The following is a 57,671-nucleotide window of genomic DNA, read 5'->3' on the forward strand; positions in this document are numbered from 1 at the left end:
TAAACATTATTTTAAAGATTTTATTTATATTGTAACCTAATTTAATTATAGATATTAAATTATTAATGTATATATTTATTTATATGTTATTTTATACTATTTAATTTTCAAAATTTATGGTCATTCATTAATTTTTTATTGACATTTTTTACACTTTAATGCATTGTTACAAAAATATTGAAAATAAATTTTATGGAGGTTTTTTATGGCTAAGTTAGACAAAAACAGACTTATCTTTGGGTTACTACTTATTATTCTTATAGCTATTGGTGAAATAATTTTCCATGTTCTTCATGTCCCTGCCTGGCCTGCATTTTTGATTATGATCTTTTTCTTCATGGCACATATGGATAAAAAGCAGGCTCCTAATATGTTAGTTGGCGGTGCATTTGGTATATTGATGATAATTGCAGCAAAAATAATTGTTACAACACTTGTTGGCGCCGGATTAGATCAATTTGTAGCATTTCTGATATTCGTCCTTGTATTTGTATATTGTATAGTTGCTTTAGGGGAAATATTGCCAATATTATTCAATAATTATGCTTTCATGGCTTTGCTTTTTACAGCAACGTACATGCAAACGCCTAATCCTCAAAACCCATTTATCTTAACTGCAATATTATTAATTGGAGGAGGAATTTTCATCATAGGTATACTTGGAATAGTAAAATTATTGATGAAATTAGCTTCCCCTAAATGAACACGATTAATTAATATCTTTTTTATTTAAGGAGGGATTTGTATTTAATTGAACGCCCTCCTTAAAACTTCAAAACTTACATCTTATTCCCGTGGAAATAGTTATTAAAATAAATTTTAATTTTACAGGAGGAAAGTATATGAGCAAAAAAACTATCTCATATAAAGACAAACCATGGTTAAAATTTTATGATAAAGGAGTACCTGCCACTATTGATTTTGTGGACTGTACTTTAAATGATTATTTTAATGAAGCTATAAATAAATATTCTGAAAGAGTAGCGTTTGTATCGCAGGGATATGAAATGACATATAAAGAACTTGGAGAAGTTGTCAATAGATTTGCTACCTGCCTTGCTGATTTTGGTATACAAAAAGGCGACCGTGTTGCTATTCATTTGCCAAATATTCTTCATTGTGTAGCTGCCTACTATGCTGTCATTAAGATTGGCGGCATAGTAGTCATGCATAATCCGTTATACTCCCCTGCTGAGCTTGAATATCAATTTAACGATTCAGGGACAAAAGTTGTAGTTACTCTAGACCTTTTTGGGAATACAATTATTGATTTAAGGCCAAAAACACAGGTTAAGCAGATCGTTTGTGTCTCTTTACGGGATTACCTCCCTTCAAATGTTGACCCTAATACCATACTATCTGTAGAACCAAAACAAGCAGAAGATGTTTATAAGTGGAAAGATATTATGGATAAATATCCGGCACAACCCCCAAAAGTAACTGTAACAACTGAGGATATTGCTCAATTACAATATACAGGGGGAACAACAGGAGTTTCAAAAGGTGCGATGCTAACTCATAGCAACCTGACAAAACAGTTACAACAAATTGACGCCTGGGACACAACCATTCACAGAGGTGATGAAATGACCATGGTAGGCGCATTACCATTTTTTCACGTTTATGGATTATCAACTGTTATGAATTTAAATATTTATGATGGATTTAAAACAATTCTTACTGGTAGACCGACACCTGAAGCACTTATGGAAATTATTCAAAAATATCGACCACAAATTGCATGCCTTGTCCCCACAATGTATATTGGAATGCTCAATCACCCAGATTTTGAAAAATTAGATCTTACATGTGTTAAGCGATTGATGTGCGGAAGCGCACCACTACCATTAGAAGTAATAAAAGCATATGAAGAAAAAGCTGGTGTGCATATTAATGAGGGATATGGATTAACCGAAGCATCACCAGTTACACACTCAAATCCTTATGGAACTGTACAAAAATCCGGTAGCATAGGTGTTCCTTATCCCAGTACAGAAGTTAGAATTGTTGACCTTGAAACAGGAGAAAATGATGTACCCGTTGGTCAGCCAGGTGAAATGATTATTAAAGGCCCTCAAATAATGAAAGGATACTGGAATAGGCCGGATGAAACATCCAAAACCATACGGAATGGATGGCTATACACCGGTGATATCGCAATTATGGATGAGGATGGATATTTCTTTATTGTTGATAGGAAAAAAGATATGGTAATATCAGGTGGCTATAATGTTTATCCGCGTGAGATTGATGAAGTTTTATATACTCATCCCAAGGTTCTGGAAGCTTGCTGTATAGGGATACCACATCCTACAAGAGGTGAGCAAATAAAAGCATTTGTAGTTCTTAAAGAAGGCGAAACAGCTACTGAAAAAGAAATAATTGATTACTGTGCAACAAAATTAGCCAAATATAAATTACCAACAATAGTTGAATTTAGAACAGAATTACCCAAAAGTAATGTTGGAAAAATATTACGTAAAGTTCTTAGAGAGGAGGAAATGCAGAAGATTAAATGATAAAGAAGTACTAAAACCAAATAATCGAATAATTCAGGCCACCAATTCTGTATAATGAGTGCTGGCATTACAGTGTTGTTTAAACCAGCACTCATTAATATACCTTTATTTGCCACTTTTATTCTCTACAATTTATACTTATCTTAACCTATTATTTTTGTAAAATATATTACATTGCCAATCATTTAATCATTTATAGCAAGGAGGAAAGATTATGTTAGAAAGAACCAAAATTCCAAGAAATGACAATAATGACTATACTATAGAAATGGCAAAACTACGTCAAAATTTCATCACAACAATGACAGGAACAGAATTACATCATGTTAGTTCATTTTCCTTTGATCCAAAAGTTCTTCCGGGAAACATTGAACATTTTACTGGTGTAGCCCAGGTCCCTATTGGAATAGCAGGACCACTCTTAATACATGGTGAACATGCCAATGGCGAATTTTATGTTCCGTTAGCAACTACCGAAGGCACATTAGTTGCCAGTTATAACCGAGGCATGAAATTATTTTATGAAGCCGGTGGAATTATTACAACAGTAAGTGATGATTCTATGCAAAGAGCCCCTGTCTTTGTTTTTGAAAATGCTATCTTAGCTCGAAATTTTGGAGAATGGATTGATGAACATTTTTATGATATTAAAGAACAGGCAGAAAGTACTACTAAAACAGGTAAATTAAAGAAAATTGAAAAATTCCATGTTGGTAATATGATGTTTTTACGCTTCAATTTTTCAACCGGTGATGCAGCTGGTCAAAATATGGTGGGGAAAGCAACATGGGTAGCCTGTAATTGGATAATGAAAAACAACTCTACGATTAAACGATATACTCTCTCTGGTAATATTGATACCGATAAAAAATATTCTCACCTTAATACTTTAAGTACGCGAGGCAAAAGAGTTACAGCAGAAATAACAATTCCCAGAAAATTATTTATCGATTTTATGAAACTCCCACCGGAAGCTGTAGTAAAAATGAGATATACAACTACACTGGGAGCATTTATTTCTGGGGCCAATAACAACGGCCTTCATTCTGCCAATGCTATTACAGCTATTTTTATTGCCACTGGTCAGGATGTTGCAAATATTGCAGAATCATCATCTGCTATAGCCTATGCAGAAGTAACTGAAAATGGGGATTATTATTATTTTATAACATTACCTTCGCTTATAATTGCAACGTACGGTGGCGGAACAGGGTTGCCAACTCAAAAAGAATGCCTTGAAATCTTGGGTTGTTATGGTGCTGGTAAAGTATATAAATTTGCAGAAATTATTGCGGCAACAGTTTTATGTGGCGAATTTTCACTGGCAACAGCAGTGATTTCAGGAGGAGAATGGGTTTCCAGTCATGAAAAATTAGGAAGGAATAGATAAGTTTTATAATTCATCCGTTTTATTTTCATTCAACATCTTCTCCCGTAATTGGCACATCTTTTCATAATCAAAATAATATTTTTTTGATTCATAAATTTTTCTAAATTTAGTTTTGTATTTTTTTGAATCGAAATATTCCTTCATACGTTTTGATACAGGAAATATTTGTTCAGAAGGATCATAAACCTGGGGGGTATTGGTGTTTTTATCAATGATAGTCCCAGTAATCATACCCCAAGACATATCTGAAAGCGAATAACCTTTAATATCTCGCAGGATAGCTCTTAATATTGCTTCATGACTGGGATTAAAAAACTTGAATTTTCGTGAATACATTACTGCACCATGAAAATGATCAGGAACATCCATGAAACCATCTTTCACTACCTGTTCACCAACAATGTACATTAACTCCATCATATAATTTAAGCTTCCCAGTCCAGGCTTTGATTGACCAGGCAGTTGTGGTTTATCAGGGTCAAAAGTTGCTTTAGGATTTTGAGCAGAAAGCCATTCGATTACAACCATATCCAATGACGTTGGAGCATCATATTCCTCACAAAACCTCTTTTGTGGCATAAAACGAGATTCAGAAACTCTTAAATCTATTAATAGATGTTCAGGATCCATCTTTTCATAATATATTTTTAAATAATGTATTTGAGCATCGTCTTTATCTATATCAATTTCAATATTATCAAATCCTAATCTCAGTAGATGGTCGACCAAACCAACTGTTTTAATCATTCCATAAAGAGTATCTGCATCCAACCTGTTTAAAAATAAATTCTTATTTTGACTGCTTAAAGCAAAATATCCAAAACTCCCTTCAAGATCTAGTGTTCCAAAATTTTTTGAAAGTGTTTTCCCAGAATCGATTGGTTCAAAATATTTTAATATAGATTTTTTTTTAGGTTTTCTCACTCAAATTTTCTCCTTTCTTTTATTCTGACCACCGATCTGAATTGTACACCATTTTCACCTGTAATAAAAAATGATCTATATTTCTCAAATCAATTATAGGCACAACCATCATTCGTGCAAATTTATCATATTCGCGAACCTGTAATAATGCTTTTCTGTAATCATCATTTAATGTTTCACCAATAATTATAAGTCGTGCATTGGATTGTTGATAAAACTTTAAAAGTTCCTTTGGATCATTTACCGTAAAAACATCTTCAGTGGGAAGAAAGTCAGGTGAAATTTCTATTTTGCAATCTTTTTTTCGTGAAACTATCGCACTTACCAGGTCAGTATTTTTTTTAAATCTCTCAATATAGCTGGTTTCAGCATGCGGTTGCAGATTTACAAATATAATTATTCCATTTTCTGAGTTACGATAATATATTCGTTTATTCCTATCTAAAAGGCGTTTTACTTGATTCCACTGTTTATAATCGATTGCATCATTATGCTTGAAAACTGTAATTCTTTTCCCTGTATGCTGGTCATACGAATAAATATCTCCAATACAAATTAAATAACGTTTTCGTTTTGTTAATGTACTTACTCTATCGAGTGTCTCCAGCTTACGGTCAATAGTAATAAAATCAGCTGAAGCATAGGGTACACGATACTCAGCAGGAAATAGTGTGGATAATAAACTATAAACTATTTCATCATATTTTATTTCAATTGCTTCAACACCAGCCTGTTCAAATCTGTAAATATCATCAATAAATATTTGATCTGATTCATTATAGGTTTTTCCCTTTATTGTATAACTTTGTAAATATTTACAAATACAAGCGGGATTATTTTCTAAAATTTTTTTTATTTGTTCAATTTTTACTAGCATCTTCTTAATTTAACATAATTGCATTTTAAATACAATGAATACAATATTTTAACATTGAGTTAAATATTCTATTAAAATAAGTATAATAACTAAATATTCTTTTATTCAAGTATATTTTATGGGCACCTCTAAAAAACTGCTTTCTACCGAAATTATTCATATAATAAAAAGCAGTTTTACCTTATTATATTGTGCCCATAAGGGTACAACCAAAATAATAGTTTTTAGAAGTTCCTTTATTTATTCAATAAAAATTTAATTGAAATTATTGTACAAATTTATTATAATCGTATAGCTACTTAATTAATGACAATTTTAACATAATGTATACAATTACCCATTAAAATAGCGGGATTGGAGTCTTTAATTTCCTAATGTTTTATGAATAAATTCAGTTATAAATCAATAATATATTTATATAAACTCACTGCATTTTTAATTTTTGAGCTATCTATCTGCCCAATTTTTATTGAATCACGAAAAAGGGTTGAAATAGCTTCAATTTCCTTTTCTATAAATTTATTTTCCTCATACAAAAATAATACAATTAACCCTATCATTGGCCGGTAGTTTATACATGAATAAGATTTTAACTTATTTAATTTATTTGACAGGTACCTGAAAATACAATAAATGTATTGATCCTCATACTGTGATTTAATAATCACATATTTTACATAACAATTTGATCTGGCAATATAATAATAGTTTTCAAACACTTTAAAAACTTCATGAAAATAATTTGAGCCCAAAAAAAGCGAACCCTTATTTATGGCTAATGATAATTCAATCAAAGAAAATATTGTGGGGATACAATTACTATATAATTCATTAATAATTTTTTGATGAATTATAAATTTTTCATGCACCCTAATGAATATAACCGGGCAGAATATTTCTATAGCTGTTGGACATGGGATATTTAAATACGATATAACATTTTTAACCATGGGATATGTTGAAAATGCCCAGATTAAAGAACTCTGCTCTTCAAACAACTTTAACCGTTTTTCATATAATTTATCATTTTTTAAAGTTGTGATATCAATTATTACACCATCTGGTTGGCTGATAATTTTTTTATACAGATCATCTGATAAGGTTATAAAAAAATCTTTGAAAATGTTATCATTAAAGGAGTTGATCAAAATACCAAAGTAATTTTGCTTAAAATCATATTGAAATAATAAAGCCTCAACAAACCCTAAAGATTTAAGTTTTTTATTTAATTCTTCTCCTATAAATTGCAATGTATTTTCATACATTATTTCAGGACTAACAAATGTTATTGAATCATTAAATGACCTACTTAAAACAGTATAATATAACTTATGAAGGGAATAAAGCAAGCTATCAGGATTATCTATAGAATCCTGGGGTTTATGAATTACTTTAGCAACCAGTTCTTGAAATTCTGTGTTAAATGTTTTTTCTCGTATTTTTTGAATTTCATCATTGAATTCAATATTTTCCAAAGTACGCCTCACCACAAATCAGGATAAATCCAGCATTTTCTGCAGCGCTGTAAATGCTTTAATCCTGGTGTCCTCTTTTACAGTTACTATCGGTTGTTCATCTTGTAATGCTATTAAAATTTTTTCAAGGGTAATCTTCTTCATATTTGGGCATATAAAACCTTTTGAAGCAAGTATAAATTCTTTTTCTGGTGCAATTTTTTTCAATTTATGCAACATTCCTTCTTCTGTCCCAACAATAATTTGCTTATGAGGAATTGTATTAATATTTTTTACCATCTGTCCTGTTGACAAAACTTTATCGGCCATGTCAATGATTTCTGGCCTGCATTCAGGATGAACTATCACACAAGCTTGTGGATATTTTTGTTTTATAGCAATCAACTCTTCCTTTGTAAAACGATCGTGTGTTGGACAAAATCCTTTCCAGGGAATGATTTTTTTAGATGTAAATCGTTGAACATAATGAGCCAAATTTTTATCTGGAATAAATAAAATTGTATCATTATGTATCTTATTAATAATATTAACAGCATTTGCTGATGTTACACAAATGTCAGAAACAGCTTTAACTTCAGCAGAAGAATTAATATATGTTACAACCGCAGCATCAGGATTTTCTTCTTTCAACTTTAAAACATCTTCTGCTTCAGCCATATCCGCCATGGGACAACCTGCTGACAAATCAGGCAAAATTACTTTTTTTTGTGGCGATAGTATATATGCTGATTCTGCCATAAAATGAACACCACAGAATACTATAACATCAGCATCGTTATCAGCAGCAATGCGCGATAGTTCTAAGGAATCGCCTGTAAAATCTGCAATATCCTGAACCTCTGGATTTTGATAATTATGTGCAAGTATTAACGCTTTTTTTTGTCTTTTCAATTTCTCAATTTCTTTTATCAATACTACTCCCCTAAAAAAAATAGAATGTGTAATCAATACAATAACAAAGTGTGATATATAAAACTTCAAGGAAATTTTTTTAAAATGAATATGAAAGTGAAACACTCAGCAAGTGAGCAAAAAATGACTTTCCTGCCAGATCAGATCGTATATAGGGATTCATACCCTTATAGCCACTACCGTTGCTCCCACCATGTCCCCCACCTGTTGTTGATGTTAGAGAAGGAGGATTGTAATAATTTACATTATAGGCTATCATTATTTTTATAGTGTTATAGACTTTTTTACTCAAACCAAAATCAGCTCCATAGATTGTATAATCACCTGAATCAGTTCCAGCATTAATTCCAACCATATATACAGTTTGATCATCATACAAGGACATCCCTATTCTTACGACTTTTTTGTCATAGGTATAGTCCAGATTTGAAAAATTATTAGATAGATAATGATATTCCAATTCATAACCAATTATATCATTTAAATCATAACTTAATGAACCAATAAACGTATGATTAATTATATCAATATTAAAATTATAATCGTATTGTTTATCTTCTCTAGTATAATCTAAATCAATGGTTGCATTTCCAATATAAATGCTACCGTTTATTATATACATTTTGCTGTTAAATGAATTTTCACCTTTTGCTATTGAATACCCTCCGCCCAACTCCATAAATTCACCAATCGATAGTAAAGTTTTAATTTGTCCCAACCCTGTATTAATTTCAGCAAAGTTACCTGCACCATCGGTTATTTGTTGATGTATAGTATACATACCTGTTGCTTCAATTTCTAAAAAGCTCACTGCATACCCAATCCTGCCAAAAGGTTTATACGCAATGTTTGTATCAGAAATACCAGAAGAGTAAGTACTTTTAAATCCTATTGTTGTTTTAATTTTTTCAGCAAATACTGTAATAGGACAACATGTTATTATCAAAGAAGTTATAAAGATAATGATAAAATATTGCTTTTTATAACAATTCATACAATTCCCTCTTTAAAAAAATGTGATTATTTTTTTAATTATCTAAATTAACATTACCACTTGTTGGATAAATTTGTGAAAAATATTTTATTACCTATTGAGTGTTCCTCCAGCCCTGGGTACTATAGTATATATTTTTTCCATATTGTCACTTTTAAAATTCACAGCCCACTATCCTTTTACAAACAAAATAAGCCATGTCATCACGGCATGGCTTATTCAAATTATTGTACCAGATTAAATTCTTACTTAGTAGCACCTTTCTGTTCTTGTTTTGCTTCTTTTTTCTGTTCTTTTGCTTCTTTCTTTTCCTGTTTAGCTTCTTTCTTAGCTTCTTTCTTTTGTTCTTTTTCCTGTTTCTTTTCTTCTTTAGCCTGTGCTTTTTCTTCCTTCTTAGCTTCTTTCTTCTGTGTTTGTTCCTGCTTCTTTACTTCAGCTTTCTGCTGCACTTCGATTTTCTTTTCCTGACCAACATTCTTGGTTGCTTCTTTTGTCTGGACCTGTGTTTGTGCAAATACAGATGCTGCAAAAAGCAGTGATACTACTGTAGCCAACAACTTTTTCATATAACCCTCCTAGTAGAGTTTATTTAAAAATTTTGTTGATAAAAATTATTGTTTATCAACTCTTTGCAGTATAATACAATCTAACATATAAAAAACGGACAATATTTTTTAAAAAATTATGATTTCCCGTGAACAACTAATATCACTATATTCAACACATTATAAAGAAATTTTCAACTATATTTACCATCTTACTGGTTCTTTTGAAACTGCAGAGGACATCTTGCAGGAAACATTTATCAACATTATTGAATACTCTAAAAAAACAACAATACATCTTGATACCGCAAAATCCCTTTTATACAGAACTGCACATAATCTATCTATTAACTATCTCAAAAAAAATGAAAAAATCGATAGTTTAGATGATGATAATAACTACTTGCCAGTAAGAAATACTTTTGATGATGATGTAATTGCTGAAGAAATTCAAGAAGAAATTTTAAAGGCACTACACCAATTGGATGCTGTAAGCAGATCAATCTTTATCCTAAAAAGAGATAATAATTACACAAATGAAGAAATAGCAAAGCTTTTACATATATCTGAAAAAACAGTGAGACGAAAGTTGCAATCCACTTTATCGCAATTACTATTGCATTTAAAAAGTAAAGGGTTTTATGAAGAATGAGTATACTACTCAATGACCATCTAAAAAAGGTTAATATTTTTTCAAAGATTATGAAAAATTTACACTATCGTGTGTCCAAATTTTGTGATACAATTGTATTATAAATAAGGGTAAAATATATGTTATGAAGCATGTAGATGAACTAACATTACTTGCCATTGCAAAAAATAGTTTACGTGAAGATGATGCAAAAAATGCACTACTTCATGTTAAACAGTGTGGTCTATGCTCTAAAAAGTTACAGATGATCCAGGCTACTATCGCCCCACAAAAATTAATTGAACCTTCACGCGATATTTTATCTTCTATACTGGAATATCATTCTAAATCAGAATCAAAAAAAGAATCATTCTTTGATGGTCTTTTCAATTTTATACAAACATATAAACGGTCTCTGGCTTTCACTACTGGTATTGTAATTCTAAGTATTGCAGTTGTATTATTTAGCATTAAACCCAATTACAAATCCATTCCACATATATTGTATATTGCTGGTAAAACCAATAACATTGTCACCACCCAAACAATCAAAGAAGGCCACAGGATTTTATTAAACGAAAGCGATTCAGCTGTTCTGATTGCTAACAACGATATTAGGTTCATGTTGGCTGGTGCTGCTGATTTAACAGTTTCCAAGTCCCGATATAATACCACAGTAGAAAAAAAGAAATTCCAGTATATCTTAAGTAAAGGTATAGCAAACATAAAATCATATAGTCCGCATGACACCATGCAGTATGAAATAAAAACACCGGATGCCATTGTGCAGCCATTGGGAACAGAATTTTATATTAATGTATCACCAGAAGGTTCACACATTTACATTGTTGAAGGAGCTGTAAAGATACTTAATACCGTAACTAATGAAACAGTAGAAGCTGAAACAGGAAAATTATATACAATAAGTAAAAATGAAATTACCTCTTTTGATATTGAAAAATATGAACTCCAGTGGGTTAACGACATTGACGGATCATTTATGAATTTTTCGGATAATTTAGATTATGGTGAATATTCTGCAATCAATTCTAATATCAATGATAATACTGGCAAAGGAAGTTCTACTGAAAACAGGCCAAAAGATGTTACTTCACCTGACATGAATAAAGAAACCGAATCATTGAAAAATAAAAATGAAATTCTTGAAATGAAAGAATTACAGAACGAAATGCGACAATTGAAAAAAGAATCAAAGCATAAACAAGGGAAATGATAATGATGAGTATAATTCCGCCACCGAATGCAGCAGAATTATACTCAATGGTATATATAGCGTGGTATTAGTTAATTATTATTGCTTCATCTTCTGCATACGATTTTACTGATAGTGGAAGTGATTTTCCTTTCATCATATTAATCCTGATATCTTTTTCATACCACAAATCATTGAGCCATTGTTGAAATTTATTTTTGAATACAGGATCATCAACATAATCACCAACAAAATCATCAGTAACCGGTATTTCTTCAACGTGCACCTTTATTATATTAACCCTGCCACACAAAAAATCCCAGAATGACATTCTTCCCTGTGGATATACAATTGTAACATCCAGAATTGATGTAATCATATTCCCCATAGTTGAAAATACAAAGCCAATACCACCTGATTTTGGTTTTAAGAGATTTTTATATGGTGACTCCTGGTTTGCATGTTTTTCTGGTGTAAAGCGTGTTCCTTCTACAAAATTCATAATTGATACAGGAATATATTTAAATTTCTGGCATGCTTTTTTGGTAACCTCGATATCTTTTCCTTTGAGATGTGGATGCTTCAACAGGAATGATTGTGAATAGCGTCGCATAAATGGGAAATCAAGTGCCCACCAGGCAAGACCCAGTACAGGTACCCAGATTAATTCTTTCTTTAAAAAGAATTTTAAAAATGGTATTTTGCCAGTCAAAATTTTTTGCAATACAACAATGTCTGTCCATGATTGATGATTGGCAATAACTATATACCAGCTTTTCTTACTGAGATTTTCAATACCAGAAACATCCCAGGTAATGGATCGTGTTATTTTCAAACCAGCATTGTTGCAGTAAATCCAGCAACATGCAATAGTATCCAGTGATTTATTTATTAACGTACGCCATATTCTTATAGGTATAATTTTTAAAACTGCAATTGGAAATAAAAATGAAGCCCAGAAAAGTGTATTGAGTGCCAGTAAAAGTACAGTAGCAACTCCGGTGATGTTTTCCTTAAATTTTTTCATTAATCTTCTCCTGAAAAATTGAATTTTTTGATTATTATTTTTAACTAAACCTGGAAACTATTATCGTCTTCCGATTCCTATCAATCCTGTTCCAATACAATAGTGGATTAATATGATTGTTTATCTACTGACTTATAAATACAAGCCAACAACCCATTATAAAGACAACTGGAATCAGGAAATGGTTGCAAAATTATTTTTTAAAAAGAAATAATTTTGAACTGTGGGGTGGTAATTCAAAAGTCTTTGATTGGGACGGTGTTTGTATATTGTTTTCAATCACAAATATTTTAGAATAATTTTTTATTATTTCCTGTTCAAGTGTTGCTTCACAGGTAGTATCATCTACATTCAATACTACACCCAATCCTTTTGAATTATAGAATGAACGTATTGACCTCAATACATCATTACAATAAATATCTCCATCCTTTGCTATATCAAATAATGCAATTGCCTGTAATAGCATTTCACGTTCAGTTGCAGAATAATCAGGCAACCTATCGGATATTACAAGCATAGCACCAAGTGCTGCTATTACATTATACAACGTTTGTCGTTCTTCAGGTTTAAGTTTAGTTTTATGCTGGCGTATCATAAGGCAATCAGGATCGTTAACCCAAAAACGGTTATGCATAAATGAACGGTACACACTGCTACAAATAGCTGAACGTGTTGAAATCCCTGAATCACTGTTAAATAGCTTATCAAAAAATGTCCGACCCCACTGAGGTGCTACATCAGGACCAATACGCATTGCATCAACATACCCAATGCCTGCCTGTAATGGCATTCCACATCCCAGAACAAATGCATTACCACTTGCCTTCCGAATACGGGCAACCGCCTGTGCAAGCGCTTCATACCTTGAAATTGTCATATTGTGCCGCACCCCTGGTAGCGCTGCAGCATATATAAAATCTAACTTGAGGTACTCATACCCCCATTCATACAATAACGTATTAATAGTATCCTCAATCCAGCTTAATACCGCAGGCTGGGTCACATCAACAGTATAATAATAGCCACCCCATACAGGATTAAAACCAGCAATAACAGGTTTCCCGTTGCTATCTTTAAGAATCCAGGATTTATTCTCTTTAAAAATCCTTGAATCTTTTGAAACAATAAATGGCGAATACCATATCCCGGGTGTAAATCCATATCCTTTGATAGTATCAGCAATATACCGCATGGCAGCCGTAAATGATCCTTTAACAGTAGTCCATTCACCTATTGTAGTCTGATACCCATCATCTACCTGGATAAAATCAAATGGTATGGATTGTTCTTTAGCATATTTAGCATTAAGAAGTATTTCATCTTTGGTAATGGTACTATAGTAATAATACCAGGAACACCAGCCCTTGCGTATTTTTTTATTAAATTTTGGCGATAGTTCCTGTGCAATAATCTCTGCATAATATTGTAAAATCCGCCATGCATTTCCCTGTATAATACAAATCGCATCAAGTATGTAGTCTTCCTCAGCATCACAGAATCTATCAATATCCCATATAATGGACAACAATTTTGTGCGATAGTTATATTCAAAGGAAACAAACTGATGGAAATGCTTGTGTACGGGAAGCTGTCCAAAAACATAAGCTTCTTGCAGGTTACTATCGCCCATCACAAACAACATATCAGACTGAACTATTCCGCGGATACCTTTTGGCGGATTAGCTGCATTTTCTTGATTTGCGATGACAAATTGTGGCCAGGGTTTTCGTTTTTTTGATTCTTTAAAAAAAGGTCCTGTATATGTCCATGACTGATAACCGTTAGCAAAACACGCTATATCATCCGAAGATAAAACCTTAAACGTCAGAATTACTTTTTGTATATACAGTCGCGTTACAGGTTTTACCACACACTGTATTGAATCTTTATTCCGTTTATACTGTAAGTGTAAATTATCGTTTAAATAATTATTATGCTGTACAGTATGGCTTGATGCTACTTTAGATGTATCCTGTGTTTTATATAGTATTTCTATGCTATGGTCATCAATCGTTAGCTGCATTATGTACCTTTTTATTTACAATCACTTTCTTTTACTATTTCACATTTATTTATAAATAGTTTTTTATCCCCTGCTGTGTAATTAATTTTTACAACCTGACACGGTTCAAGATCTGCATAAGAAGCATTGGAATTATTTTTCATTATTACTGATTTTTCCTGTATATAAAATACTTTCTCTGTTTTTCCATATTTCACTTCTATGTAATCTTTACCAACAAATATCAAACGGCCTGTAAAGCTTTGTTCTTTTGCAAAAACAACAACTGACAGAAAAAGAATAATTAATACAATAATGGTTGTCTTTTTCATACTGCAACCTCCTGTTGTAAACAACATTATGTGTCATTTATAAAAATATATTCATTATATAGAATAAAAAGAATTGAATTTTCTGCAACTATATTTTGTGATTTAAACTCTAAAATGTTGAATTTTAATCATTATACTATCGTCATTGCGAGGCACGCAGTGCTATGACAATCTCATCACCCTTCACCTATCACTCATCACCCATCACATATCACCCATCACGCTTCCACTCAAACCCAACCAAATCCTTCTGTTCCTTACTAAACTCTATCCCAATAAGATATATCTCCTGAAATTTCCCCCTGTATTTCTCCGCATACCTCTTTGCCTCTAACTGTGCCAATGCCTTACCCTCCAGCTCTATCTCCACTACCTTAAATTCCATAATATAACATCTTCCCCCATACAGTATCGTTAAATCTATCCTCCCCCTGCTGGTATAATCCTCGGCTACCATATCAAATCCTGCACCCGCCAAAAAGCTATACACCACACTTGCATAATACCCTTCATATCCTGCTATCTCATTGCTCCTGTACCACTCGTACGGTATGCTCGCAAAAAGCGACTTCAATACTACTTTAAAACCTTCTAAATCTCCTTTTTCCAAATATATATCAAGCTTATCCTTTAATCTTTCATTCTCTGCCCCTGCTTGCGTTAAATATGCTGCTACATAATCATTTAGCGATATCTGCACTTCTTTGTTGGGATATCCCAAATAATATTTTAACCCCCTCTGTGATTGTTTATAGCTTTTTATAGTAAGATATCCCGTCTGAAATAACAAATTCTCTGGCTCTATGACATCAACATCAAAGCTCCCTATTAAATTTTCTGATGCCACCAACTCCGCTAAATTTGGCATATAAAATCTTTTCTGTACCAAAAGCTTTATCAAAAAATTTGGTGTACCTGTCTCAAACCAATAGGGATGAAATTTCCTCTCCTGTAAATACAATAGGATGTCAAAAGGATTGTAAACGCTTTCACCAAGCCAGGAGTATCCATTATACCAGCATCTAATTGCTTCCAAATCTTCCCCTTTTAACTCACCGGCAAAAACATCCTCTAGCTCTGATTGAGTATAGCCACATATGGTTGCATACTCTCCGCTTAATGTAATATCCCTCAACTGGTTTAACCCCGAAAACAAAGAAACCTTGGAAAACTTTGATACCCCCGTTAATAATACAAATTTCAAATACACATCTAGCGGTTTTAGCACGCTGTAAAAATTCTTTAAAACTTCCCGTATACTTGTAGCTTCTTCTTTGTCTTCTATCCTATCTAATATTGGTTTATCATACTCGTCTATAAGAACTACTACTTTTTCTTTGTATTTCTCATAGCTTTTTCTTATCAGCTCTTCAAAACAAAAATCATATTGGGTCTTTTTGCTACACACAACATCAAGTTTAGATTGAGCTTGTTCAAGCTTTTCTATTATGTGCTTCTTTAAATGATCTGCGTTCTCAATTACCCTTCCACCAAAATCTAGATATATAACTGGATACTTACTATCCCAGTCCCAGTTATTCTCTAAGTATAGCCCCTTAAATAACTCCCTTTTCCCTAAAAAAGCCTGCCGTAATGTATCCAAAAACAAGGACTTCCCAAAACGCCTCGGACGGGATAAAAAATAATATTTACCTTCACCTACAAGTTTTGCAACAAAGGGAGTTTTATCTACATAGTAATATTCACCAGTCCTTATTTCTTCAAAACTTTGTATCCCTATAGGTAGTTTTCTCACTGGCTCTCCTCTTATTTATTATGTCTTCAATCGATAATGTTTATTATAATCTTTTGGCATACATTTTACAACCAATTTTTCTCCCCGTAATTGCGAGGCACGCAGTGCCGCGGCAATCTATTTCCTGTCATTGCGAGGAGCCCCCAGGGCGACGAAGCAATCTCGCCTTTCGTAGCATTGAAAATGCTTCCCTCCGACAAGTGGTTGCTGAGCTCGTCGAAGCACTAAGTGCAAGCACTTCGTTCGCAATGACACAAGGCTACAATGATATTGCGTCAATACGCTCGCAATGTTATTATGTCATTCAAAAAATTACTTTGTATCACTCAATTATCCCTCCACCCGTTAAAAAAAATGTCAACGAAATAAATGTGATAAAAGTTGAGTATCGTTGTTTTCAGGGAGAACTTTACACGTAATCCGCTTCTTTTCTGCTGTGTGATTCTTTCTTTCCAGCACTCTTTTTTACGTCTATAGAAGCTTAATGCATCATATTTCCCTCCAAATTATAAATTTCAGATGAATATTATACTATGGGCATGGTGTTTTTAAAGTGGGATGATTGGAGGGATACAAAATAATGTTATGGTAAATTCACCATATAAGGGCACTAAATTTTATATAAAAACAATATTCAGTTAGCCAAGCAAGCTTTTATTAATATTTTTTCAAATTGATATGTTTTAATCTTGACAAAAATTATCAATCATTTTGCTTTACATTGGTATATATCTGTTCTTCCACAAGCATTTTATTATATGCTCTCCACATTTTTAACGGACTTGCCATTACATAATATTCATGATTGATATGAAAGGAGTAGTTATGGAGTTAGCAAAAAGATTATCTAAAATCAAGCCATCCCCTACCCTGGCGGTTACAGCACTGGCAAATTCACTCAAAGCACAGGGAATTGACGTCATTGGCTTTGGTTCTGGTGAACCGGATTTTGATACACCACAATCCATTAAAAATGCTGCAATTATAGCCCTTGAACAGGGTAAAACAAAATATACCCCATCAGGCGGTATTCCTGAACTAAAAAAAGCAATTGTTGAAAAATTTAAAAGAGACAATAATCTGGAATATAAAATTTCTGAAGTTACTGTAAATTGTGGAGGCAAACACTCATTCTATAATCTTATGCAGGTACTACTCAACAGTGGCGATGAAGTGATTATTCCGGCACCTTACTGGGTATCATACCCTGATATTGTCCTTCTTGCCGATGGCGTTCCTGTAATTATCCATACTGATGAATCAACAGATTTTAAAATAAACCCTGAAATGCTTGAAAAACATATAACTAAAAAAACCAAAGCCATAGTTATAAATTCACCTTCCAATCCTACAGGTGCAATGTACACAATGGATGAACTGAAAGCAATTGGCGAAGTTTTAAAAAAATATGATATATGCATTGTAACAGATGACATTTATGAAGTTATAATTTATGATAATAAAAAGTTCTGCAATATTGTAAATGCTGTCCCTGAACTCAAACCAAAAACTATGGTCTTGAATGGTGTTTCTAAAACGTATTCAATGACTGGCTGGCGTATTGGATATATGGCAGGTGATGAAACAATAATCAAACAGGTGGAAATGATTCAAAGCCAGTCGGTATCCAATCCAACATCAATTGCACAGTGGGCAGCAGTTGAAGCATTAACTGGAGATCAGAGCGTTTTGAATCCAATGATTGAAGCTTTTGCCCGACGACGTGAAATAATTGTAAAAGGCCTCAATGAAATAAAGGGAATTGAATGCCATAACCCTGATGGCGCTTTTTATGTCTTCCCAAATGTCAGGGGTGTTTATTCTCTTCCTGGTTTTTCAGCAATAAAGGATAAATATAAAGATGAAGCGCTTTCTTCAAAGTTGTCATCATATCTTCTTGAGGAAGCACGAGTTGCAGTTGTGCCCGGCATTGCATTTGGTTCAGATGATAATATACGGCTTTCATTTGCAACATCTGATAAGAATATAGTTGAAGGATTAAACCGTATAAAAGAAGCAATTGAAAAGCTTGCATAAGCCATTACCAAAAAATATCCCACTCAAACGGTGGGATATTTTTTATCATCTATCTAATAAAAATTTTATCAAAAATTTCCTGTAATGATTTTACCGCTCTGGCCTGGTTTTATTATCTTTGATGGTCCAATGGGATCGCCTTTGGGGTTGCTGATTGCATTTTGAATCTGCATCATCATATTCACATAATATGTTTGTGTGGCAATGAATTCTTTTATAAGCTGACTTTCCGAAACCTTCTGACTTATATCCTGTAATTTTTTCTTTTCCTCAACTTCAATTACACCACCATTAGCTTCTTTCTGATATAGTTCTTCGCTCAACTTTATATATTCTTCAAGCAACTTGCGTGCATTTTCATCGGCTTCAATCTTTTTTACCAGTTCTTCATAGCGCTTGTAAATATCTGACCCTTTGATCATTAGTCCCAATTCATTTGCTTTTTGTAATATCTCTTCCATAGTAACTATCTCCTTTATAAAATCATACGCAAATGGTAACAAATATTGACGTGATATTCCATATTTTCAGAAGAAATCTGAATACAATGTCACAATATATGCGATAATTATTGTTAAGTATAGCTTCATGTGCAATATTTGCAATAAATTTGCTTGATAAAATTATGCAAGGATTTTTTGAAAAATTTCATTAATTATTTCTAAAATGTGGAATTTTTAACAAAATACGAAATAGTGTATCCCCCGCCGCCGAAGGCGGGGGGGTACACTACATTCATTATGAAATTTTTTAAAGAATTATTACTGGAAAAATTTTATATTTAGAGTAATTTGGATTGACAAAGTTTACAAAATATCATCAAATTAAAACCAACTTTTTAAGAACTCGAATATACCAATTTAACATATAGTGATAAATTTTTTTTAAGGAGAGTCAATAATTATGGTTGAGCAAAGAGAAATTATTGAGGATGAAAATAAGATTGGCACGGTGATAGCAGAAGATATAAAATTTAGGGGTACATTAAAATTCAAATCTTCATTAAAAATAAAAGGATTTTTCCAGGGCAAAGTTGAAACAGATGGTACTCTAATCATTGGTGATGAAGCCAATGTAAGCGCAGAGGTAACTGCTGCAGTTGTTTCAATCAGCGGGAAATGCCAGGGTAAGATTAAGGCCAGTAAGTTAATTGAAATATTTGAACATAGCAATATGTCAGGAGATATTATAACACCGGACCTGTATATAGAAAATGGCGCTAAATTTAACGGAACATGTATAATGCCAAAATAATGGTAAAAAAATGACATTAGTTACTTATAGAAAGCTCTCTATACATAAAATTTTGTTTTTAATTTTACTTTTAATTTTGTTTTTTTCTTTTTATACTTCCATTCATGCACAATCCCGTAATGAAAATTTTATTTTAGGTTTCAATGTTACTGGCGGAATGAATGATGTATTGCATAGAAGTGGTAGTGAAGAGGGAAAAACTGTAAATTGGAAACCCGGCATAATGGCAGGAGGAGGTATTTTTTTAGAGAACATGTTAACCTCGCATTTTGGAATACATTCAGGTCTATATTATGCTTATCATGAAACTGAATTAGAATTTGGAGATACACCTGATGCTCAATTAACTTCCCGTAATCATTCGATTATTATACCTTTATATCTGGTATCCTCATTTGGTAACAATGTTCGTTTTGATATATTATATGGCCTTACTTACATGCATATATTTTACAATACAATGTCAAATGACAATGACAGTACCAACGGAATACAATTTATAAATTACAACCAGTTTGGATTTGGATTGCAACTTAGATTGTCTTTTGCTCTCAACAGATTTACTTATATCTATGCAGGTCCCCATGGTCAGTTTTACTTTTCAAATGTAATAGATTCTACAGACTGGTGTGATTATATGTATAACATCCAGCTTGAAATTGGCATGCTATTTAAAACTTTTTAATAGGCTATTCTATTTTTTCAGAACTTCAGGCAATATTGTTTTCCTCAATTCCTTTTTATTGAATTTCCCTACACTTGTTTTAGGTATTTCTTTTAAAAATACTACTTCATCTGGAAGCCACCACTTAGCAACCCTTGCTTGCAAAAATTCAATAATATCTTCTTTTGTTATTGAATCAGCAAATTCAGGTTTTGGCACTATGCATGCCAGTGGTCTTTCTTGCCATTTTTCATGAGGCATTGCAATGACTGCTGCTTCAAGAACTTTAGGATGAGCCATAATCTGATTTTCAAGATCAACAGATGAAATCCACTCCCCACCACTTTTTATTAAATCCTTGGTACGATCAACAAGCGAAATATAACCCTCTTCATTAATTGTGGCGATATCACCGGTATGCAACCACCCATCTTTGAATGTTTGTTTACTCCTTTCAGGGTCTTTATAATATTCATTGGCTATCCATGGACCACGTAAACAAACTTCCCCCATTTCTTTACCGTTCCACTGCACTTCTTTTCCAGTTTCTAAATTTACAACCTTCATTTCCAAACCCAATGCTAAAAGCCCTGCAGTGGTTTTAACATCAAATAATTCTTTTTCGGGTAAATTATGCATATAACTTTTAGGTATAGCAGCAGTTGCAAGAGGTGATGTTTCGGTCATTCCATAGGCCTGAACAATATTAAAATTATATTTCTTTGCAAATGATTCCATAAGATAGCGAGGCATTGCTGCACCACCAGAATAAACCGCACGTATTGATGAGAAATCGTGTTCCCCACCATTTTCTAAATACTGATGCAGCATCATCCATATTGTTGGCACTCCACAAGTAAAAGTAACTTTTTCTTCTGAAATGATTTTGCATAATGCTTTCATATCAAGAATTTGTCTTCCAGGTAATACTTGTTTGCACCCCAAACCTGTAGCACCAAAAGGTCCACCCCATGCATTAGCATGAAACATGGGAACTACATGCATAGCACAATCACTTTCGTTCAATCCCAGTGTGACACCAGCAGCATATGCATGAAGAACAAGTCCACGATGTGAATAAACAACACCTTTAGGGTCACCAGTTGTTGCTGATGTATAACATATTAATGCAGGATCATATTCATCTCTGTCTTTGGGGAAATCATATTCTTCAGGAAAATCCCTAATCAGGTCATCGTATAATAGTGCTGGTGATAACTTTGTTTCAGGCATTTTGCCTGTTTGCGATAAAATCACATAATGCTTTACTGTTTTCAACTTATCCTTAACAGGCTCAAGTAGAAAATACAGATCTTCATCAACAAATATTACTTTATCTTCAGCATGATTTATAATATAAATAAGATGTTCATGGGATAAACGAACGTTGAGAGTATGGAGTACTGCTCCCATACATGGCACACCAAAATATAATTCTAAATGACGATGATTATTCAATGCAAATGAGGCAACACGATCACCTTTTTTAATTTTAAGTGATTGTAATGCATGCGCTAACTGACAGCAGCGTTTATACCAATGCCCATAATTATACACAAACTTTTCGTTGGGATATACTGATACTATTTCTTTTTTGGGGAAATATTTGGCTGCTCTTTCCATAAAATTAGTGAGCAGTAATGGATACTTCATCATGGCCAACCTCCAGATACTATAAAATTACTTTATACAGCATTTTTTTTGTTAAAATAAACTAGAGCACCTTCCTTATAATACTTTGTATTATTGTGATAAGCAATTAATCAGATTGGCATATAAAGTATATAATAATAATTATGTTAACATATAATATAATAGTATTAATATACAGGCAAGTCAATCAATTTTTTTAAAGTATATCCTATTAAAATAATGCACATTAGATTATTGCCCTATTTATATGTGTATATGCTTTATAAAGTCAGTTTAAATATGTTTTGACATACGGTTTAACGTTCCTGTATATTTCAAGTAATCTATTTAAAATTATGGATTTTATAACCAGTATACATTGAGGTTGTTATCATGAAAAATTTCAACATTATGTTACTTATTACTTTACTATTTACCACTGGTTGTTTTGATTTTGACATTGTTCATTATATTGAACCAAAAAAAGATAAGTCATTATTTATAAAGTTCAGAGTAACATCAATGTATTTTAAAGATCAAAATAATAAGAATGCATTTGGAAATGATGTCATAAAAGGCAATCTTCCTGATGATAAAAACACAAAGGTAACCTATCAATTAATACAAGATGATATTACTGCAGGTATAGAAGCCACTATCACAACTAAACCATATTCAACTATGTCTGAACTTGATAAACTACCCCTTATTCCGTATCAGGATAAATTTGGCCAATATATTCTTCTTTTCCATAACTATCAGAAAATTAGCTCTTCATCTGATTTTTTCGATTCACAAAAAATTGCCGAAGGATTAATTGCTGCATCAAAATACAGGTTAGCATTTGGCAATTGTATACCCAAAAAAATAGTAATTATCGTTAATAAAGAGAATCAGGAGAAATTCTATCCAAACATCTATCAGTTAGGAAATATATACCATATTGATATACCAATGAATCTTGTGCTTATGAATGAATCTGCTGTGATTGTTAGCTTCACAAATACTATCAATGACTCTGAAATCAGTAACTATCTTGCAAAATTAATGGAAAAGCGAAAAGAAGAAGAAAAAAAATATCAGGAAGAATTAAATAAAAATGGAAATGTTGATGATGATGGTGATGAAAATATATATAATGAAGATAATGACACTAATAAGAACCAATATGATGATAACGATGAAAACACTGACACAAACTCTAACTCCAGATGATATACTACAATGATGAACTCTGATTGTGTTGCAAACATTATTTTAGACAGTATTGTTGATGGGGTATTTACCATTGACTTGGATTTCAGAATCACGTCACTCAACAATGCTGCTTGTAAAATTTTAGGCCTCCAAAGTAAAGATGAGGCGTTAGGTAAACTTTGCTTTGAAATATTTCATGCAAATATTTGCGAGCATTCCTGTGCGTTACGTGAAACTATGCTGACTGGGAAAAATATTATTAATAAAACAGTATATATAGTTAACAAATCAGGAGAAAAAGTAACTATAAGCATAAGCACCGCATTGCTTAAAGATGATCAGGGAAATATCATTGATGGTGTTGAAACCTTTCGTGATATCAGCGATATTGAAACTTTGAGGAAAAAAATTGAATCAACCTACTCTTTTGAAGATATTGTAAGTAAAAACAACACGATGCAGCAAATTTTTTCCATACTGCCTGATGTAGCATTAAGTGACAGCTCTGTGTTAATTGAAGGACCAAGCGGGAGTGGTAAAGAACTCATTGCACGTGCCATTCATTCATTAAGCAGGCGAAATGAAAAGCCATTTATTTTGGTAAACTGCGGAGCTTTGCCTGAAAACCTGCTTGAATCGGATTCGTGAGATAGAAAATATCATCGAGCATGCTTTTGTGCTGTGTCATGAAGCATATATCAAAGCTGAGCACCTGCCAGCATATATATACGGTATAACGCCCGTTTCAACACTTTCGCTAGAAGAAATGGAGAAAAACATGATAAAGCAGGCTTTAGCCCGATATCCCAACAAGAAAGATGCTGCAGCAGCACTGGGCATTGATACTTCTACATTATGGCGAAAATTAAAAAAATATAATATTGAATAAAATATATTTTAAAAGAATCTTCTTTTCTCCTTTGTTTTACCTCTTGAAAATCGCCAAAATTATCAGAGCCTCAAGGTGTGTTGCATTTTGCAATATTTCAATATGATACAGTATCGCATTTTGCAATGTTAAATGTAATCGAGGCGTGGCAATGTCTTTATTGGTATTATCAGTACACGCGAGCGACCAAAGAATCTCGTCGTTTCTTACACAAAATCATTGCTGTTTATGTGGGTCTGTTTCGCTTCGCTCGCAGTGACATAAGTTTCGTCATTGCAAGAAATGAAGGTGTCCCAAAACAAACAGATGGCTCTCAATGTTGCGGGTGCAATGTCATTGCGAGCGTAGCGCTTGCACTGAGCCTGTCGAAGTGCTTGCACTGAGCTTGTCGAAGTGCTTGCACTGATTATGTCGAAGTGAAGCAATCTCATTTTTTTACTTACGACTGCCCAACATCAAAAGCTTTTTAACAGCAACTATCGCCCATAAAAAATATAAAACTTCTTTAATCAGAGATTTTTTAAAAATTTATTGCAAACTCCAAAATCATATAATTTTGGCACAATTTATGCTTCTTCATTTAGTATGAAGAACGTAATTGTTGCATTACCAGTGTTTCAGGACCGACTATCGCCACTTTTGGATGAGGCACGCAGGTTTGTCGTTTTAACATTGAATGAAAATGCTATTTCAGAACGCACAGTGATTGATATTGATGAACAAAGTCCGTTTATAAGGATTGAGCGACTTAAAGAAATGGGAGTAACCGTGTTATTATGCGGAGCTTTAAGCGATGTGCTGGCCAGGTTTATTCTTGATAGGGAAATTAAGCTATATTCGTGGCTCAATGGCAGCGTTGAGGAAGTGGTAGCACAGTACATCAATGGAACATTAGCTTACAAATGCATGCACTATGTAACAAAAGGACAAACTTGCAGGCGCCACAGGCGTGGATGGAAATTACATCAAAGGAGTAATCATTATGAAGATAGCAATACCGGCACAACAGAATAGTTTAGACAGCCAAGTGGATGAACATTTTGGAAGAGCAAAAGGATTCATTGTGTATGATTCTGATACAGGAAGCTATACATGGATAGAGAATAAGCAGAGTGTTCAATCAACGCAGGGTGCTGGAATACAATCTGCAAAGAATGTGATAGATAATGGTGCAGAAGTTCTTATTGCTACAAACGTAGGACCAAAAGCATATTCAATTTTACGTTCGTCAGGAGTGGAAGTGTATGTATGCGATAGTATGCTGGTATCACAGGCAATTGCTGAGTACAAAGCTGGAAAATTGGTAAAAGCAACTGAAGCTATTGTTGAGAGTCACTGGTAATAATTTTTTATATTTATTGTAAAGGAGGTGAGCCTATGAATCAATCAACATTACATAATGGTTTTACAGGATATACACAAAATGTACAGGAAGCAGACAAAACAATGCGCCAACGGATGCTTCAGTGCATAAAAAAACTTCATGAGAAAAATTTACATTGTCTTCAAGAAGCACAAACTCATGGAAAAGAAAAATTGTTCTCTGAAATTGAAACAATTCATAAGCGACTGGAAAAGTTTGAACAGGAAATTAATAAACAACCTGTTGCACATTTTAAATTTGAAGGACTGGATCAGTCCGATGAAGATAGGCTGAAAATGATTGAAGAAAAAATTGAACGACTGGCACAGGAATGCGGTGATATAATCGATAACCTTTCCTGTTCTCAGGTTGATACGCATATTATTGAACAGTATACACGTATTGCATCGCATTTGCGATTGGCTGAACGTTTGTACCAAGAACGAATGTTGATTTTAAAAAAGGCAATGGTATTTGGTTAACACCAAAAGTAATTATGTGCGATAGTTATTAGTTAAAAGCTTTATTGCATTACATTACTATTTCTAAAAGGAGGTAACACTATACCCTGTGGAGATAGAACAGGTCCTTATGGTGCCGGCCCTATGACAGGACGTGGTGCAGGGTTTTGCGCTGGATACGGTATGCCAGGATATGCCAATCCAACTGGTAGATCTGGTGCATTTTGTTTTAACAGAGGTTTTGGTGGCAGAGGACGGGGTTTCCGTCACTGGTTCTATGCAACGGGTTTACCGGGCTGGATGCGTTTTGGCAACAATGCACCATACTATCAGTATTCTAAAGATGATGAAAAATCATTTTTAAAAAAGCAGGTTGAATTTTTAAGTAAAACCATTGAGGATTTGAACAAACGCTTAGCAGAACTGGAAAAAGAAGGTGAATAAAATTTATTTATTACATGGGGCATTGCTTCCTGATGCCCTTATAATGTTATTTTGACAAACGAAGTGCAATCTTATTTTGAAGGAGTGAAGCAATTTGTCATTTCGACGAACCAAGTGAGGAGAAATCTTAAAATGATAAGCAAAGATTTCTCGCTACGCTCGAAATGACTGTGTTATTAGTCATTTAGTAAGTGTGAAGCGATTTGTCATTTCGACGAACGGAGTGAAGAGAAATCTTAAAATGATAAGCAAAGATTTCTCGCTACGCTCGAAATGACAGTGTAATATAGAGGTTCCAGGTCAGGCCTGGAATGACTGTGTTATTAGTCATTAGTAAGTGTGGAGCGAATCAGAAATCTTATTGATAATTTGATCATTAAATAATCATTAAACATTAAAAAAAGGAAAAAACAATGAAAACAAAAATTACAATACTTTGTGAAAATAGCATTGCAACTCCGTTCCCTTTAATTGGAGAACATGGGCTTTCTATTCTCATTGAATCAGATGATACCACACTATTTGATACCGGTCAGGGACTTGGTATTTTGCAAAACCTAAAAACATTGGGAAAAGATATTACAGCCATTCAAAGAATTATATTAAGTCACGGACATTACGACCACACTGGTGGACTTTTACAGGTATTGCAATCCATAAACAGAAAAATCAATGTGTATGCCCATCCAGATGTATTTACCAACAAAGTTGCTGTTATTCCCTTGGGCAATCAAACACTGGAAGCACCTATAGGGGTCAGAGCATCAAAAGAAGAATATGAAAAGGCAGGAGCAGTTTTTCAACCAATATCGGGATTAACAGCAATAACCAACTCTTTCAGAGCTATCGCCGAAATTAATCGTCCGCAAAGCTGGCAAGGTTTTGATGAACGCTTAAAAGTCAAACTTCCTGATGGTACAATAAAAGATGATATCTTCAATGATGATTGTTCGCTTGTCATTGACACAGAATCAGGTCCTGTTGTGCTCCTGGGATGTGCACACGCGGGTATTGTAGATATACTTCATGACATAGCCAAACAAACCGGGTATAAAGAATTTCATGCTGTGATTGGTGGCACTCATTTAGAAAGCGCACCGGATGATTATATCAAAAAAGCAATTCATACGTTAAAAGAATTTAAAGTTAAAAAGATTGGCACATCACACTGTACTGGATTTAAGGTTGCTTGCATTATGCAACAGGAGTTTGGGGATTCATTAATTAACGCAACGTGTGGCGTTTCATTTGAATTTTAGTTTTGGAGATAGTTACATGAAAATTGCTATTGCCAGCGGTAAAGGTGGTACCGGTAAAACTACAATATCTACAACTCTGGCATATTATTTCGCACAACAATTTCCTACTGCATTGTTAGATTGTGATGTGGAAGAACCTGACGCAAACATATTTTTAAATATTCCAGTTAGCAGAACGTTTGATGTTGATGTTTTAATTCCCCAAGTTGATATGGACTTGTGTACAGGTTGTGGTAGATGTGAAAAGATGTGCCAATACAATGCAATAGTACTCATTAAAGGAAAACCATTAGTGCTTCCTGAGTTATGCCATTCGTGTGGTGGATGTTATCTGGTATGTCCTGAAAAGGCAATAAAAGAAGTAAAACGTTCTGTTGGAACGGTTGAAGTTGGTGTTAATGGTAACCTGCATTATGCTGGTGGTATTTTAAACATTGGAGAGCACATGGCAATTCCGTTAATAGATGAAGTAAAAAAAGAACATTATAACGCAACATTTCGTATTGTTGATGCCCCGCCGGGTTCATCCTGTCCGGTTGTTCATTCTATGCAAGGAAACGACCTTATTATTATTGTAGTAGAACCAACACCCTTTGGTTTTCATGATGCTGTTCTGGCATATGACGTGGCAAAAACTTTAAATATTCCCTGTGCAGTGGTTATAAACAATTTGGTTGAAGAATATAAACCGTTATTTAGTTTTTTAGAAAAAGAAAATATACCAGTTTTAGCGGTTATCCCTCACGATGTTGATGTTGCACGCTCATGTGCACAGGGCAATTGCATTGAGTATATGCTTACAAAATATCAGGATAAATTTGAAGCAATAATGCGTTATATTAAGGAAAAAGTACAATAATGACTAACACTATTAAACAGTTGGCGATAGTAAGCGGTAAAGGTGGTACCGGTAAAACAAGCATTGCTGCATCATTTGCTAAACTGGCAAAACAGCGCATTGTGGTTGATTGTGATGTTGATGCTTCAAATATGCCTCTTGTGCTTCCTCACACTATTATAGAGGAGATCCCTTTTTTGGGGGAAAAAAAAGCTGTCATATCTCAGGACCGATGCAGAGGGTGTGGCGATTGCGTCATTTATTGCAGATTCAATGCAATCAAAGATTTTTATGTCGTTGAGCCCGTGCTTTGTGAGGGGTGTGCAGTGTGCACAATGATGTGCCCTTATGAAGCAATTGATATGGTAGACAATCAATCAGGCACTGTAGTGATTTCACAATCTGACGATCAGCCATTTCTTTTTGCAAAGATGGGTGTTGGCCAAGGCAACTCCGGTAAATTAGTTTCCGAATTGCGTGAAAAGGCAAAATCAATTGCAGAAGAAGATAATTACAATCTTATTATCATTGATGGTCCACCGGGCATTGGTTGCCCTGTCATTTCATCTATTACAGGAGTATCCCATGTTCTTATTGTTACCGAACCTACATTAAGTGGCATGCATGATTTGGAAAGAATAATACAGTTAACCAAACATTTTAGAATTAATGCTTCAGTGTGTATTAATAAATCTACTATATCATCAGACAATATAGAAAAAATTAAGGAAATTTGCTCAAAGTTTGATATTGCAGTAATTGGTACAATACCATTGGATATGGATTTTGTAAAAGCGCAGATAGCAGGGAAAACGATTGTTGAATATCCCAATTCTGTTGCATCACAGGCTATAAAAAGTTTATGGGAAAGAATTTCACAATTACTGAATTTATAGGAGGGCATTTAATGTTTTCTAAAGAATCAAAATCTCATGCTGTAAAACCAGGAATGGATAATAAAACCGCTGCGGAAATTAATGAAGAATTGCGGTTGCAGGAAAATCTGAATAAAATAAAACATACGATACTGGTTTTATCAGGTAAAGGTGGTGTTGGTAAAAGCACTGTTGCCACAAATTTAGCTGTAGCACTTGCATCCAGAAAATTTAAAACCGGTCTTTTAGATATTGATATTCATGGACCAAGCGTGCCAACACTTCTGGGTATAGAAAAAGCAGCATTACAGGCAACTGAGCATAATACAATAGTACCTGTTGCATACAATGACTTTCTAAAAGTTATATCGGTTGGGTTTATGCTGCCGGATACAAAAGAAGCTATAATTTGGCGTGGTCCATTAAAATATAATCTTATCAAACAGTTTTTATCTGATGTACAATGGGGAGAGCTTGATTATCTTATCATTGATTCCCCACCCGGAACCGGCGATGAGCCTCTTTCAGTTGCACAGTTAGTAAAAAATCCAACTGGTGCAGTTATTGTGACAACACCACAGAATGTTTCAACTATCGATGTAAAAAAATCCATAACTTTTTGCCATAAACTCAACATACCGGTTTTAGGTGTCGTGGAAAACATGAGTGGATTTGTATGTCCTCACTGCGGAAAAGAAACATATATATTCAGAAAAGGTGGCGGTAGTGAGATAGCTACTGAGATGAATGTACCATTTTTAGGAACTATACCATTAGACCCTTTCATTGTGGAAAACAGTGATGCAGGAAGACCATTTGCCCAGTCAGCTACGGTCAACGCAACTGCTTCACAAAAGCATTTTGAAGAAATAATAACAGCATTATTAAAAATAATCAATCAAAAGGAGAAATAACATGAAGATTGCAGTTCCATTAACCCAGGACAATATCTTTTCGCTACATTTTGGCCACTGTGATAAGTTTGCTTTATATGATATCGATGAAACAAATAAAAACATCATAAAAAAAGAAGAGATACCTGCACCACCTCATCAGCCAGGACTATTACCGCGCTTTTTAGCAGACAAAGGTGCAACATGTATTCTTGCAGGTGGCATGGGAACACGTGCACGCCAGCTTTTTGAAGAGCAAAAGGTTATTGCCATAACAGGAGTGGAAGGCACTGATCCAGATATGTTAGTCAATGATTATTTACAGGGAAAACTTAAAACAGGCGCCAATGTGTGTGACCATTAAACTTATACTCAATGAACATTGTATTGAGACTGCTGCAAAGGAAGCATTGCAAAAGCTTCTTGATGCAATGTTACAATCTGAAACTGAAGACAAAAATCTTCAGGAGCAGTATCAGCTTTTATACGATTTTATACAAACCACTGATTTTAAAAAGTTAAGAGCTTCTGATGAAAGGCTAACTGGTATAGTCCCTGCAGTATGCGAAGTGTATGTTGATGATGCCGGGAAACCTGCTCTTAGAATTATATAATATGATAAATAGAGCTGTATACGATTATTGTTGATAATACTCTCTGTACCGGTTGCAAACAGTGTGAACGCATATGTCCTAACTTTTTCCTGCATCTTATTATCTCATCTGTATTGTTATGCTACCGTATTAATACTTTTAGAGTTATTAAAAAATTAATTTGACGAACATAACGGTGTTATTTGAATGTTGTCCTATACTTTATTTTTTCAAGGAGGACTAAAATGGAAGATATATACACCGCATTGCAAAAACGCCTTGATATGTACTCATTGGGTTTTCCTGAAACACAGTCAAAGATAGAAATAACGATATTAAAAAAGCTATTTTCAGAGGAGGATGCAAAGCTTTTCTTAGAACTATCGCCCATGCTTGAAACTACAGAAAGCATTGCTACCCGCACCGGGCGCAAGCTACAAGAACTGTCATCACATCTTGAAGATATGGTAAAACGCGGGCTTTTATTTAAAAAAACAAAAGATGGTGTATCTAAGTATGGGGCCATACCATTTATTCATGGCTTATTTGAATTTCAGGTTAAGAGGTTAAGCAAAGACCTGGCCCTATTATTGGAGCAATATTATGAAGAAGGATTATCAAAAGCAGTAGCAAAAAGTACCAATATGTTTTTGCGCCCCATTCCAGTAAATGAATCAATTGAAACAAAAAGCACTGTTGCGCCCTTTGAAGATGCTGTTTCAATAATTAAGCAGGCCCCTGTGATAGCCGTTGCAGATTGTATATGTCGTAAGGAAAAAAAGATTATTGGCAAAGGTTGCGATAAACCAATGGAAACCTGTCTTATGTTTGGTTCAATGGCCGAATATTATATAGACAATAATTTAGGAAGAAAGATAAGTGCAGATGAAGCGATAGCAATTGTGAAAAATGCGCAAAAGCATGGAATGGTAACACAGCCAGGAACCGCACAAAACCCTGCTGGTATGTGCAGTTGCTGTGGCGACTGTTGCGCCGTATTGCTATCAATTAAGCGATTTCCAAAGCCTGCTGAGATGGTTTTTTCAAACTATTTTGCACAAACAAACGATAACTGCACATCTTGTGGTAGTTGTGTTGATATGTGCCAGATGGATGCAATAGAAATTACTGATACTGCCCATGTAAATTTAGATCGTTGTATAGGATGTGGACTGTGTGTCTTAGCGTGCCCTAATGAAGCCATAAAACTTGTACAAAAATCAGAAGATAAAAAAATACCACCAAAAACCAGCGGCGAACAGATGATGGAAATGGCAAAACAGCGTGGAATTTTACCAAAATGATGCATATGTGCGTATTAATATATTGACAATAGTAACACATTATTGTTTATTATTTTCTAATATGAAATAAAAATTTATTAAATAACGGTTAAATTGGCTGGTGTACTTATTGTGTTTGCTCTATTGCTTTCACCAGCAATGATCGCGCTATCATTACCTATAAAGTATCCACTTATAGTTGCCTGGATTGCAGGCACAATTATTAACATTATTGCTATATGTTTATCCTATACATTTGATTTACCTACTGGATACACACTTGTTACAGTACATACCATTGCTGCAATGGGTGTTAATATATTTGGATTGAAGATATAATTTTATATTTGACTATTTTGATAATGGGGTGTCCCTAAACAATCCGTGGAGTTCTCAATGACGCGGGTGCAAAGTCATTGCGAGCGTAGTGAAGCAATCTAAATACCACAGGAGACAAGATTGCTTCGTCACTTCGTTCCTCGCAATGACAGTATGGCAAAAGTCATTGCAGAAGATGTCTTTTAAGACAGCCCCAAATTGTAAAATATTGTGGAATTATTATGCAATATATAAAAAATATATAAAATATACTGATTTTAGATACAAATCTAAAGAATACATTGATAAAGTTGAAGAAGGGAATGATTTCATTATCGTTCGTAAAAGAAAACCTACACAATGTGATATATCTATATTTCAATTATAACTGAAATTGAAGCTTTTTCAACATTACATAGACTGCTTCACGATAAACAGATTGATAAACAAGATTTTTTTTACTTTTACATAAGAAAATTGAAACATATTTACAGTATTTTACAATTATTGACATCAATGAATCTGTTATTAAACTTTCAAAATATCTAATTATGCATCACAGTTTGAAAACTCTTGAATCAATACAATTATCTTCAGCACTTGTAATTAAAGACACTATTGATTATTTTGTGTGCAGCGATAACAGGCTTGTTACCGCTGCCAAAAAGGAAAAATTACACATACTAAATCCAGGATAAATCAATACTACACGTGTAACTATGACAACTTCCTTTCTTGTTTTTGTTGTGCGGTATCTTTGATGAGTGTTAAATACGGCACAACAGCATCATTTTTAAAGCTACCAGTACCATCATACGTTAAGCTTACCACCGGCACACCAGTCACCTCATAAATCTTATGCGCCATTGCTTCAGTTATAAGGGATGGGCAACAAAATGCAGGGCTTGTTTGTACAAACAGCTTAATATCAGGATAATGCTGCAAAAGCGAAAATATCTTGATAAGATTATCAAACGATTCGCCGGTATGATACATGGTTACGCCAAACTGTGATAATACTTTTTCAAAGTCTACAGTATATACTGGATTTGGCTCATTCAGCAGAGTTTCAAAATAACTGTAGTATTTCTTTTCCATACGTTCAACTGCTGTCAGCAATGTTTTACCGGTAACTATCGCCCCATATTTTCCTTCCCTGAACCATTTTTTAAAATACGGATTGGCTATCATCTTGGCATAGTAATTATACGGTGTTGTGATAACCTCACCGCCATGTTTTTCAATAAAAGCTATAAGGTTTTGATTCATAACATCGTTGTCACGAACATACAGGTCGCCAAATATTGCCACTTTGGGACGATTAGTGCGTTTAACCTTTATTGCATTGAATCGTTTAACCATAGTACCCAGTGCATCTGACCATTCCATTTCATCCCTGAAAGCTTGCTCAAACTCGTTCATGGTTTGCTCAATAGCTTTATCAGTGGAACCATGAATGCATTCATATGGTCTGAAATGGCACCCTACTCTTCGCAGCAATCCGCTAAACATAAAAGCAAAATAACTGTAAATAGCTGCTTTAATTGAAACTTCCTTAAATGAGATATCGCCCACAAACACTCGTGTATGTTCAAATCCTTTGCCATAACTATCAAAAATACTTTTTATAAAATACGGATACATACGAATATTACACGCAATTTCAGAATCAGCCATCCACAATATTGTTTTAGCAGGATCTAAATTATGCTTTTCTACATAATCAATGTATTCATACGCAATGATGTTTAAAGGAATACATTGCCCAGTATTGGTTCGTGTGCCTTTTGCAATAAGCGCATCATCTTCATAAAGTATATGCGCATCAATGCCTTCACGCTGCAAATTTGCCCTTAAAAGACGTGCTGCCATCATATCCCAGTTTGGCAGCAACACTGTTTTACCGTGTAATGATTCCCGTGTAATTGAAGGAACAACATGGAGATGTGTCACTGGTGAAGTTTTTGATGTGTAATGATTTTTAAACGAACGGATTGCCGCTTCAATGCGCGTTTCATACCCAACGGTTGAATCATGCTCATCAAGCTGCAAAATTAAATACGGTTTGCCTGCTTTATCCATGATACGTTTAAAGTATTCCATCACAAACGAATCAGGTGCACATTTAAACGATGTAACCAGCACAGGATATAACCCATCCTTTTTGGCAATGACATGTGCTGTTTCAATTACTTTTGAAGCATAATACCAGTGAAATGCTTTAAGCAAATCGTCAATTTCTTCAACATCCTTCCTGGAATACTCAATCATATCCTGATATAACACTGGCATCCCTAAATTCACAAACATTGAAGGTATGGATTTATTCATTGACTCAGGTAATACATTATACGGCCTGCCAAGCAAAACCACAGCCATGCCCTTGTGTGACTTCAAAAATTGAGTACCCACTTTCAGTAGTTTTTTGCTTTTTTCCTTATACGCTGTCAGTGCCTGCTCAAAAGCCATCATGATTTCAAGGTAATTAGCATCAATGTTCATCTTTTTACATGAATTAAATAATGCCATTCTACTTTGCAGTGGCTGTATTTCATAATTAAGTACAGGCGATAGTACCTTTGAAGAAGCTTCAGGCACAAGATGACCCAATGCAGGCGCAAATTGTGTATAATAACAATACTGCCTGCGCGCCTCTTGTGGTGCATCCTTTTCTATATAAAATGGGGTAAAGATGTAATCACATTTATCAGCAAGATATGCAATATGACCATGAAAAGCTGCCATAGGTGCACAGAATTCCGCCTGTGCTAAACGCTTGCCGGTAGCTACCGGATCGGGGCAATCCATGCTGGTGGTAACACTAACACCCAAACGGGTAAAGAAATCAATCCACAGGTCAATCTCATCTACTAAGTGAAGTGCTGCTGGTATTCCTACTGTTGCTGTTGTATGTTTGGTTGACGTAAATACAATCTTTTTTCGTTCTTTTACAAAATCAAATATGCCTTTTGTTTTGCTGACAAACTTTTTATAATGATAATCCCTGCCACATAAAAATCCAAATGCAACAACCTCATTATCAATAGTAGCTACTTTAAGTTTGCAGTGATTGGTGCATAGATTGCATACTTCATTTTTAATAGGTATGTCTTTTTTATATAAGTCTATGCCACGAAATTTTGTCTTTCCGGTATATGTTTCCATCACTTCAAGTGCGCAACCCAGTGCACCGGTTAAATGGCAATACTTTGAAACAAATATTGGCTTTTGCAATCGCTGTTCAAACGCTGCTACCAGTGCCTTGTTTTTTGCTGTGGCACCTTGAAAGCACACTAACTTACCAATCTTTGCCTCGCCCGAAACCTTTGATAAATAATTTTCCACTACCGAATGCAGCACTGTTGCAAGCAATTCATCAGTTGAATAGCCTTTACTCATAAGGTAGTTGATATCGCGCTCCATAAATACAGTGCAACGATCACTTGCAACTGGCGACTGTTTACCCAACGCCCTGTGAGCATATTCAGAAAGGGGACAACCTAATTTATATGCCTGCTCTTCAATAAAGCTTCCGGTTCCGGCGGCGCACACATTGTTCATCTGCGAAAATACCACATTACCATTTTTCAGCATGGTAAACTTTGAATCCTGTCCACCAATTTCAATAATTGTATCAACATCAGGATGTAGCGCAACTGCTGCTTTTGCATGCGCAGAAATTTCATCAAGGATTACATCGGCACCAATGAGCGTTCCTATAAACTTTCGCCCTGAACCGGTAGTGGCTGCTCCTTTAATGGTTAACGTAACACTATTACGCTGTACATAGCTATCAAGCGCTTCAAACAATGATTGCACTGCTTCAAGTGGTTTTCCGGCAGTACGGGTATAGAAACCAGCCAGCATAGTACCGGAACTATCGATCACTGCCATTTTGGTGCTTGTAGAACCAATATCAATGCCAATAAAAGCCTCAGTGTGGGGCATAAATGTTGTATAGATATCAACTTCAACTTCGTGCCTTGATTTAAAAATATATGATTCCTTGCCAGCAAAATCAGGATACTGGCTCAAAATTATATCTAATGTATCATAGTGGTATTCTTTGTGCTCATTTGTATGCGCAAATTCAATTGCTACCTCTTCATCTTGCGCATTGGAAACAGCCCACAGTGCAGCACCTAAACTACCATACAGGTGCGATAACTCCGGCACTAAAACGTTTGTATTAAGAATTGATTCTAAGTGTTTAATAACTGCCTTATTCAATGACACACCACCTACTATTGCTATAGGCTCCAAAGGCTTTTTACTTGCAAACAATGTATCGGCAATATTTCTTGCAAGACCAGAACACAGGCCATCACAAATTTCATAAATACTGTAACCTTCCTGCTGCACATGGATAAGGTCAGTCTTTGCAAATACCGCACAGCGTGATGCTATTTTGGGTATATCACCGTAATTCTTGAGCGCTAACTCTGAAAGCTGGTGTGAACCTTCAAGCTGCAATCGCCGTGCTTGCTGATCTAAAAAGCCACCTGTACCCGCAGCACAACTTGTGTTTCCCCGGTATTGCGAATAATTGCCATATTCATCAAATTCAATCACACCAAACTTTTCACCCCCAATGATAACCATTGTTCTAACATGGGGCATATACTCCTTAGCTGTCTGAACATAGGCTACCTGTGTATTGACAATTGAAGCTTTCAACACTTGTGATGTTGATGAAGTTATGGCTATACCTGCTACTTTTGTTATTTGTTTTTCAAGTAAATAGTGTTCGATAGTATCCTTAATCCTGCCATGATGATATGTATAGTATGTATCAATAATGTTTTTATTTTCATCCAGTATGACAATTGAAAGAGCAGTTGAACCTGCATCAATACCAATATAATAATTAACAGCACTGTCATGATTCTTCTCCATAGTATTCACCTCTCTATTTGTATGACAATAATAAATATGACATTTATCTATAATATGTTTACTGAGATAATTATACACTCTGCTTCAAAATAATCAACAAAAATTTAAAAAATAAAAATGGGGCTGTCTTAAAACAAACAATGGAGCTCTCAATGACGCAGGTGCAAAGTTATTGCGAGCGTAGCGCTTGCACTGAGCATATCGACAAGCTCAGCAACCGTGCTTATACAAGCCCAGTAACCATACTTCGACAGGCACAGTAACCACCTGTCGAAGCGCCTGCCCTAAGCTTGTCGTAGTGAAGCAATCTCAATCCCGCATGAGATGAGATTGCCAGGTGCCTGAGACGCTCGCAACTATGGGATTGCTTCGTCACTAGGGTTCCTCGCAATGACAGGAGGGCAAAAGTCATTGAAAAGAGGTATCTTTTGAGAAGCCCCCATAAAAATGTACGTATACTTTCTATTACAACTCAAAAATAAAATTGAAGCTCATTAATTATGTGGCCTGAGGTTTTTTATTACCCAACAGCTTAAATGCAATAAATATTGCCATACCAGCTACTAACAGAATAATAGCAAGAATTGGGCGCACAGCAATCCATGCAATTGCAATAACAATTAATGATAGAGCTAATGCAACAACAAATGAAACAACCCCTGTTCCAAAATGCAATACACTCCCTATAAAGGGAACCACGTCACCCAATGTAACTAAAGGCTTAAATATCATCATCAAACCTATAAACATCAATCCAAAGCCTAATAATCGCACTAACCAGGTGCGTATTGTATTGCTTTCTTGAGCCTGCTGAAACATCATTTCTGCACTTACAATACCAGTATTGATCATCTGTATTGTTGTTTTTGTTTTCGTTAAAAAAGGAGTTAGATAATTACTCTGTTGTTGTGCAATGACTGAAACCTTCTGTGGTGAACGAACTATAGTACACATAATTTTCAAATCACCAATTTGTGGGTTGTTTGGATCGTTGCCAATATATATTTCATTTTTTATCTTTTTTGCTCTACCGACAAATGCTCTATCTATCTTTGATTCATCGAGTGCTATTATCTCTTCACCTTGAATCTGTTTTATTAATTCTTCGTTTAACACAAAATCACCTACTCTAACATTCTTTGCCACAAACTCTTGTGCTGGTATCTCCATTGATCGTGGATTATTATGCCCTTCGGGATATCTGAAAGAAGATGAATCAATTATATTTTCAGACCATACTTTTTCATAAGTATATTCGGTGGTTGTCTCAGTTGATCCTCCTAATTTTTTTTCTGTTTTACTTTTTGTTATTTCTTTCCACTGATACATTTGTACCTTACGGACCATTTTTATTGCTTTTTCACTTACCCCTAATAATGTATCAGTCAACAAATCATCAGTTGCTGCATCACCAAAAAAATAAATCAACTTGCCATTATTTGCAGGATCTACTTTAGGTTGGGGCAATGAAATTACTTCACTAGCTCCTTGTGATAACCCTTGAGCAATTTTCACAGCACAACCTTCATTTTTCCATAAGACAGGAAATGCTACCAGGAATAATAAAAAACCAACACCTACACTTTTTATTGATTGGCCTAAACGTTGCAACCAGGAAGTTTTGGTAACTTCAGTAAAGCTTTCTCTATCTGTCATAGGTCAACCTCCATAATATAATTATGTATCTGTTATAGTTTTTATAAATTTTTAAAGGTATGGAAATATTGTACTATAACAGTAACATTTTCACCAAAGATTATAACTCAAATTCACGATGGATGTCAATAGAAAATATTATTTTATATTTTGTAAATTATTTGAGAAGTGAAAAGTTGAAATCTATATAAAAAAATATCTTTTATTTTTTTAGCAGGTATACCGCTATTCATTTTATAAAAATTATATGCAGTACTTCTTAAACAAAAATTATAGTAACGTAATTATGTAATGCATCAGTAATTTTACTTATAATACTTCCCAAACTGTAGTTTGCGTAACAATGGGGCAACTATCGCCCCTAAATAACGCAATGCAATATAGTTAAATTTTAAATCAATAAGCTCAATAAGATTACCATCCATATCCTGCATAAACACCCATTCATTGGGGCCAGTTTTCTGTGGCTGGCATAAAAATGTTACACCTTTATCTTTTAGCTTTTTATACCATTTCTTCACATTCCGTACATCCAGGGTAATATGTGTTAAACCAATTTTATTCCAGCATACCTTATCAGAAGGGATAGCAGGAGTAAATTCAAATATTTCAAGCACCGCACCACCTGGTGTACGCAAAAAGCCAAGACGTAATTTTGTATTTTTCAAGCCATAAAGGCTATACAATGCTTCAACCTGTTTTTCATCCATAGTTTCCTCAGCAACCAGTGGGAACCTGAACATTTCCCAATACCATTTTACTGCTTTTTCAAAATTACTTACCGTAATTCCAACATGGCTTAATGATTTTACCTTCATGATACCTCCCATTGATAATATACGTTTTTTTATTTACAACAATGCAGGTTGCCTTTGACTGGCAGCCTGCATTACAAAAGAATATTGCAACGTTATGATGCTAATTGTCCAACCGTATTCATGAATGAACCTATCTCTTTGCCATATTCCGGTGAACCTTCAATAACAAGGACACGATTTATTGAGGCTTCTATCATATCAGTGGTTTGTAATAAAATACCTAATGCACCATCAACGCTATCAAATTTAAATTCCACAAATGGTTTAGAACGAGTATATTTGCCCCTCCCTGCCTTAGAATTCCCTGCCTTCATGCGCAGATACGAAGCTATATCAGTTCCGGTTACCGACCATGCAAAAGTTCTGTCGGGGCTTTTTTTACAAAATTTTGATATCTCAGGATGACCGGCTTTGTTAAGCTGGCTTATTCCAAGTGGCAGCAAATAAAGCATAAGCCGTACCATAAGCTCACGGTCTTCTTTCTTTTTTGGTGGGGTTTTCCTGCCAATGATCTTAAGTGCCAGTAATAAATTCACTGCTTTCATTAACAGTTTAAATTTAGTTAAGCCTTTTATTGATGGCACTGCTGGCTTGCCGGCAAAAAATGCATTCATAGTCTTTACATCCTTAAATGTAAAGACTATATCTGGTTTTTCATGAATGCCATACTTTACATCCAGAACACCATCAATAAACTGCAGATATGCACCAATATCGCCAGCATCATCCTTTGCAATAAACTGCACCACACCATTTAAACCTTTGTACTTTGCAGCCATCTTTGGTCTGTATTCCAGTATTACTTTAATAAGTGGCAATGCGGCTTTTAGAAAAATTGTTGATGCAAACAATTCGTTCTGGGTTGCCATATTACACCTCGTCTTCCCAGTCTTCAGTTTGTTCAAAATCCTTGCCCATAATCTGCCGTACTTTTTCAATAATCTTATTCTGATCAAAGCCATAGTAGTTTTGTAAATCTTCAGGCAGTCCAATGATTGCATATTCATCAGGTATGCCAACCGATTCAAATGCACAGGCTTTCCCGCTTTTTACTATAACTTCAGCAACTGCACTTCCCAATCCACCATAGATATTGTGGTCTTCAAATGTCACAATTCGCCGTGTTTCCATAACCGCTTTAAGTATTGCCTCTTCATCTATAGGCTTTATAGTATGCATGTTGAGAACCCGCACACTCAATCCATCATCTTTTTCAAGAATACCAGCAGCATGGTAGGCATTATACGCAGCAGCACCACATGCTATAATTGTGATATCAGTACCATCTTTAAGCTGTACTGCTTTACCTATCTGGAAACCATAATCAGACTTTTCGTACAAAAATGGGTCAAAGCCGCGATTGATTCGTATATACACTGGACCTTTGTATTCATACGCAGCAATAACCGCATTTGCAGTTTCAATACCATCTGCCGGGGCTATCACCACCATATTTGCAAATGAACGCATTACCGCTAAATCTTCGGTGCAATGATGAGTGGTACCTGCCTGCCCAAACGATGTCCCCGCATGGGTGGCAATAATCTTTACATTAAGCTTTGGATAACAAATATCAGTACGCACCTGCTCAGCAGCACGAAGTGATGCAAATACCGCAAATGTGGATACAAACGGAGTAAGCCCTGATTTTGCAAGCCCCGCAGCCATGCCAAACATATTCTGCTCAGCAATACCTGCATTAAAAAATCTGTTTGGAAACTTTGCCGCAAACTGGCCAATCTTTGTGGACTTGGCTAAATCTGCTGAAAGTCCCACAATATCATTATGTTTTTCAGCTAAGTCACATAAAACCTTACCATAAATTTCAGCAGTTGACATATTGGCAGTGTCAACGATAGTATATGTTAATCCATCAGCAGCCATTGTTTTCCTCCTTATTTACATTTCACAATAATGTTTGTCTATACAAGCTTTGGCAAGTTCAACCTTTTCACTATCCAGTCCACCATAGTGCCATTCATATTTATCTTCCATAAAATCCACACACTTGCCTTTAATTGTATGCGCAATTATAACAACCGGTGCTTTATCTTCCTTCTGTGCATATTCAATTGCATCAGCTAATTGATTAAAATCATGTCCATCAACTTCTTTCACAATCCAGCCAAAAGCTTTCCACTTATCAGCAAATGGTTCAAGGCGCATAACCTCTTCCGTTGGGCCATCTATCATCATTCTGTTGCGGTCAACGATAGTTACCAAATTAGTAACCTTATAGTGTGCGGCAGCCATTGCAGCTTCCCACACCGAGCCCTCATCACACTCACCGTCTCCCATTATACAATATGTGAGCCAGGATTTATTCTGCAAGCGTGCACCTATTGCCAACCCCACCGCTATTGGCAAACCATGCCCTAATGAACCAGTGGATACATCAACACCCGGCACCTTGTTGCCATCTAAATGCATTCCCAATATTGAACCGGTGTGATTATATTCTTTCAAAAGCTCTTTTGGGAAATAGCCCTTATCAGCTAAAATTGGTGCATATCCCACCCCCGCATGTCCCTTGCTCAGTACAACCCTATCTCTGTCAGGCCATTGTGGATTTTTGGGATCAATATTTAAATACTTATAGTAAAGAATAACCATAATTTCGGTAAAACTTAACGAGCCACCCACATGTCCACCACCTGCCCAATATACAGTGTCAATAGTGTCCTTTCGTATCTGACATGCTTTTTCATTGAGCTGTTTTAATTCCTGCTGGCTTAACGGCATATATATCCTCCTTGTTTACAGTAATTTTTCATAAAATTCTTATGGGCGATAGTTACTGCTAAGATAACCCCATTCATGGTACAATTGCAAGCATTAATATTTTTCACCATATTTCTTCTTCAACAATTGGCATACATCATCAACGATATTCCACGTCTTCTGAATATCCTTATCTGTGTGTGCGGCTGATACAAACCAATTGTGATGCGAAGTAAAATAAGCACCACGGGCTGTACACTCAGCACACCATTCCTGATGCAGAATATTGCTTGGATCATTGGTAATGCGGACATACGGCATGGAATATGCGCCGGTAACTTTCAAATCATAACCATACTGTCCGCATATTTTAACCATACCATCGAAAAGTTTTTTGCCAATCTTATTCATAAGTACAGGAGCATTAATCCTTTTTAATTCTTTCAATGTAGCTAGAGCGGCAGCCATAGGTACAGCCTGATACCAGTAACTGCCTGTGTAAAAAACCTTTGCAGCAACAGTCCGTAGCGCATCAACACCAACCAGTGCTGAAATGGGATAACCATTGGCAATAGCTTTACAATAACATGCTAAATCAGGTTTAAACCCAAAATACGCTCCTGAGCCGCGCATATCAAGTCTAAACCCACAACGAACATCATCAATAATAAGCACTATGCCATGCTTGGTACACAGTTCGCGAATACGCTGCCAGTAGCCAGTAGCAGGGAATTCACTATCAGCAAATGTTGGATGATGATATGGTGTGGCAATAAACCCTGCAATACCATTAGGATTGGCGGCAATTGCCTCTTCAAACTGTGTAACATTATTCCATTCTATACCAATGATGTTTGCAATATCTTCTTCTATTACACCATAGTGACCATACCCCTGCATCCAGGGAGCAACGCCATGATATCCGCCTTTTATCATGACAATTTTTTTCCTGCCAGTTGCAGCGCGGGCAATCATAATTGCTAAATTGGTAACATCACCACCATTTTTGGCAAAGAAAGCCCAGTCGGCACCAGCAATTGTAGAACATAACATTTCAGCTAAATCCACCATTATTTTACCGGGTGCTGACATGCAATCGCCCTTTTGCCTTTGCTGGCTTGCCGCAGCTTCAACTTTTGGATTATTATACCCCAGCACCATTGGACCATATGCACACATATAATCAATAAACTCATTACCATCAATATCCCAAAAGCGCGAACCCTTTGCCTTTTCAGCATAAAAGGGATACATGGTAGGTGGAACAAGTGGCGCGGGACTAAAATGCCCGGGAATACCACACGGTATAACTTTTAAAGCACGCTGAAATAATTTTTGCGAATTAGAATATGTATACGTCTTACTTTTTATTTTTGCTGCCGAACTTTGTGTTGTTCCTTTAGCTTCTAGTTTCATAATAACACCTCATAAAAAGATTTTATACTAAATATAAAGCAATCCTGTCCAAAACAGGACTTACTGCATCCAACCATTCAATATGCCCTTTAGTAGCAACAGCACCAGAAGCTATTGCACTGAATGCATCCATCTTGCCATTTAAAAAATCATTGGCTATTTTCATTGATTTGAATTGTAATACTGCAAGTGGTTGTTCATGGTAGCCTTTATGCACTTCAAACCCGTTGTCCTTTTGTTCAATATACACAGCAGGGCCTTTATCAACATTCATCATCACCATGCTTCCTTTGATTTTCTTTGCAATGTGTTTCCCAATGGGATCAAAAAGTAGTAATTCTTTCAGTGCAAATAAAGCGGTGTTTAACGTCATGATGGTATTTATTGTAACAAACTTGTTATCCTTCAATTTGTTGTCATCAGGCTTCAGATAGTATTCTAAGCGTTCAGTGAGTTTTGGAAATTCTTTTGTTAAAAATCCAAGTTTTGTTAAACCCTTTAATGGGATGGGATTTGCTTTGCCATCAAACATTTTGTTTAGATGTGCAGGTGAAGTAAAAAATAACACAATATCAGGTTTTTTTTCAGTGCTATCTGTAACAATACATTTTCCATTTTCAAAAATTAAATTTACATTTCCGCTACCCTTAACAGTGAATTTTATTACTACGTTCCAGTCTTTAATAAGTTTTTTTGCTTCCTCATCATACTGAACAAGATCTTCAATATTTTGTAAAACAGCATAGAGATGTAACCGTGATTTTATGAAATCATAATTCATTTTCTTCCTCCTTTTAATTATAAAATATATTTAGAAAAATTCATTTACAATATTGATTCTTCACTTCACTCCGATTAATAGTGCTAAAAATTTCACATTACTGTAGTTATCAAATTATCAAAATAATATATGAGTGAGTACTTACTCATATATAATATATAAAAAATATGTCAACAAAAAAAATATTTTTATTTTTTATATTATTGTTATTAATGGTACATATTTTTTTTCATATAGAACAAACTCAAGTGATTGTCGCTTGCCATGTTCATCAATATACTGCGCCTGAAATATATCACTTATTTCGGCACCATTTTTTAGTTCAATGTATCCATGCTCAATTAATTGAAGCAAAAATGTTCTGATAATACCAAACGACATCTTCTGGATATTCACATCGCCGTGATGTTCATGATCATACAAACCTAAATTAACATCAGCAACCTTACAGTTGGATAACACCGCATCTATATTTATTCCTGTTTCAACACCATACATCTGCCAGAAGCTCACTTTTGTAAAAAAGGAAAGCGTACCAGCAACTTCCCCGCTTAATGGATAGGCTAATTTACGCAGTGGTTCTAAATTACTATGAACTATCGCCGAAAACAAAGGTTGTGCTACATACTTTTTTACCCTGCCCATTTCCCGCCAAAAACTTGCTTTGGCAAAATCATACCCTTGCAACACTGCGCCAGCCAGTCCTAACACAAAATGTGTTCCAAAATAGTGTGCAACCACATCAGCATCCAGAAAAACTATAACTGTATTATGGATATCTGCCTTATATCCAGTAATAAGATAATATAGGGATCTACGCATGTCGGCACCCTTACCTTTTTCAAGGCCCATATCTGGCACATTAATTGCATTACAAACTATGACCTTTGCTCTGCTGCTTGCTTCCTTAGCTTTTATCTCGGTCAATTCTTCTTTATCATCATCGAGACGTCGGTGAGACACGAATATACCATCAACACTTTGTAATGTATCGATAAGTCGTATTTTTTGATATATAAGTTCTGCCTCACGCTCACCAAAAGTGGAAAATATCACATAAATTTTTCTATTTCCCTTTATCTTTACAAGGCTTTCATCATTGAAATCAGTAGCTTCAAAATAATCGATTATACTCATAACTATCTCTCATAGAAAAATATTTAAGTTTTTTCTAAAATACTTGTAACATTTTGGTGTTTCTATTGTATATTATATGCAGGATAGTTCAAGTAATAATTTTTAGATAGTAGGAGATAGTTATGAAATCAACAAAAAGAACATATACAATTCAGTGCATAAAACCATTGAATGAAAAACATATTATCAATATACAAAGCCTGTTAGGTGTTGATTCCATAGAGTACCGATATCCCAAATTTACTATACATTATGACTTACAATTTATTAACCGACAGCTTATTTTAAAGCATCTACAGCAGGAAAAGATAGTGTATAAAACATCACTTTTACATAAAATAGCAAATGCCCTTGAAATTTTTTCAGAGAAGAATATAATCAAAAATAACAGGCTTTTGCCATTTTATAATTAATTTTATTTTTATCAATGCGAATACACCAATGAAAAAAATACTCATTTTACTGCTACTAGTATTCCTTTCTTGTTCCACATCTGATAAGCAGTTTTCTGAAAAAGTGTGGCATAATCAGGTATTACATACTGATACTTCTTCTTTGTATGCACCCCATTATAACAATGGGGAATTTTTTAATCCATGGATGCCCATGAAAGATAGAAGCTTTTTTCATTTTCTTAAATGGAAATTTTCTAATAACTCATATTCATATACTGATGAAGAAAAAAATTATTTACCACAGGTTATACCAAATCCGTTAGAAAGGATACATGCTCTTGTAAATCCTGATTTTATTATGTGGATTGGGCACAATACCTTCCTGATTAGAATTGATGGAACTTATTTTATTATTGATCCAATATTTTCTGAAAGGGCACTGCTGCCTAAACGCTTAACCCCGCCAGGAATAACTATAAATGAACTCAAACAATTGACAAATGAGATACATGTCATAATAACTCACAACCATTATGATCATCTGGATGAAGACAGTATAAAGCAATTGCCCAAAGAAGCAATGTTTTATGTGCCGCTTGGCCTGAAGGATTATTTCATTTCATTGGGAAGAAATAATGTCGTAGAGCTTGACTGGTGGCAAGAATTTGTATTGGAAAATAAATTTAAAATCGTAGCGCTTCCTAAACAGCACTGGTCCAAACGTGTTACACAATCCACCAATAGTACACTATGGGCAAGCTATATGTTGATCACTCCCAAACTTACTATATATATTGCAGGTGATAGTGGCTATTTTATTGGTTATCGCGAATATGCTAAGAAATTTCCTCATATTGATTATGCATTATTGCCAACAACTGCCTATCATCCACGGTGGTTTATGCACTATGCCCATATGGATGTATATGAGGCACTCATGGCGTTTGAAGATTTGGGGGCACAGTATTTCATACCCACCCAATGGGGAACCTTTGCTCTTGGCGAAGAGCCTCCAGGTTTTCCGGCTCTTGACCTTAAAAGAAAAATTACTGCAAAAGGGTTGGATCAAAAACGGTTTTTAATAATGGATATTGGGGAAATTAAATTATTAAAAAAATAAATCTATTTATTGTTATGGCTTTGTGCTATTCCTGTGATAAATGTTTTTAGTAAAAACTTTTTTAGGAGGGAGTGTGATGCTATTTTTTTAAGAATCTTATACATACCCATATTATTTGGATCCTTTTTGTTTAATATTAAACTACAAAATCAATTCTAACATATTTCAATAATTTTTTTTTAAATTATTATTGACAAAAATTATTTTATTTTTATACGTTAAAAATCAAATTAGATATAAATAAAAAAAAATTACATTTATAATTAAAAATAAAAATTTTGGAATGAATTGTATGATTAAAAAATATTTAAAAAAAATAATCCCCTATATTTTTAATTTTTTAATAATTTTTTCCACTCTCTTTTTTGTTATTTTAACGTTTAGCAATCATGCTACTGCAACATATTTGGGTATTGGAGGACAATATTCTTATTCATTTTTAAATTATAAATTTCCAAAAGATATCTTTGATACTTCACCCCACATTCAAGATTTAGAAGAAATAGGAATTAAAAACAATACAAGGGCAATGTCCAGTGATTACGGTTTAAGTGTTATAATAGATGATGGAGATGATTTTAAATATCTTAATAAAATTAATCTAAAATTAGAATACTATAAGTTTGCAATTTACTTAGATGACACAAATAATTCAATAAAAGGAACTAGAGTAGGTTATCTACTAACTTTTGGGTTTGATCTTTTTGGAAGTGAAACAAATAAATATTTTGCAGGTCTTACTACAGGATTATATTTCAGTTATGGCACTACCACAATAAACAACTCATCCTATCAAACATACGAAATGCCTATAGGTTTAAGTTTAGGTAATAAATTCGCTATATCTGATAATACCGCATGCATAATATCATTGGTATATAGCTATTACAATTGGTATATGAATAATATAACATTTCTAGGCGGTTTCAATAACGTTGCAGGTGTAGGAGGTTTTATAACAAGAAAAAATGAATTTACTATATCTTTCAGCTATGTTTTCCAGATAGGATCTATTTTCATTTAACATTAAAATCATTGTAACAAATTTTAATTAAAATTTTATTTTAAGGGGAGGTTTTTTAATGCTTAAAAGAATTATATTATTTTTTTATGTAAGCATTATTCCTTTAATGCTTGCATGTACTTCTTTGCAAAAGGATATATCAAATAATTCATTCATATTTGGAAGGATTATAAGTGATACTGAAAGTTTAAGTGTGCAATATGTAAATTTCATTGAGTGTCCTAATACCAAAAATTCAAAAGAATATGAATCTGATACCCATAAACAATCTGGTTATTTCTGGTTGGCTAATTTAAAATCTGGATCGTATAGAGCAATCTGGTTCTACCAAAAATCATTATTTGATTATATTACCAGTAACCCCGGTAAATATTATATTCTACCTTCATATGGAAGTGGTCCTTTTCTGGTTAGAATTAATAAACCCGGAATTTACTATATGGGAACATACAAATATATCATTGATCCAAAGAAAAATTCAGTTAGTAAGATACTTATGGGTAGTCCAACTACATTTGATATGGAAAAAGTTAAGGATGATAATCCTGCTGAAATATTAGAATGGATATTGAAAAACAGAATACGAAAAAGTTCACCATGGTATCATTTAATAGAGAAAACTTTAAAAGAAAGGAGCTGGATCAATGCAGAAGATACGGTTAAATTGTAAAATTAAATTTTCTTTCTTTGTATTATTAATAACATTTAGTTTGTTTATAACAGCCTGTACCACTGCTAAAAGTGTTACCTCAATTGATAGTATTGGCAAAAACGATGTTCTGATAGTAGGTAAAATAATATTAGAACCTTCACTTTCTAAAGATGAATTGAAAACACCATATTCACTCCCAATGTATACTGTTTATGGGAAATCCGGTAATATAAATATATATTTTCAAGACACATTAACATCACTCACTAAACTTGAAGTAGGTATGAAAGAATCTATCAATTCAATATCAACTGAATTTGATAAAACATTTTTTATTAAAATTAAAAGAAAACCCATATATTTATATTATGGTTATATTATTATGGGTTATGATTCAGATATAACTGACAGTTATATATTCCATTATTTACCAGCAGGGTGGAAACTTAATATCTCTGATCAAGATAAGGCAATATATATTGGGACAATAAAATATACACGTGACGAATTTTTTAGAATAAAAAAAATAGAGGTAATTGATGAATATGATACCATAGCCAAAGAATATGAAGCCAAATTTGGCACCAAATTGCCTTTAAAAAAATCTTTATTGCTGCCAATTGAATAATCGTTATATAAAAATAAATATTATAAAATTTTCTTCAATCAAAAGCACCTCCGGCTAATTACCAGGAGGGGCTTTTTTATTAGTTAGATAATAAATTTTCTTACGGTACAAAATATCCAGCCCATTCTGTACCCTTCTGGCCTTTGTATGAAACATTGACAGTAAGATCTGACCACCATCCCTTCAATGACTTCATTTTAAACGTTGAATAAATTAATACATAGCGATAATCGTTTGCTTTTTTTATTGCATCATACACTGTTCGTAATCCATCCAATTCACTTGCTTTATAAATTGCGCCACCTGTTTCCTGGGCTATACGCATTAAAATTGGGGATTTTGTTTTTAATGTAAGAATATACACTGGAATAAAATGCGATTTTGCATAATCAATGATAATATCAGCAGAATATGCTTTAAAATCTTGTTCGTTTGCATCACCATCTGTAATGAGTATTACACCACGCCGCGACATTTCAGGCAAGACATCGCTGATTGCAGTATAAAGTGCTTTGCCAATATCACGCCCTTTGCCATAATCAAATGACTTTAATACTTTTAATGCTCTGCGCCTACTCCAATCATACTGATTGGCAACCCAGGTATCATCAGCAAAGTTTATTATTTTTAGTTGATCGTTTTTATGCATTTTTTGCAATATAAACTCGGCAAGCCATGGCACGTCATTATGATAGTTTTTCAATGTACCTGAACGGTCAACACACATAACCATTGAAGCTGCTGGCATCATGTTTTTTAGATAATCAGCACTCATATTGGTGATTGTTGCCCCATCTTCAATGATAGTGAAGTTTTCCTTTGTTAATCCATAGATTGGTCTGCCATAACGGTCACGGATATTGCAATACACTGCAACAACAGGAAATTTTTTTGCATCAACATTAGTTACTTCTACTTCAATGTTGCTTATCTGTTGCTGAAGAGGTGAAAACATATATATGGCTTCATTTTTATTGCTACATGTATATACAAACCCATTATCATCCATAACAGCCGAAGTAAGATGATAAAATTTCTTTTTCCCTTCCCAGCTAACAAACCACTGTGATTGACCTGTTTCAAAGTTATACATAAAAAGGCCTTTTTTTTCATCACTCACAGCCATGAGGTTACCCTGTACAAAGATTCCACGGGGTACAGCAAACTCCGATGGTGTAAGGTTCTCAACAAAATTACCTGAATCATCAAAGACAGCTATCCGTTTGTTGTTTGTATCAGTCACATATACGTTTTCATGCCGTACTGCCACATCAGTTGGTTTATTCAGTTGACCTTCATATTCACCAAATTGTCCAAATGCCAGTATGAATCGTCCATCTAAACCAAACTTTTGAACACGGTGATTGCCACTGTCCACTACATATAAGGAACTATCGCCGCCAAAACAAACCCCCTCAGGGCCGTTAAACTGGCCTTCCTGATTACCTGTGCTGCCAATTGTTTTAACTACTTTGCCATCAGTGTTAATAATAAACACTTTATTATTTGCAAAATCAGTTACAGCCAGAAGTTCCGACTTATAATCTATACCATAGAGCTTACCGTCAAGATTGTATGTGCGGGTAAAAATGCCTTCACCATTAGGATCAAGCTTTACAAGTTTGCCATTGGAAAAAGATGTGATATACATGTTTTTATCATTATCAATGGCAATATCAATGGGTGATGAAAAACGGAACCTTCCTAAATCAACAGGTAAATATGAAGCTGTTTCAATAAGTTCAATTGGTTGTACAAACGAGCTGTACAACGAACCCCTGAAATTAATCATATCAATTTTATTTTGAATAAGAGGATTTTCTTTGGTCATATCAAGCAGGATTTGCCATTGTTGAAGTGCCAGGTTTGTATACCCTGCCAATTTGTAGGCACGTGCTAAATATTCATTTGCGGTATAGTACTCAGGATACACTTCTAATGCTTTTCTGAAAAATTCAATAGCGGCAAGATAATGCATTTCATTAAAGTGATACATCCCCTTGGCCACTTCACTTTTGGCTTTCTGGAAAATAGCAACCTGTTTATCTAAGGTTATACCAATGGTTGGAATGAATGTAATAAGTACTATTAAAACTACTATTATTTTTTTTAGCACAGTGTATCCTCTGTAACTGATTATAATATTTTTATAATTATCGGTATAGCAAGCAATATAATTGCATATTGTCAAATAATGCAATTAATTTATCTATTTGCGGGATAAAATCTGTTTTAAAAATTGTCCTGTATATGAACCTGAAGCCTTAGCCACATCTTCTGGTGTGCCCTGGGCAATGATACGCCCACCTGCATCACCACCTTCTGGCCCTAAGTCAATGATCCAGTCAGCACATTTTATTACATCTAAATTATGCTCTATAACAATGACAGTATTGCCCTTTTCAACTAAACTTTGTAATACATCAACAAGCTTTTCCACATCAGCAAAGTGCAATCCAGTAGTTGGCTCATCAAGGATATACAGTGTGTTGCCTGTAGCGCGTTTTGATAGCTCAGTAGATAGTTTAACCCTTTGTGCCTCACCACCTGACAGTGTTGTTGCAGGCTGACCCAATTTGATATATCCCAGCCCTACCCGTTTTAATGTTTCAAGCTTAGATTTTATTGATGGGATATTAATAAAAAACTCATAGGCTTCATCAACAGTCATTTCCAGTACTTCATATATATTTTTCCCTTTATAACGAACTTCCAATGTTTCATGGTTATAGCGTTTACCTTTACATACTTCACAGGTTATATAAACGTCGGGTAAAAAATGCATTTCTATCTTTTTAATGCCATCACCCCAGCATGCCTCACATCTGCCTCCTGTTACATTGAATGAAAACCTCCCCGGCTTGTACCCTCTAATCTTTGAATCAGGTAAATTTGCAAAAAGCTCACGGATTGGCGTAAAGGTACCGGTATAAGTAGCGGGATTGGAACGTGGTGTTCTTCCAATGGGTGACTGGTCAACATCTATTACTTTGTCAATATATTCTATCCCTTCTATCTTATTGAATTTACCGGGATAGTCTTTGCTGCGCATCTTCAATGATGCCAGTGCCTTATATAAAATATCAATTACTAAAGTAGATTTTCCTGAACCGGAAACACCGGTAACACAGGTAAACACCCCTAAAGGGAATGACACATCTATTGACTTCAAATTATTTTCTGCCGCACCCCGTATAGTTAAATACTTTTCAGTCTTTCTGCGCCTTGACGGTGTTTTTATATACCTCTTCCCACGTAAATATAATCCAGTAATTGATGTTTCATTTTGTTCTATTTCCCGCGGTGTCCCCTGCGCTACCACATAGCCACCATCAAGCCCTGCACCAGGACCCAGGTCAACAACATAGTCTGATTCACGGATTGTCTCTTCATCATGTTCAACCACAATCACCGTGTTGCCAATATCACGCAATTCTTTTAATGTATCTAAAAGCTTTTTGTTGTCACGCTGATGCAGACCAATGCTTGGCTCATCAAGAATATACAGCACACCCGTTAAACCTGACCCAATCTGCGTGGCAAGCCGTATGCGCTGTGCTTCACCCCCAGACAATGTCCCTGCCGCACGGTCAAGGGTCAGATAATCAATACCCACATTGGAAAGAAATTGCAAACGTGCTCGTATTTCTTTAAGTATCTGGCGGGCAATTGTCATTTGAGTTTCAGACATCGACAAGTCATTAAAAAATTTTACTGCTTCTTTAATGGACAGTGCACTAATATCAGCAATATTCTTATCAATAACTTTCACTGCTAAGCTTTCAGGCCTTAGTCTTTTGCCGCCACATGCATCACATACTCTATTGCGCATAAAGCCTTCCATCCATTCGCGCATCTCATCAGATTGTGTTTCTTTATAACGACGCATTAAATTTGGTATCACACCTTCAAATTCTTTTGTAAATTTATATTGCGCTTCAAATCGCTCAATAGAATAGTCAAATTTTTTACCATTTGATCCATATAAAACAATATTCTGAATTTGTTTTGGCAGCTTTTTCCACGGCGTATAGGGATCAAACTTAAGATGCCGTGACAGCGTCAGCACCTGTTCCTGATACCAGTAGCTGGTAGTTTTACCCCATACCGCCAGTGCCCCATCCATCAGTGATTTATCGGGATTGGCAACAATAAGCTCTGGATCAAACTGCATGATAAATCCAAGGCCATCACAGGTTGGACAGGCACCATATGGACTATTAAAGGAAAACATGCGGGGCGATAGTTCCGGTAATGAAATATCACAGTCAGGACAGGTCATTTTGGTGGAAATTAACTGCTCGTTATCATCTATGATTAATATTACCTGACCATCAGCTAATTCAATTGCAGTCTCAATTGAATCTGATAATCGTGAACGGATATTCTCTTTAAGTACTATCCTGTCAATGATGACCTCAATGGAATGTTTTTTATTTTTATCCATTTTTATTGTATCATCAAGTGAATACACCTGCCCATCAACTCTGACTCGCGAATACCCTTGCTGCTTGAATTTTTCAAACATATCCTGATACAAACCCTTGCGCCCACGCACAACCGGAGCAAGTACCTGTATTTTTGTCCCGGCACTATGGGTAAGTACGTTTTCAACAATCTGGTCAATGGTTTGTGAGGTTATGGGTTTTCCGCACTTATAACAGTATGGCACTCCAACCCGTGCAAACAGTAAACGCAGGTAATCATGAATTTCGGTTACAGTACCCACTGTTGAACGAGGATTGCGGTGAGTGGTTTTCTGTTCAATGGATATTGCAGGTGAAAGCCCTTCAATAAGGTCAACATCAGGTTTTTCCATCTGGCCCAAAAACTGCCTTGCATACGCCGACAACGATTCAACATACCGTCGTTGCCCTTCAGCATAAATGGTATCAAAAGCTAAAGAGGACTTCCCTGATCCGGAAAGTCCTGTTATAACAACCAGCTTTTCCCGTGGAATGTCAATAGAAATGTTTTTTAAATTGTGCTCACGGGCACCTTTGATGCGAATATATTGCTGACTCATATCTGTGTAATATTAGTAGAACCACACATCGGACAGATAATCTCCAGATCTTCAATATCTTCATCTTTATGTTTTACAATGACATCTTCCCATCGGTAATCGCAATCATCGCAGGCTAAAATCACTGCTATTTGTTTTTCATCTTCTTCCACTTCATCTTCTTCTACTAAATCATCTTCAAGCATCTCTTCTTCAAGCATCTCTTCATCATCAAATGTTTCTTCATAGAAATCATCTTCATATACTTCATCATCAAATTCTTTTTCAAAATCATTTGGCATAATCTACACCCTCGTATACAGATATTATTATGCAAAACACTACTATCAATATATGAATACTTTAAAAACTATCTAACAAAATTTTAAAAAAAATACAAAATTTTAAAGTATTTTCTTATTACCCCGCTTATGCACTACAATACAAATGTAGTGCAAAACAAAGGCAAAAATTTTTAAAAAATTAGCGTAATACCTTTTTGTCAAAAAAGTTAGTATATGCAAAATGGTCAATAAAAAAAGTTATTTTTTTATAGATTTTGGTTTTACCAATTTTGCAGGTGGTTGCTTCATTGTTTTTTGTTCTGGCTCTGATTTTTTCATTTCAATAGCATCAGGCAATGTATCCAACGTGCTCAATAGTATATCCCACACACCAAAAAAGCCACCTGCTGAAGAATACTCTTTAAATTCCACAGTTAAGGTTTTATTAACAATAAATTCACGAGTAATGTTAAGTACAACAGTGCTGTTTTTTATTGTCATTTCACTGAATGCAAGTTGCTTAACAGGTTTGTTATTACAGGATATAACACACAAAGCATCAATGGGTGTTTTTTCAGGATGATCAAAAGTCACAAAATTTATATGCAGGTAGTATGAACTCTCAGTTAAATTTTCAAAGACAATCCTGGAGCCATATTTTGAAATAAACCAGGCACAGTTATCAATAACTGGCTTATCATCGTAATTTACGTTACAATAATATACTTTACCCCAATCGGAAATTTTTTTGTAATCTAACGCTGTTATCCAGTTCCATTGTACCAAAAAACTATCCTTTGGAGCAAGCTGGTACACTTTAATTATGGGCGATAGTTCCTGCGAATGGCCATTGCCATATAGCATGGCTGCCAGTAAAATCACACTTACTGTAAATATCATGTATCTCATCGTCTCAATAATTTCAGACACTTTATACAAGTGCAAGAATTTTTTTCTCTTTTTTAGTGCTCTGACCCATTTGCCCAAAACCCCGTCGCAATGAATACACCGTCATCACAAGACCCGGCAAATTCCTCTCAATACATTCCTTATTTTACTCGAAACACCCGACGAACTTTTAGTGGATACCGGTCTCCGAGTCCGTGCTAAGCATGCATATCGAGGTGACCGACTTGCACCCTTTATCAATTGAGATGGCTTCCCGAAAAAATCGCGATAAATTCAAAATTCGTAGTGATATACATTTTATTCAAATTTTACGCTTCTATTTATTTATAATTTATTAAAATAAAATTGACAAATACAATAATATATTGAATTATTCCCATTCAATAAACCAACCATTTTTAAAAAAAAATTTAAAAATAAAAAGGAGGATTTTCCCATGAAAAAGCATTTTCTTAATCTCTCAAAGTTTATGTATCTGTTTTCACTTATTTTAATTTTTATTCTGTCTTCGTGTGGAGGCGGAGGTAGTGATAGTAATGATAAGCCAAGCTGGACAATTATGGTATACATGGCTGCAGATAATGATCTTTCAATGTATACGTACTCCGACCTTAATGAAATGATTAGTAGTATTAACAACGATGGGAATGTCACCATTATTGCTTTATGTGACCAAGATGGAAATTCCGATACAAATTTATATAAAATTAAATATTATTCAACCGAGCAATTGTTTGATGCAACCTTGGGAGTTACCTCAAACTCTTCCGAACTTAATATGGGTGATCCCCAAACATTAAGTAAATTTATTGATTTTTGCAAAAACAACTATCCTGCTGATAATTATGCTCTTGTTCTATGGAATCATGGAGGTGGATGGCGCAATAAAATGCCCCAAAAAATTTCTATACAAAATTTAGACAGCATAAAACAATATATTGCAGATAAAAAATTAAAAAGCACTACCACTAAAAGTTCATTATCAACCCTTTTGGCAAAAAAAACCACTTTGCCAGTAAAAGCTGTATGCTGGGATGAGACTGATAATAATGACTACCTTACAATGGCCGAAGTAAAGCAAGCCGTTAGCGGCAAAGGCTTAACGTTAATTGGATTTGATGCTTGCCTTATGGGAATGGTTGAGGTTGCTTATGAGCTAAAAGACTGTGCACAGTATATGGTTGCCTCAGAAGAAACTATTCCAGGATTTGGCTGGGCGTATGATTATTTATTACAAAAATTTTATGCAAGCTCGCAATCGCCAGTTGATTTAGGTAAAGCCATAATTGATGGATATAAAGAATCGTATGAAGAACATGGTGAAGATGGTGTTACGTTATCACTTATAGATTTAAGTAAGATGGATGCGCTGGCAAATGCCATTGATACGTTTGCCTCATCATTACAAAGCCAGGCTGACAAAAGCATAATAACTGCAGCACGCCACAAAACATTATGTTTTACAGTTCCTCATTACATTGACCTATACCATTTTGCTCAGAACGCTTCATCATTTACAGGGGCATCTGATGTTATGCATGCAGTGCAGGATGCTGTTGTATACCATACATATTTAGATGATTCAGGTGAATATGGTTTTGATAATTCCCATGGTTTATCAATCTATTT

56 protein-coding genes (1 of these 56 running past the window's edge) are annotated in these 57,671 nt (G+C 34.7%); 31 read left to right on the plus strand and 25 right to left on the minus strand.

Annotated elements, in window-relative coordinates:
- Positions 1 to 205 precede the first annotated feature (205 nt).
- The 3 genes from AB1444_01420 (at position 206) to AB1444_01430 (ending at position 3,909) form a co-directional block, all read left to right on the plus strand.
- Positions 206 to 703, plus strand: coding sequence for a hypothetical protein (locus AB1444_01420; protein ID MEW6525309.1), 498 nt, complete (start codon positions 206 to 208; stop codon positions 701 to 703).
- 139 nt (positions 704 to 842) lie between these two features.
- Positions 843 to 2,519, plus strand: coding sequence for a long-chain fatty acid--CoA ligase (locus AB1444_01425; GenBank protein MEW6525310.1), 1,677 nt, complete (start codon positions 843 to 845; stop codon positions 2,517 to 2,519).
- 214 nt (positions 2,520 to 2,733) lie between these two features.
- Positions 2,734 to 3,909 carry a hydroxymethylglutaryl-CoA reductase gene (locus tag AB1444_01430; GenBank protein ID MEW6525311.1) on the plus strand — a complete coding sequence of 392 codons (1,176 nt, stop codon included), beginning with the start codon at positions 2,734 to 2,736 and terminating at the stop codon, positions 3,907 to 3,909.
- Positions 3,910 to 3,912: 3 nt separating this feature from the next.
- Here the strand turns inward: AB1444_01430 and AB1444_01435 are convergent, their stop codons facing one another.
- The 6 genes from AB1444_01435 to AB1444_01460 all read right to left on the minus strand — a co-directional run bounded on the left by AB1444_01435 (position 3,913) and on the right by AB1444_01460 (position 9,657).
- Positions 3,913 to 4,833: a hypothetical protein gene (locus AB1444_01435; GenBank protein MEW6525312.1), complete on the minus strand. Its 921-nt coding sequence runs from the start codon at positions 4,831 to 4,833 to the stop codon at positions 3,913 to 3,915.
- A 19-nt stretch (positions 4,834 to 4,852) separates the two neighbouring features.
- The gene (locus AB1444_01440) at positions 4,853 to 5,710 is read right to left on the minus strand and encodes a hypothetical protein (GenBank protein MEW6525313.1); all 858 of its coding nucleotides are present in this window, start codon (positions 5,708 to 5,710) and stop codon (positions 4,853 to 4,855) included.
- 395 nt (positions 5,711 to 6,105) lie between these two features.
- Complete coding sequence (locus AB1444_01445; protein ID MEW6525314.1) at positions 6,106 to 7,185, minus strand: hypothetical protein; 1,080 nt, start codon at positions 7,183 to 7,185, stop codon at positions 6,106 to 6,108.
- Positions 7,186 to 7,203: 18 nt separating this feature from the next.
- Positions 7,204 to 8,097, minus strand: coding sequence for a quinolinate synthase NadA (gene nadA, locus AB1444_01450; GenBank protein MEW6525315.1), 894 nt, complete (start codon positions 8,095 to 8,097; stop codon positions 7,204 to 7,206).
- A 79-nt stretch (positions 8,098 to 8,176) separates the two neighbouring features.
- Positions 8,177 to 9,091, minus strand: coding sequence for a hypothetical protein (locus tag AB1444_01455; protein MEW6525316.1), 915 nt, complete (start codon positions 9,089 to 9,091; stop codon positions 8,177 to 8,179).
- Between the two features lie 245 nt (positions 9,092 to 9,336).
- Entirely contained in the window at positions 9,337 to 9,657 is a 321-nt protein-coding gene (locus AB1444_01460; GenBank protein MEW6525317.1) for a hypothetical protein, read from the minus strand.
- A gap of 118 nt (positions 9,658 to 9,775) precedes the next feature.
- Here AB1444_01460 and AB1444_01465 point away from each other — a divergent pair, with 118 nt between their 5' ends.
- The gene (locus tag AB1444_01465) at positions 9,776 to 10,288 is read left to right on the plus strand and encodes an RNA polymerase sigma factor (protein ID MEW6525318.1); all 513 of its coding nucleotides are present in this window, start codon (positions 9,776 to 9,778) and stop codon (positions 10,286 to 10,288) included.
- A 124-nt stretch (positions 10,289 to 10,412) separates the two neighbouring features.
- Positions 10,413 to 11,501 (plus strand): FecR domain-containing protein, encoded by a 1,089-nt coding sequence (locus AB1444_01470; protein MEW6525319.1) that lies wholly within the window; start codon positions 10,413 to 10,415, stop codon positions 11,499 to 11,501.
- A 67-nt stretch (positions 11,502 to 11,568) separates the two neighbouring features.
- On the opposite strand, the gene AB1444_01475 is transcribed toward AB1444_01470, so the two are convergent.
- The 4 genes from AB1444_01475 to AB1444_01490 all read right to left on the minus strand — a co-directional run bounded on the left by AB1444_01475 (position 11,569) and on the right by AB1444_01490 (position 16,600).
- On the minus strand, positions 11,569 to 12,507 hold the full coding sequence (locus AB1444_01475) for an acyltransferase (protein MEW6525320.1): 939 nt from the start codon (positions 12,505 to 12,507) through the stop codon (positions 11,569 to 11,571).
- Positions 12,508 to 12,700: 193 nt separating this feature from the next.
- Positions 12,701 to 14,533, minus strand: a complete 1,833-nt coding sequence (locus AB1444_01480) for a glycoside hydrolase family 36 protein (protein ID MEW6525321.1) — start codon at positions 14,531 to 14,533, stop codon at positions 12,701 to 12,703.
- An 11-nt stretch (positions 14,534 to 14,544) separates the two neighbouring features.
- Positions 14,545 to 14,844 (minus strand): hypothetical protein, encoded by a 300-nt coding sequence (locus tag AB1444_01485; protein ID MEW6525322.1) that lies wholly within the window; start codon positions 14,842 to 14,844, stop codon positions 14,545 to 14,547.
- A 211-nt stretch (positions 14,845 to 15,055) separates the two neighbouring features.
- On the minus strand, positions 15,056 to 16,600 hold the full coding sequence (locus tag AB1444_01490; protein MEW6525323.1) for an AAA family ATPase: 1,545 nt from the start codon (positions 16,598 to 16,600) through the stop codon (positions 15,056 to 15,058).
- Positions 16,601 to 17,425: 825 nt separating this feature from the next.
- On the opposite strand from AB1444_01490, the gene AB1444_01495 reads away from it, so the two are divergent.
- Complete coding sequence (locus AB1444_01495) at positions 17,426 to 18,637, plus strand: pyridoxal phosphate-dependent aminotransferase (GenBank protein MEW6525324.1); 1,212 nt, start codon at positions 17,426 to 17,428, stop codon at positions 18,635 to 18,637.
- 68 nt (positions 18,638 to 18,705) lie between these two features.
- On the opposite strand, the gene AB1444_01500 is transcribed toward AB1444_01495, so the two are convergent.
- Complete coding sequence (locus AB1444_01500; GenBank protein ID MEW6525325.1) at positions 18,706 to 19,098, minus strand: YlbF family regulator; 393 nt, start codon at positions 19,096 to 19,098, stop codon at positions 18,706 to 18,708.
- Between the two features lie 442 nt (positions 19,099 to 19,540).
- On the opposite strand from AB1444_01500, the gene AB1444_01505 reads away from it, so the two are divergent.
- Together AB1444_01505 and AB1444_01510 are read left to right on the plus strand one after the other, a co-directional pair.
- Positions 19,541 to 19,891, plus strand: a complete 351-nt coding sequence (locus tag AB1444_01505) for a polymer-forming cytoskeletal protein (protein MEW6525326.1) — start codon at positions 19,541 to 19,543, stop codon at positions 19,889 to 19,891.
- 10 nt (positions 19,892 to 19,901) lie between these two features.
- Entirely contained in the window at positions 19,902 to 20,576 is a 675-nt protein-coding gene (locus AB1444_01510; GenBank protein MEW6525327.1) for an outer membrane beta-barrel protein, read from the plus strand.
- Positions 20,577 to 20,585: 9 nt separating this feature from the next.
- On the opposite strand, the gene AB1444_01515 is transcribed toward AB1444_01510, so the two are convergent.
- A complete protein-coding gene (locus AB1444_01515) occupies positions 20,586 to 22,211 on the minus strand; it encodes a long-chain fatty acid--CoA ligase (protein MEW6525328.1) in 1,626 nt (541 codons plus the stop codon).
- Positions 22,212 to 22,580: 369 nt separating this feature from the next.
- On the opposite strand from AB1444_01515, the gene AB1444_01520 reads away from it, so the two are divergent.
- The 17 genes from AB1444_01520 (at position 22,581) to AB1444_01600 (ending at position 33,298) form a co-directional block, all read left to right on the plus strand.
- The gene (locus tag AB1444_01520) at positions 22,581 to 23,402 is read left to right on the plus strand and encodes a hypothetical protein (GenBank protein ID MEW6525329.1); all 822 of its coding nucleotides are present in this window, start codon (positions 22,581 to 22,583) and stop codon (positions 23,400 to 23,402) included.
- A gap of 9 nt (positions 23,403 to 23,411) precedes the next feature.
- Complete coding sequence (locus tag AB1444_01525) at positions 23,412 to 24,032, plus strand: sigma 54-interacting transcriptional regulator (protein ID MEW6525330.1); 621 nt, start codon at positions 23,412 to 23,414, stop codon at positions 24,030 to 24,032.
- Entirely contained in the window at positions 24,016 to 24,273 is a 258-nt protein-coding gene (locus AB1444_01530; protein MEW6525331.1) for a helix-turn-helix domain-containing protein, read from the plus strand. The genes AB1444_01525 and AB1444_01530 overlap by 17 nt, the downstream gene beginning before the upstream one ends.
- 585 nt (positions 24,274 to 24,858) lie before the next feature.
- Positions 24,859 to 25,287: a hypothetical protein gene (locus AB1444_01535; protein ID MEW6525332.1), complete on the plus strand. Its 429-nt coding sequence runs from the start codon at positions 24,859 to 24,861 to the stop codon at positions 25,285 to 25,287.
- On the plus strand, positions 25,256 to 25,615 hold the full coding sequence (locus AB1444_01540) for a NifB/NifX family molybdenum-iron cluster-binding protein (GenBank protein ID MEW6525333.1): 360 nt from the start codon (positions 25,256 to 25,258) through the stop codon (positions 25,613 to 25,615). Before AB1444_01535 ends, AB1444_01540 begins: the two co-directional genes overlap by 32 nt.
- A 35-nt stretch (positions 25,616 to 25,650) precedes the next feature.
- Complete coding sequence (locus tag AB1444_01545) at positions 25,651 to 26,118, plus strand: hypothetical protein (protein ID MEW6525334.1); 468 nt, start codon at positions 25,651 to 25,653, stop codon at positions 26,116 to 26,118.
- A gap of 81 nt (positions 26,119 to 26,199) precedes the next feature.
- Positions 26,200 to 26,541 (plus strand): DUF5320 domain-containing protein, encoded by a 342-nt coding sequence (locus AB1444_01550; GenBank protein MEW6525335.1) that lies wholly within the window; start codon positions 26,200 to 26,202, stop codon positions 26,539 to 26,541.
- Positions 26,542 to 26,954: 413 nt separating this feature from the next.
- Positions 26,955 to 27,800, plus strand: a complete 846-nt coding sequence (locus AB1444_01555) for an MBL fold metallo-hydrolase (protein ID MEW6525336.1) — start codon at positions 26,955 to 26,957, stop codon at positions 27,798 to 27,800.
- 16 nt (positions 27,801 to 27,816) lie between these two features.
- On the plus strand, positions 27,817 to 28,659 hold the full coding sequence (locus AB1444_01560; GenBank protein MEW6525337.1) for an ATP-binding protein: 843 nt from the start codon (positions 27,817 to 27,819) through the stop codon (positions 28,657 to 28,659).
- A complete protein-coding gene (locus AB1444_01565; protein ID MEW6525338.1) occupies positions 28,659 to 29,534 on the plus strand; it encodes an ATP-binding protein in 876 nt (291 codons plus the stop codon). The genes AB1444_01560 and AB1444_01565 overlap by 1 nt, the downstream gene beginning before the upstream one ends.
- 11 nt (positions 29,535 to 29,545) lie before the next feature.
- Entirely contained in the window at positions 29,546 to 30,427 is an 882-nt protein-coding gene (locus AB1444_01570; GenBank protein MEW6525339.1) for an Mrp/NBP35 family ATP-binding protein, read from the plus strand.
- 1 nt (position 30,428) lies between these two features.
- The gene (locus tag AB1444_01575; protein MEW6525340.1) at positions 30,429 to 30,770 is read left to right on the plus strand and encodes a NifB/NifX family molybdenum-iron cluster-binding protein; all 342 of its coding nucleotides are present in this window, start codon (positions 30,429 to 30,431) and stop codon (positions 30,768 to 30,770) included.
- Positions 30,754 to 31,020, plus strand: a complete 267-nt coding sequence (locus AB1444_01580) for a hypothetical protein (GenBank protein MEW6525341.1) — start codon at positions 30,754 to 30,756, stop codon at positions 31,018 to 31,020. The genes AB1444_01575 and AB1444_01580 overlap by 17 nt, the downstream gene beginning before the upstream one ends.
- A gap of 23 nt (positions 31,021 to 31,043) precedes the next feature.
- Positions 31,044 to 31,184, plus strand: a complete 141-nt coding sequence (locus AB1444_01585) for a 4Fe-4S binding protein (protein ID MEW6525342.1) — start codon at positions 31,044 to 31,046, stop codon at positions 31,182 to 31,184.
- Positions 31,185 to 31,244: 60 nt separating this feature from the next.
- Positions 31,245 to 32,303, plus strand: a complete 1,059-nt coding sequence (locus tag AB1444_01590; GenBank protein MEW6525343.1) for a 4Fe-4S binding protein — start codon at positions 31,245 to 31,247, stop codon at positions 32,301 to 32,303.
- Between the two features lie 93 nt (positions 32,304 to 32,396).
- Positions 32,397 to 32,621: a metal ABC transporter permease gene (locus tag AB1444_01595; GenBank protein ID MEW6525344.1), complete on the plus strand. Its 225-nt coding sequence runs from the start codon at positions 32,397 to 32,399 to the stop codon at positions 32,619 to 32,621.
- A gap of 542 nt (positions 32,622 to 33,163) precedes the next feature.
- Positions 33,164 to 33,298: a hypothetical protein gene (locus tag AB1444_01600; GenBank protein ID MEW6525345.1), complete on the plus strand. Its 135-nt coding sequence runs from the start codon at positions 33,164 to 33,166 to the stop codon at positions 33,296 to 33,298.
- Positions 33,299 to 33,317: 19 nt separating this feature from the next.
- Here AB1444_01600 and AB1444_01605 read toward each other — a convergent pair whose 3' ends face one another.
- The 9 genes from AB1444_01605 to AB1444_01645 form a co-directional block, all read right to left on the minus strand.
- Entirely contained in the window at positions 33,318 to 37,496 is a 4,179-nt protein-coding gene (locus tag AB1444_01605) for an acyl-CoA dehydratase activase (GenBank protein MEW6525346.1), read from the minus strand.
- A 498-nt stretch (positions 37,497 to 37,994) separates the two neighbouring features.
- A complete protein-coding gene (locus AB1444_01610) occupies positions 37,995 to 39,152 on the minus strand; it encodes a TMEM43 family protein (GenBank protein MEW6525347.1) in 1,158 nt (385 codons plus the stop codon).
- A gap of 305 nt (positions 39,153 to 39,457) precedes the next feature.
- Positions 39,458 to 39,970, minus strand: a complete 513-nt coding sequence (locus tag AB1444_01615; protein ID MEW6525348.1) for a VOC family protein — start codon at positions 39,968 to 39,970, stop codon at positions 39,458 to 39,460.
- A gap of 92 nt (positions 39,971 to 40,062) precedes the next feature.
- Positions 40,063 to 40,839 (minus strand): hypothetical protein, encoded by a 777-nt coding sequence (locus tag AB1444_01620; protein MEW6525349.1) that lies wholly within the window; start codon positions 40,837 to 40,839, stop codon positions 40,063 to 40,065.
- 1 nt (position 40,840) lies between these two features.
- Entirely contained in the window at positions 40,841 to 41,854 is a 1,014-nt protein-coding gene (locus AB1444_01625) for a transketolase C-terminal domain-containing protein (GenBank protein MEW6525350.1), read from the minus strand.
- 15 nt (positions 41,855 to 41,869) lie between these two features.
- Positions 41,870 to 42,712 carry a transketolase gene (locus AB1444_01630; protein MEW6525351.1) on the minus strand — a complete coding sequence of 281 codons (843 nt, stop codon included), beginning with the start codon at positions 42,710 to 42,712 and terminating at the stop codon, positions 41,870 to 41,872.
- 93 nt (positions 42,713 to 42,805) lie between these two features.
- Entirely contained in the window at positions 42,806 to 44,107 is a 1,302-nt protein-coding gene (locus AB1444_01635) for an aminotransferase class III-fold pyridoxal phosphate-dependent enzyme (protein ID MEW6525352.1), read from the minus strand.
- A 22-nt stretch (positions 44,108 to 44,129) separates the two neighbouring features.
- Positions 44,130 to 44,888, minus strand: coding sequence for an SCP2 sterol-binding domain-containing protein (locus AB1444_01640; protein ID MEW6525353.1), 759 nt, complete (start codon positions 44,886 to 44,888; stop codon positions 44,130 to 44,132).
- A 195-nt stretch (positions 44,889 to 45,083) separates the two neighbouring features.
- Complete coding sequence (locus AB1444_01645) at positions 45,084 to 46,025, minus strand: hypothetical protein (protein ID MEW6525354.1); 942 nt, start codon at positions 46,023 to 46,025, stop codon at positions 45,084 to 45,086.
- Positions 46,026 to 46,147: 122 nt separating this feature from the next.
- Between AB1444_01645 and AB1444_01650 the strand changes: the two genes are divergently transcribed.
- The 5 genes from AB1444_01650 to AB1444_01670 all read left to right on the plus strand — a co-directional run bounded on the left by AB1444_01650 (position 46,148) and on the right by AB1444_01670 (position 49,844).
- Entirely contained in the window at positions 46,148 to 46,438 is a 291-nt protein-coding gene (locus AB1444_01650) for a hypothetical protein (protein ID MEW6525355.1), read from the plus strand.
- Positions 46,439 to 46,466: 28 nt separating this feature from the next.
- A complete protein-coding gene (locus AB1444_01655) occupies positions 46,467 to 47,540 on the plus strand; it encodes an MBL fold metallo-hydrolase (protein MEW6525356.1) in 1,074 nt (357 codons plus the stop codon).
- Between the two features lie 292 nt (positions 47,541 to 47,832).
- Positions 47,833 to 48,564 (plus strand): hypothetical protein, encoded by a 732-nt coding sequence (locus AB1444_01660; GenBank protein ID MEW6525357.1) that lies wholly within the window; start codon positions 47,833 to 47,835, stop codon positions 48,562 to 48,564.
- Between the two features lie 58 nt (positions 48,565 to 48,622).
- Positions 48,623 to 49,234, plus strand: a complete 612-nt coding sequence (locus AB1444_01665; protein MEW6525358.1) for a hypothetical protein — start codon at positions 48,623 to 48,625, stop codon at positions 49,232 to 49,234.
- A complete protein-coding gene (locus AB1444_01670; protein MEW6525359.1) occupies positions 49,209 to 49,844 on the plus strand; it encodes a hypothetical protein in 636 nt (211 codons plus the stop codon). Before AB1444_01665 ends, AB1444_01670 begins: the two co-directional genes overlap by 26 nt.
- 100 nt (positions 49,845 to 49,944) lie before the next feature.
- Here AB1444_01670 and AB1444_01675 read toward each other — a convergent pair whose 3' ends face one another.
- The 4 genes from AB1444_01675 to AB1444_01690 form a co-directional block, all read right to left on the minus strand.
- Complete coding sequence (locus AB1444_01675) at positions 49,945 to 51,960, minus strand: 6-bladed beta-propeller (protein MEW6525360.1); 2,016 nt, start codon at positions 51,958 to 51,960, stop codon at positions 49,945 to 49,947.
- 93 nt (positions 51,961 to 52,053) lie between these two features.
- The gene (uvrA, locus tag AB1444_01680; protein MEW6525361.1) at positions 52,054 to 54,870 is read right to left on the minus strand and encodes an excinuclease ABC subunit UvrA; all 2,817 of its coding nucleotides are present in this window, start codon (positions 54,868 to 54,870) and stop codon (positions 52,054 to 52,056) included.
- Positions 54,867 to 55,151, minus strand: a complete 285-nt coding sequence (locus tag AB1444_01685) for a hypothetical protein (GenBank protein MEW6525362.1) — start codon at positions 55,149 to 55,151, stop codon at positions 54,867 to 54,869. Before AB1444_01685 ends, uvrA begins: the two co-directional genes overlap by 4 nt.
- A gap of 240 nt (positions 55,152 to 55,391) precedes the next feature.
- On the minus strand, positions 55,392 to 56,033 hold the full coding sequence (locus AB1444_01690; protein MEW6525363.1) for a hypothetical protein: 642 nt from the start codon (positions 56,031 to 56,033) through the stop codon (positions 55,392 to 55,394).
- Between the two features lie 445 nt (positions 56,034 to 56,478).
- On the opposite strand from AB1444_01690, the gene AB1444_01695 reads away from it, so the two are divergent.
- On the plus strand, positions 56,479 to 57,671 hold the 5' portion of the coding sequence (locus tag AB1444_01695; GenBank protein ID MEW6525364.1) for a clostripain-related cysteine peptidase. It continues 499 nt past the right edge of the window; the window shows 1,193 of its 1,692 coding nt (coding positions 1-1,193); it begins with the start codon at positions 56,479 to 56,481; its stop codon lies beyond the right edge, outside the window.

This window comes from Spirochaetota bacterium (assembly GCA_040756435.1).
GTDB lineage: Bacteria > Spirochaetota > UBA4802 > UBA4802 > UB4802 > UBA4802.

Bases quoted from the DNA above. Each gene is read 5' to 3' on its own strand.
- AB1444_01420 (MEW6525309.1), top strand. From the start codon at position 206: ATGGCTAAGTTAGACAAAAACAGACTTATCTTTGGGTTACTACTTATT.
- AB1444_01425 (MEW6525310.1), top strand. From the start codon at position 843: ATGAGCAAAAAAACTATCTCATATAAAGACAAACCATGGTTAAAATTT.
- AB1444_01430 (MEW6525311.1), top strand. From the start codon at position 2,734: ATGTTAGAAAGAACCAAAATTCCAAGAAATGACAATAATGACTATACT.
- AB1444_01440 (MEW6525313.1), bottom strand. From the start codon at position 5,710: ATGCTAGTAAAAATTGAACAAATAAAAAAAATTTTAGAAAATAATCCC.
- AB1444_01455 (MEW6525316.1), bottom strand. From the start codon at position 9,091: ATGAATTGTTATAAAAAGCAATATTTTATCATTATCTTTATAACTTCT.
- AB1444_01460 (MEW6525317.1), bottom strand. From the start codon at position 9,657: ATGAAAAAGTTGTTGGCTACAGTAGTATCACTGCTTTTTGCAGCATCT.
- AB1444_01465 (MEW6525318.1), top strand. From the start codon at position 9,776: ATGATTTCCCGTGAACAACTAATATCACTATATTCAACACATTATAAA.
- AB1444_01470 (MEW6525319.1), top strand. From the start codon at position 10,413: ATGAAGCATGTAGATGAACTAACATTACTTGCCATTGCAAAAAATAGT.
- AB1444_01475 (MEW6525320.1), bottom strand. From the start codon at position 12,507: ATGAAAAAATTTAAGGAAAACATCACCGGAGTTGCTACTGTACTTTTA.
- AB1444_01480 (MEW6525321.1), bottom strand. From the start codon at position 14,533: ATGCAGCTAACGATTGATGACCATAGCATAGAAATACTATATAAAACA.
- AB1444_01485 (MEW6525322.1), bottom strand. From the start codon at position 14,844: ATGAAAAAGACAACCATTATTGTATTAATTATTCTTTTTCTGTCAGTT.
- AB1444_01495 (MEW6525324.1), top strand. From the start codon at position 17,426: ATGGAGTTAGCAAAAAGATTATCTAAAATCAAGCCATCCCCTACCCTG.
- AB1444_01500 (MEW6525325.1), bottom strand. From the start codon at position 19,098: ATGGAAGAGATATTACAAAAAGCAAATGAATTGGGACTAATGATCAAA.
- AB1444_01505 (MEW6525326.1), top strand. From the start codon at position 19,541: ATGGTTGAGCAAAGAGAAATTATTGAGGATGAAAATAAGATTGGCACG.
- AB1444_01510 (MEW6525327.1), top strand. From the start codon at position 19,902: ATGACATTAGTTACTTATAGAAAGCTCTCTATACATAAAATTTTGTTT.
- AB1444_01515 (MEW6525328.1), bottom strand. From the start codon at position 22,211: ATGATGAAGTATCCATTACTGCTCACTAATTTTATGGAAAGAGCAGCC.
- AB1444_01520 (MEW6525329.1), top strand. From the start codon at position 22,581: ATGAAAAATTTCAACATTATGTTACTTATTACTTTACTATTTACCACT.
- AB1444_01525 (MEW6525330.1), top strand. From the start codon at position 23,412: ATGATGAACTCTGATTGTGTTGCAAACATTATTTTAGACAGTATTGTT.
- AB1444_01535 (MEW6525332.1), top strand. From the start codon at position 24,859: ATGAAGAACGTAATTGTTGCATTACCAGTGTTTCAGGACCGACTATCG.
- AB1444_01540 (MEW6525333.1), top strand. From the start codon at position 25,256: ATGAAGATAGCAATACCGGCACAACAGAATAGTTTAGACAGCCAAGTG.
- AB1444_01545 (MEW6525334.1), top strand. From the start codon at position 25,651: ATGAATCAATCAACATTACATAATGGTTTTACAGGATATACACAAAAT.
- AB1444_01555 (MEW6525336.1), top strand. From the start codon at position 26,955: ATGAAAACAAAAATTACAATACTTTGTGAAAATAGCATTGCAACTCCG.
- AB1444_01560 (MEW6525337.1), top strand. From the start codon at position 27,817: ATGAAAATTGCTATTGCCAGCGGTAAAGGTGGTACCGGTAAAACTACA.
- AB1444_01565 (MEW6525338.1), top strand. From the start codon at position 28,659: ATGACTAACACTATTAAACAGTTGGCGATAGTAAGCGGTAAAGGTGGT.
- AB1444_01570 (MEW6525339.1), top strand. From the start codon at position 29,546: ATGTTTTCTAAAGAATCAAAATCTCATGCTGTAAAACCAGGAATGGAT.
- AB1444_01575 (MEW6525340.1), top strand. From the start codon at position 30,429: ATGAAGATTGCAGTTCCATTAACCCAGGACAATATCTTTTCGCTACAT.
- AB1444_01580 (MEW6525341.1), top strand. From the start codon at position 30,754: ATGTGTGTGACCATTAAACTTATACTCAATGAACATTGTATTGAGACT.
- AB1444_01590 (MEW6525343.1), top strand. From the start codon at position 31,245: ATGGAAGATATATACACCGCATTGCAAAAACGCCTTGATATGTACTCA.
- AB1444_01605 (MEW6525346.1), bottom strand. From the start codon at position 37,496: ATGGAGAAGAATCATGACAGTGCTGTTAATTATTATATTGGTATTGAT.
- AB1444_01610 (MEW6525347.1), bottom strand. From the start codon at position 39,152: ATGACAGATAGAGAAAGCTTTACTGAAGTTACCAAAACTTCCTGGTTG.
- AB1444_01615 (MEW6525348.1), bottom strand. From the start codon at position 39,970: ATGAAGGTAAAATCATTAAGCCATGTTGGAATTACGGTAAGTAATTTT.
- AB1444_01620 (MEW6525349.1), bottom strand. From the start codon at position 40,839: ATGGCAACCCAGAACGAATTGTTTGCATCAACAATTTTTCTAAAAGCC.
- AB1444_01625 (MEW6525350.1), bottom strand. From the start codon at position 41,854: ATGGCTGCTGATGGATTAACATATACTATCGTTGACACTGCCAATATG.
- AB1444_01630 (MEW6525351.1), bottom strand. From the start codon at position 42,712: ATGCCGTTAAGCCAGCAGGAATTAAAACAGCTCAATGAAAAAGCATGT.
- AB1444_01635 (MEW6525352.1), bottom strand. From the start codon at position 44,107: ATGAAACTAGAAGCTAAAGGAACAACACAAAGTTCGGCAGCAAAAATA.
- AB1444_01640 (MEW6525353.1), bottom strand. From the start codon at position 44,888: ATGAATTATGATTTCATAAAATCACGGTTACATCTCTATGCTGTTTTA.
- AB1444_01645 (MEW6525354.1), bottom strand. From the start codon at position 46,025: ATGAGTATAATCGATTATTTTGAAGCTACTGATTTCAATGATGAAAGC.
- AB1444_01650 (MEW6525355.1), top strand. From the start codon at position 46,148: ATGAAATCAACAAAAAGAACATATACAATTCAGTGCATAAAACCATTG.
- AB1444_01655 (MEW6525356.1), top strand. From the start codon at position 46,467: ATGAAAAAAATACTCATTTTACTGCTACTAGTATTCCTTTCTTGTTCC.
- AB1444_01660 (MEW6525357.1), top strand. From the start codon at position 47,833: ATGATTAAAAAATATTTAAAAAAAATAATCCCCTATATTTTTAATTTT.
- AB1444_01665 (MEW6525358.1), top strand. From the start codon at position 48,623: ATGCTTAAAAGAATTATATTATTTTTTTATGTAAGCATTATTCCTTTA.
- AB1444_01670 (MEW6525359.1), top strand. From the start codon at position 49,209: ATGCAGAAGATACGGTTAAATTGTAAAATTAAATTTTCTTTCTTTGTA.
- uvrA (MEW6525361.1), bottom strand. From the start codon at position 54,870: ATGAGTCAGCAATATATTCGCATCAAAGGTGCCCGTGAGCACAATTTA.
- AB1444_01685 (MEW6525362.1), bottom strand. From the start codon at position 55,151: ATGCCAAATGATTTTGAAAAAGAATTTGATGATGAAGTATATGAAGAT.
- AB1444_01690 (MEW6525363.1), bottom strand. From the start codon at position 56,033: ATGATATTTACAGTAAGTGTGATTTTACTGGCAGCCATGCTATATGGC.